47 protein-coding genes (2 of these 47 cut by a window edge) are annotated in these 57671 nt (G+C 50.7%); 38 read left to right on the top strand and 9 right to left on the bottom strand.

Features of this window, described 5'->3' with window-relative positions; all coding sequences use genetic code 11:
- The 10 genes from HMPREF9469_RS15525 to HMPREF9469_RS15570 all read left to right on the top strand — a co-directional run.
- Positions 1-974: the 3' portion of a DUF6034 family protein gene (locus HMPREF9469_RS15525; RefSeq protein WP_157140304.1), read on the top strand. Its footprint begins 358 nt before the window's first position; 974 of the gene's 1332 nt are visible here — the last part of the coding sequence; its start codon lies beyond the left edge, outside the window; the stop codon is at positions 972-974.
- A 196-nt stretch (positions 975-1170) separates the two neighbouring features.
- Positions 1171-2505: an ABC transporter substrate-binding protein gene (locus tag HMPREF9469_RS15530; RefSeq protein WP_007863556.1), complete on the top strand. Its 1335-nt coding sequence runs from the start codon at positions 1171-1173 to the stop codon at positions 2503-2505.
- Positions 2489-4303, top strand: coding sequence for a cache domain-containing sensor histidine kinase (locus HMPREF9469_RS15535; RefSeq protein WP_007863558.1), 1815 nt, complete (start codon positions 2489-2491; stop codon positions 4301-4303). The genes HMPREF9469_RS15530 and HMPREF9469_RS15535 overlap by 17 nt, the downstream gene beginning before the upstream one ends.
- Positions 4304-5875 (top strand): response regulator, encoded by a 1572-nt coding sequence (locus HMPREF9469_RS15540; RefSeq protein ID WP_007863560.1) that lies wholly within the window; start codon positions 4304-4306, stop codon positions 5873-5875. It begins immediately after the preceding gene.
- A 127-nt stretch (positions 5876-6002) separates the two neighbouring features.
- Positions 6003-7331, top strand: a complete 1329-nt coding sequence (locus HMPREF9469_RS15545; protein WP_007863562.1) for an ABC transporter substrate-binding protein — start codon at positions 6003-6005, stop codon at positions 7329-7331.
- An 85-nt stretch (positions 7332-7416) separates the two neighbouring features.
- Positions 7417-8319: a carbohydrate ABC transporter permease gene (locus HMPREF9469_RS15550; RefSeq protein WP_007863564.1), complete on the top strand. Its 903-nt coding sequence runs from the start codon at positions 7417-7419 to the stop codon at positions 8317-8319.
- 10 nt (positions 8320-8329) lie between these two features.
- A complete protein-coding gene (locus HMPREF9469_RS15555; RefSeq protein ID WP_007863565.1) occupies positions 8330-9172 on the top strand; it encodes a carbohydrate ABC transporter permease in 843 nt (280 codons plus the stop codon).
- Positions 9173-9178: 6 nt separating this feature from the next.
- Positions 9179-11299 (top strand): glycoside hydrolase family 36 protein, encoded by a 2121-nt coding sequence (locus HMPREF9469_RS15560; protein WP_007863566.1) that lies wholly within the window; start codon positions 9179-9181, stop codon positions 11297-11299.
- A 177-nt stretch (positions 11300-11476) separates the two neighbouring features.
- Complete coding sequence (locus HMPREF9469_RS15565) at positions 11477-12325, top strand: helix-turn-helix domain-containing protein (RefSeq protein ID WP_007863568.1); 849 nt, start codon at positions 11477-11479, stop codon at positions 12323-12325.
- Entirely contained in the window at positions 12318-14411 is a 2094-nt protein-coding gene (locus HMPREF9469_RS15570) for a HelD family protein (protein WP_007863569.1), read from the top strand. The genes HMPREF9469_RS15565 and HMPREF9469_RS15570 overlap by 8 nt, the downstream gene beginning before the upstream one ends.
- An 82-nt stretch (positions 14412-14493) precedes the next feature.
- Here HMPREF9469_RS15570 and HMPREF9469_RS15575 read toward each other — a convergent pair whose 3' ends face one another.
- A complete protein-coding gene (locus tag HMPREF9469_RS15575; RefSeq protein ID WP_007863570.1) occupies positions 14494-15816 on the bottom strand; it encodes a sensor histidine kinase in 1323 nt (440 codons plus the stop codon).
- Positions 15813-16496 (bottom strand): response regulator transcription factor, encoded by a 684-nt coding sequence (locus HMPREF9469_RS15580; RefSeq protein WP_007863571.1) that lies wholly within the window; start codon positions 16494-16496, stop codon positions 15813-15815. Before HMPREF9469_RS15580 ends, HMPREF9469_RS15575 begins: the two co-directional genes overlap by 4 nt.
- A 162-nt stretch (positions 16497-16658) precedes the next feature.
- On the opposite strand from HMPREF9469_RS15580, the gene HMPREF9469_RS15585 reads away from it, so the two are divergent.
- The 8 genes from HMPREF9469_RS15585 (at position 16659) to HMPREF9469_RS15620 (ending at position 28070) form a co-directional block, all read left to right on the top strand.
- Positions 16659-18917 (top strand): type 2 periplasmic-binding domain-containing protein, encoded by a 2259-nt coding sequence (locus tag HMPREF9469_RS15585; protein WP_007863572.1) that lies wholly within the window; start codon positions 16659-16661, stop codon positions 18915-18917.
- The gene (locus tag HMPREF9469_RS15590; protein ID WP_007863573.1) at positions 18880-19737 is read left to right on the top strand and encodes a carbohydrate ABC transporter permease; all 858 of its coding nucleotides are present in this window, start codon (positions 18880-18882) and stop codon (positions 19735-19737) included. The genes HMPREF9469_RS15585 and HMPREF9469_RS15590 overlap by 38 nt, the downstream gene beginning before the upstream one ends.
- Positions 19734-20576: a carbohydrate ABC transporter permease gene (locus HMPREF9469_RS15595; RefSeq protein ID WP_007863575.1), complete on the top strand. Its 843-nt coding sequence runs from the start codon at positions 19734-19736 to the stop codon at positions 20574-20576. The genes HMPREF9469_RS15590 and HMPREF9469_RS15595 overlap by 4 nt, the downstream gene beginning before the upstream one ends.
- A 6-nt stretch (positions 20577-20582) precedes the next feature.
- Entirely contained in the window at positions 20583-22256 is a 1674-nt protein-coding gene (locus tag HMPREF9469_RS15600) for a coiled-coil domain-containing protein (RefSeq protein WP_007863577.1), read from the top strand.
- The gene (locus HMPREF9469_RS15605; RefSeq protein ID WP_007863578.1) at positions 22253-23305 is read left to right on the top strand and encodes an ABC transporter permease; all 1053 of its coding nucleotides are present in this window, start codon (positions 22253-22255) and stop codon (positions 23303-23305) included. The genes HMPREF9469_RS15600 and HMPREF9469_RS15605 overlap by 4 nt, the downstream gene beginning before the upstream one ends.
- Positions 23306-23376: 71 nt before the next feature.
- Entirely contained in the window at positions 23377-25464 is a 2088-nt protein-coding gene (locus tag HMPREF9469_RS15610; RefSeq protein WP_007863580.1) for a PTS sugar transporter subunit IIC/EAL domain-containing protein, read from the top strand.
- A 99-nt stretch (positions 25465-25563) separates the two neighbouring features.
- Positions 25564-25953 carry a BlaI/MecI/CopY family transcriptional regulator gene (locus HMPREF9469_RS15615; RefSeq protein ID WP_007863582.1) on the top strand — a complete coding sequence of 130 codons (390 nt, stop codon included), beginning with the start codon at positions 25564-25566 and terminating at the stop codon, positions 25951-25953.
- Positions 25950-28070, top strand: a complete 2121-nt coding sequence (locus tag HMPREF9469_RS15620; protein ID WP_007863584.1) for a M56 family metallopeptidase — start codon at positions 25950-25952, stop codon at positions 28068-28070. The genes HMPREF9469_RS15615 and HMPREF9469_RS15620 overlap by 4 nt, the downstream gene beginning before the upstream one ends.
- Here HMPREF9469_RS15620 and HMPREF9469_RS15625 read toward each other — a convergent pair.
- On the bottom strand, positions 28045-28872 hold the full coding sequence (locus HMPREF9469_RS15625) for a metallophosphoesterase (protein WP_007863586.1): 828 nt from the start codon (positions 28870-28872) through the stop codon (positions 28045-28047). The genes HMPREF9469_RS15620 and HMPREF9469_RS15625 overlap by 26 nt on opposite strands.
- Before the next feature lie 630 nt (positions 28873-29502).
- Here HMPREF9469_RS15625 and HMPREF9469_RS15630 point away from each other — a divergent pair.
- Together HMPREF9469_RS15630 and HMPREF9469_RS15635 are read left to right on the top strand one after the other, a co-directional pair.
- Positions 29503-29769 (top strand): acylphosphatase, encoded by a 267-nt coding sequence (locus HMPREF9469_RS15630; RefSeq protein WP_007863589.1) that lies wholly within the window; start codon positions 29503-29505, stop codon positions 29767-29769.
- Positions 29770-29815: 46 nt separating this feature from the next.
- Positions 29816-30667 carry a YihY/virulence factor BrkB family protein gene (locus tag HMPREF9469_RS15635; protein WP_007863590.1) on the top strand — a complete coding sequence of 284 codons (852 nt, stop codon included), beginning with the start codon at positions 29816-29818 and terminating at the stop codon, positions 30665-30667.
- On the opposite strand, the gene HMPREF9469_RS15640 is transcribed toward HMPREF9469_RS15635, so the two are convergent.
- Positions 30609-31514: a LysR family transcriptional regulator gene (locus HMPREF9469_RS15640; protein WP_007863592.1), complete on the bottom strand. Its 906-nt coding sequence runs from the start codon at positions 31512-31514 to the stop codon at positions 30609-30611. The two genes, HMPREF9469_RS15635 and HMPREF9469_RS15640, sit on opposite strands and share 59 nt — an antisense overlap.
- A gap of 191 nt (positions 31515-31705) precedes the next feature.
- Here HMPREF9469_RS15640 and HMPREF9469_RS15645 point away from each other — a divergent pair, with 191 nt between their 5' ends.
- From HMPREF9469_RS15645 to HMPREF9469_RS32480, 5 genes are all read left to right on the top strand, one after another.
- Entirely contained in the window at positions 31706-33448 is a 1743-nt protein-coding gene (locus HMPREF9469_RS15645) for an ABC transporter ATP-binding protein (protein WP_007863594.1), read from the top strand.
- Entirely contained in the window at positions 33438-35207 is a 1770-nt protein-coding gene (locus HMPREF9469_RS15650) for an ABC transporter ATP-binding protein (protein ID WP_007863595.1), read from the top strand. Before HMPREF9469_RS15645 ends, HMPREF9469_RS15650 begins: the two co-directional genes overlap by 11 nt.
- Positions 35208-35486: 279 nt before the next feature.
- Positions 35487-36833, top strand: coding sequence for a hemolysin family protein (locus HMPREF9469_RS15655; protein WP_007863598.1), 1347 nt, complete (start codon positions 35487-35489; stop codon positions 36831-36833).
- Between the two features lie 27 nt (positions 36834-36860).
- Positions 36861-38009: a sodium ion-translocating decarboxylase subunit beta gene (locus HMPREF9469_RS15660; protein WP_007863600.1), complete on the top strand. Its 1149-nt coding sequence runs from the start codon at positions 36861-36863 to the stop codon at positions 38007-38009.
- A 42-nt stretch (positions 38010-38051) separates the two neighbouring features.
- The gene (locus HMPREF9469_RS32480; protein WP_007863603.1) at positions 38052-38189 is read left to right on the top strand and encodes an OadG-related small transporter subunit; all 138 of its coding nucleotides are present in this window, start codon (positions 38052-38054) and stop codon (positions 38187-38189) included.
- 171 nt (positions 38190-38360) lie between these two features.
- Here the strand turns inward: HMPREF9469_RS32480 and HMPREF9469_RS15665 are convergent, their stop codons facing one another.
- The gene (locus HMPREF9469_RS15665) at positions 38361-39791 is read right to left on the bottom strand and encodes an alanine/glycine:cation symporter family protein (protein ID WP_007863604.1); all 1431 of its coding nucleotides are present in this window, start codon (positions 39789-39791) and stop codon (positions 38361-38363) included.
- A gap of 487 nt (positions 39792-40278) precedes the next feature.
- Here HMPREF9469_RS15665 and HMPREF9469_RS15670 point away from each other — a divergent pair, with 487 nt between their 5' ends.
- From HMPREF9469_RS15670 to HMPREF9469_RS15710, 9 genes are all read left to right on the top strand, one after another.
- Positions 40279-40941 (top strand): helix-turn-helix transcriptional regulator, encoded by a 663-nt coding sequence (locus HMPREF9469_RS15670; protein WP_007863606.1) that lies wholly within the window; start codon positions 40279-40281, stop codon positions 40939-40941.
- 145 nt (positions 40942-41086) lie between these two features.
- Positions 41087-41848, top strand: coding sequence for an SDR family NAD(P)-dependent oxidoreductase (locus HMPREF9469_RS15675; RefSeq protein ID WP_007863607.1), 762 nt, complete (start codon positions 41087-41089; stop codon positions 41846-41848).
- Positions 41849-41869: 21 nt separating this feature from the next.
- Entirely contained in the window at positions 41870-43366 is a 1497-nt protein-coding gene (locus HMPREF9469_RS15680) for a sugar ABC transporter ATP-binding protein (RefSeq protein WP_007863609.1), read from the top strand.
- Between the two features lie 52 nt (positions 43367-43418).
- A complete protein-coding gene (locus tag HMPREF9469_RS15685) occupies positions 43419-44372 on the top strand; it encodes an ABC transporter permease (RefSeq protein WP_007863610.1) in 954 nt (317 codons plus the stop codon).
- Between the two features lie 49 nt (positions 44373-44421).
- Positions 44422-45510, top strand: coding sequence for a sugar ABC transporter substrate-binding protein (locus tag HMPREF9469_RS15690; protein WP_007863612.1), 1089 nt, complete (start codon positions 44422-44424; stop codon positions 45508-45510).
- 81 nt (positions 45511-45591) lie between these two features.
- Entirely contained in the window at positions 45592-46584 is a 993-nt protein-coding gene (locus tag HMPREF9469_RS15695) for an NAD-dependent epimerase/dehydratase family protein (RefSeq protein ID WP_007863614.1), read from the top strand.
- Between the two features lie 5 nt (positions 46585-46589).
- Positions 46590-47945 carry an allantoinase AllB gene (gene allB, locus HMPREF9469_RS15700; RefSeq protein ID WP_040416662.1) on the top strand — a complete coding sequence of 452 codons (1356 nt, stop codon included), beginning with the start codon at positions 46590-46592 and terminating at the stop codon, positions 47943-47945.
- A 15-nt stretch (positions 47946-47960) separates the two neighbouring features.
- Positions 47961-49220 (top strand): Zn-dependent hydrolase, encoded by a 1260-nt coding sequence (locus HMPREF9469_RS15705; RefSeq protein ID WP_007863619.1) that lies wholly within the window; start codon positions 47961-47963, stop codon positions 49218-49220.
- A 29-nt stretch (positions 49221-49249) separates the two neighbouring features.
- Positions 49250-49639: a RidA family protein gene (locus HMPREF9469_RS15710; RefSeq protein WP_007863620.1), complete on the top strand. Its 390-nt coding sequence runs from the start codon at positions 49250-49252 to the stop codon at positions 49637-49639.
- A gap of 20 nt (positions 49640-49659) precedes the next feature.
- Here HMPREF9469_RS15710 and HMPREF9469_RS15715 read toward each other — a convergent pair whose 3' ends face one another.
- The 4 genes from HMPREF9469_RS15715 to ychF all read right to left on the bottom strand — a co-directional run bounded on the left by HMPREF9469_RS15715 (position 49660) and on the right by ychF (position 53549).
- Complete coding sequence (locus tag HMPREF9469_RS15715) at positions 49660-50433, bottom strand: FCD domain-containing protein (protein WP_007863628.1); 774 nt, start codon at positions 50431-50433, stop codon at positions 49660-49662.
- Between the two features lie 64 nt (positions 50434-50497).
- Positions 50498-51430 (bottom strand): acetamidase/formamidase family protein, encoded by a 933-nt coding sequence (locus tag HMPREF9469_RS15720; RefSeq protein ID WP_007863630.1) that lies wholly within the window; start codon positions 51428-51430, stop codon positions 50498-50500.
- 16 nt (positions 51431-51446) lie between these two features.
- Complete coding sequence (locus HMPREF9469_RS15725) at positions 51447-52145, bottom strand: cyclase family protein (RefSeq protein ID WP_007863632.1); 699 nt, start codon at positions 52143-52145, stop codon at positions 51447-51449.
- Between the two features lie 306 nt (positions 52146-52451).
- Positions 52452-53549, bottom strand: coding sequence for a redox-regulated ATPase YchF (gene ychF / locus HMPREF9469_RS15730; protein WP_007863634.1), 1098 nt, complete (start codon positions 53547-53549; stop codon positions 52452-52454).
- 295 nt (positions 53550-53844) lie between these two features.
- Between ychF and nox the strand changes: the two genes are divergently transcribed.
- The 4 genes from nox to rsmH all read left to right on the top strand — a co-directional run.
- Positions 53845-55182, top strand: coding sequence for a H2O-forming NADH oxidase (gene nox, locus HMPREF9469_RS15735; protein ID WP_007863635.1), 1338 nt, complete (start codon positions 53845-53847; stop codon positions 55180-55182).
- A gap of 127 nt (positions 55183-55309) precedes the next feature.
- The gene (gene lgt, locus HMPREF9469_RS15740) at positions 55310-56206 is read left to right on the top strand and encodes a prolipoprotein diacylglyceryl transferase (RefSeq protein WP_007863636.1); all 897 of its coding nucleotides are present in this window, start codon (positions 55310-55312) and stop codon (positions 56204-56206) included.
- A 274-nt stretch (positions 56207-56480) separates the two neighbouring features.
- Entirely contained in the window at positions 56481-56906 is a 426-nt protein-coding gene (gene mraZ / locus HMPREF9469_RS15745; RefSeq protein ID WP_007863637.1) for a division/cell wall cluster transcriptional repressor MraZ, read from the top strand.
- Positions 56906-57671, top strand: partial view of a 16S rRNA (cytosine(1402)-N(4))-methyltransferase RsmH gene (rsmH, locus tag HMPREF9469_RS15750; protein WP_007863638.1) — the 5' portion only. It continues 176 nt past the right edge of the window; the window shows 766 of its 942 coding nt (coding positions 1-766); its start codon is at positions 56906-56908; its stop codon lies beyond the right edge, outside the window. The genes mraZ and rsmH overlap by 1 nt, the downstream gene beginning before the upstream one ends.

The following is a 57671-nucleotide window of genomic DNA, read 5'->3' on the forward strand; positions in this document are numbered from 1 at the left end:
AAGCCCTGGAGGACCAGATGGGTATTAAATGGGGAGAGGAGCACAGCGAATCACTGCAGCCGGTTCCGCTGGAGGGAACGGAGGAACTGTTAAAACAGACAGGGACCAGCACCACAGCCAGGGGGATTAGCCCATCGGAAGATGAATACATGATTTCTTACCAGACAATGGGGGAGGAGATCACATTCCCCACCTCCATTATCTGGGTTACAAAAACGGAGAATGACGGCCGCAGCACGTCCAGACCTGCCCGCATTTTTGGGACGGGAGAGACTATGGAAGGACAGCCGGAAGAAAAGGACACACAGCTGGAGGAAAAAGCGGAAGCGCTGATCCGGGCCATTGGCTTTAAGGATTATCAGATATGCCGGGGAAGATGGAGGGAATCTTATTATGAGTTAAGGGGCAGGTCATGGTCGGAGAATGATTATTGTGTTTCCTTTACGCCGGTGGTAAAGGGAATCAGCTGCACCAGGCCGGAGGTGAGCCTTTTGGGAAACTCATACATAAAAGGCCCGTATATTGACGTGTTTTACGGTGAGGATGGAACCCTGAACCAGCTGAAGATCATTGGGAAAGAGGAGGTAAAGGAGGTGGGAGGCGGAGAGTTTCTGCTGCCCTTTGAGGCCGTGCACCAACTCTTTGAGCAGTATTGCAAAGACTATTTTACCCCCGGCAGCAGTGGCGGGGCAGCTGCACAGACGTCCATGGCCGGTGAAGGGACCACAATGGAGGAGGTGTATGTAAATGTTAAAAGTGTAAAACTGGAATATGTCTTCTCCCTTCCAAAGGATGATACAAAGGAGGAACTGGAACTGATCCCTGTATGGAATTTTTACGGCAGCCTTGAAAAGACACCCTTCCTTACATCCACGGAGGACAGCCGGGAGACCGTATACTGGACCGCCAGGCAGGAGCCGGAAGGGCGCATCCTTTCCATACGGGCTGATGACGGACAGATTTTGGCTGATTGACTTTTGTGCGGATAAACCATTTGCGGACCTGAGATGGATTATTCTTGAGATGATATGATAAAACTGCTATACTCGAAGTGCGGGCCGGATCTTTTGGTCCGCACTTCGAGTATATTGCATGATCCCGGTGATGCCCGGATGCCCTTATCCGGACCAAAGGCAGCTGATTAAATGGCAAGGAGCAGAGAATAAGAAGATGAAAAACAGGGTGAAGAGAGGATTAGCCGCAGTAGCCGCGTGTGTGATTGTTAGTTTATGCGGCTGTTCCCAAAGTGTCCGGGTTCCCGAAACCGATGCAAGGACGGAAGCCGGTTTGGAGAAGATAAAGCTGGAGGTTTTTTATTCCAGGGACGATATCACGTGGTCCCTTGTAATGGACGACCTTTGCAGTAAGTTTGAGAATGAGAACCCGGACATAGATCTGGAACTGCAGGATGGGGGAAGCGGGATCTATGAGGAGAGCTTAAAGGTCAAGGAAGCCTTAAATGAATTTCCGGATCTGTTTGAGATACAGAATGTGGACGGTTACGTGGCCAATGACCGTCTTGGTCCCATACCGCCTTCTGTCAGCAGTCTCATAGAGGAACCGGTCTATAGGAACGGGACGGTCTATACAGTTCCCCTCTATACAACCACATACGGCATTATCTATAATCAGGTGCTGTTTAAAAAGTATCACCTTCAGGCGCCCCAGACCTATGAGGAATTTCTGGAAATATGCCGAACCCTCAGCAGCCACGGGGTGGTGCCCCTGATGTGTGGCGGGACAAAGGAGGACAGCATCGCCTACTGGCTGAATTATTTTTATCAGAAGAATGTGCTTCCAAGTGCCGGGGAACAGGGGGTCCGTTCCCCGGATTTTACGGCTCCCGGCTACATGGACATGCTGGGGGATTTTGAACGTCTGATGGACAGCAGGTATGTGCTGAAGGATTCCGTGTATATGAATGACAGCCAGATCATTTCCCAGTTCCTGGACTCCCAGGTTGCGATGTATTACACAAAACCCAGTTTTATCGCCAATATCATACTGGCGGATCCGGACTGTATGAGTTCCACAAAAGACAACATGGGAGTGGAGATAGAGGATGACAGCAGTACGGTGCGCCTGGCATGGTTTTTTGTTCCCACAGGAAATGGGGATATGGTGGCCACAAGGGAGATCGGTTCCCAGCTGGCCATTTCCAAGGAGTGTGCCCAGGACCCGGCCCGGTATCAGGCAGCGGAGCGGTACCTGAAGTTTTTATTTGAGGATGAAAATTACCGGGGGATCCTGAAATCCATGTATGGATTCCAGACCACGAAAAAAAGGGTATTGTATCCGGCTCCATCAGTGCAGCAATATCTGATCATTGATTACCGTTATGCCAGGAAAGAGGAGTCTTTTTTGGATGCCGATCATATTTCCGGCAGTTTTAGGGGGGAGTTGTCCAAGGCGCTGTATCTGCTCCTGGGCCATTCCATGACAGTGGAGGAAACTGCCCGTTATCTCAATACAAAGTGGAGTGAGACAAGTGAAAAGGAAAAATAAAAGATATATCAGTATCTTTACAAAGTCGGTGATCGCATTTTTAGGTCTGGGTTTTCTTCCATTTATGGTCATCAGTCTGACTGTATTTAAAAAGAATATTGACAAGGTAACGGAGACCGCCATACACAACGCATCCCAGATCACAAAGGGCATCAATGACGACATAGCGGTGCTGCTGGAGGAGATCAGTGATCACAGCAAGTATCTCTATGAGTATGAGGCTGATGATTACGGATATTTTTATGAGATCATGACCAATGACGCTATCTCGGATATTTTAAGGGAAAATCTGGTGGAGGACGCCCTGAAAAAGATATTGTACAGGAATGACTCCATTAACCATGTGTATTTTATTGACACAAAGGGAAAGGTCTATTCCTCCACCAAGGCACCGGAGAAGATCGTAAACCAAAAGCTCATGGATGAATGGGGAAATGCCCATTATGTTCCTGAGAAAAACGCGGTTACCATCATTCCCACCCATGGCACGGAGTATTATTTTAATTCTTCCAAAGAGAACTTTACCTATGTACGGAACATCATGAACACGCGCTCCATTGAATCCGCAAGCAGGGAGATACTGGGCACCTTATACATTGATGTAAGCGCGGACAGCTTCCAGACCATTATAGATGAAGCAGGTCTGGTGGGCAATGACCATATCTTTGTCTGCGATTGGGGCAGGGACGCCCTGATCTACAGCAATTACAGCGGCACAGAGGCGGCGGAGGACTATGGGAAAATGAAAAAGGATTTTTCGCCCGAAGACCGTAAATTCTGCCTGAAATCAGACCAGATGTATTATATCGGCTACAACATGAAACAGACGGACTGGGCCGTGGTGGAAAAGCTTCCCTTTTCAAACCTGGAAAAGACGTATCAGTCCATTATCCGGAGCACCGTTTACCTGGTGCTGGTGAGTATTGCCCTTTTGATGATCCTGTATTATTTTAACTCAAAGACCACCGCAAAGCCGATCCGGCTGTTAAAAGACGCCATGGATAAGATCAAGGCGGGAAAGCTGGAGACCCGTGTGGATATCAGGTCTAATGATGAACTGGGAGTTCTTGCGGATGGGCTGAATAATATGACGGAACAGCTTCAAAAGCACATAGAGAAGGTCTATATTTCGGAGATCCGCCAGAAGGAAGCCCAGATCAAAGCGCTGACGGCCCAGATACAGCCCCATTACCTGTATAATACACTGGATGCGATCCGCATGTCCGCCATTACCAATGATGACCATGATACGGCGCTGATGCTGGAAAGCCTGTCAGCCCAGATGCGTTATCTGATCGGGGATGCCAGAAGCCTGGTGACCCTGAAGGAGGAGCTGGACAGTATCCGGAATTATTTTATCATTATACAGATCCGGTATGAGAATGCCGTTCAGCTGGAGATCAACGGGAAAAATGAGACCTTAAAATGCAGGATACCGCGCCTGACCCTGCAGCCGATTATTGAAAATTCCGTCAAGTACGGGATCTCACCCAGGGGAGAGGGGAGCATAGCTGTCTATACGGAGAAAAAACAGGAATACCTGGAGATTACCGTTCTGGACGATGGGGTGGGAATGGACGGGGAGACGCTGGCTTATGTGAACGGCGTCTTAAAGGGAACCGTGATCCAGGAACGGACAGAGGAACGCAGGTTCAGTATTGGCCTTAAGAATATCGAGGACAGGATCAAGCTGCAGTTTGGCGACTGCTATGGGATCCGGCTTGACAGCACGCCGGGGCTGGGCACGCTTGTGCATGTGAAATTACCGGTCTACTATGGAGAAGGAGAGGGAGATTAGATGTTTTCAGTGGTGATAGCAGATGATGAACCCCTTATCATAAAGGGGTTGATGAAGATGGTGGATTGGGAGAAATTAAATACCCAGGTGATCGGCACGTCCAGGAACGGGGAGCAGCTGATCCGCCAGATCGATGAGATGTCGCCGGATATTATTATCTCAGACATTTCCATGCCCCATCAATCAGGAATCGATGTGATCAAGTACATAAATGAAAAGGGACTTAAGTCCAAGGTTATCTTTTTAAGCGCTTTCCAGGAATTTGAGTATGCGAAACAGGCGCTCCGGTACGGTGTGATCGAGTATTTATTGAAGCCTGTGACAAAGGAGGAACTGGAGCTTTCAATCATAAAGGCGGAACGGGCGTTAAAGGATAACCTTTCCCTGGAGTATCTGCAGGAGGATGCCAAAAGCGCACAGGCTGTTTTCAAGGCGGTCACATCAGAATATGAGTATCAGGATCTGTATAAAAAGTTTGAGCAAATGGGGGTGCCCACATCAGATGCCAGCTACACGGGGGTGTGCTTTTCCGCCGTGGAAGACAGAGGTAGGGCGGAGAAAAACCGCAGCGAGTTTGAACTTTTAAGGTTTACTGTGTTTAAGAAGATCGAGGATCATGCGGTAAAGCGTAAAAACGGATTCTGCCTGAAACGGGAGGCGGATTTCTGCAACATGATATTTTTCTATGGAAAAAATCAGGAGGAAACGATCCTGACGGATGTGAAGGCTTTGATCAGGACCATGGAACGTGAGTACGGGATCCGTCTGACCGCCGGTATTGGCAAACGGACGGACAGCTTATCAGATCTTAAATTTGCTTATAAAACAGCTGCATTTGCCTGTAACCTGTACTATTTCAAACAGGATCCGGTGATCATCTACGACAGGATCAATAAGGAATACCACCATTCCTTTGACGACTACAACGAGGCGTACTCTGCACTGGTAAAGGCCATCCTCCTGCGCGATGACATGTGGCTGGATCAGCTGAAGCAATGCCTGGAGCTGATCGGCGAACTTCACTATGGCAACCGGGTGGTTGCGGAAAACAGGTGCGTGGCCCTTCTCATGGAGCTGCTTCGTGAACTGGGGAATTACTGCCGTCTGGATGAGGAGGACAGGCATAAGTATGAAGGATTTGTGTCAGGGATCAGAAGCGTTGTCACCTTTCAAAAGGTAAAGGCAATGATTCTGCGTTATCTGGAACAGTTTGTGGAAAAAACCGTGTTTTCCAATCTCGGAAATGAAAATGAGACTATTAGAGGGATCAAGTTCTATATCAGGGAGAACTATGACCAGGAGATCAACCTGAGATCACTGTCACAGCATTTTTTTATGAACCAATATTATTTCAGTTCCTTTTTTAAGCAGAAGACAGGTAAGAATTTTAAGGATTACCTGGTTGAGGTGAGAATGCAGAAAGCATTGGAGCTGCTGTTGGAAAACAGCGGGATGAGCACCCAGGAGCTGGCCAGGAAGGTGGGCTATAATGATGCAAAGAGTTTTTCTGAGAAATTCAGGCAGTATTACGGGGAAAGCCCGGTCAATTATAAGAAGATAAATAAAATGTGAGAAAAGGGGTATTTTTAATAAAAAAGGGGGCGTTTTTAACAGGCGTCTCCTCTTTTATTGCAGAAGAACAGAGGGTGTGGTATGGTCGGTTTATCAAAAATGTTTGGAGAAGAAAGGGGTATTTAATATGAAAAAAGTGATGGCTTCTGTATTGGCTCTTACCATGGCGGTTTCACTGGCAGCATGCGGCTCATCTCCTGAGAAGACCCAGGAACCTAAAAGCGAGGCGGCTTCCACGTCCGGACAGGGACAGCAGGACACTGCAAAAAAGGGAGAGGGTCAGACCATAGAGGTGTGGACCCAGTGGACAGCGGGAAGTGATAAAGAGACTTATTCCCTGGAAATGATCAAAAAGTTTGAGGAGGAGACCGGGTACAAGGTAAACTGTACAAACTTCACCTACGATATGCTTCACGAAAAGGTATTGACCGCAGCGGCAGGGGGGAATGTGCCCGACTGCGCATGGGGGCTTCCCGAATACATCGGAGAGTTTTACAACATGGGGATCCTGGAGGACCTGACGGATGAATTTAATGCATGGGATGAAAAGGACGTGTTCAGCGAGTCGGTTGTGAAAGCCATGAGCATGGACGGCCAGGTGGTGGCAATGCCATATGAAATGTCGGTCCGCGCTTTCCTGGTACATGAAGGTGACTTTGAAGCAGCAGGCATGGAGGTCCCGGCTACCTGGGAGGACCTGCTGAACATGGAGGGCTACTACGATGCCCAGGGTAAATATCCCTTTGAGATCACGGGAAGCGGCGTGCGCGCAGCGCAGGAGCTGCTGGTGTATCTGGCACAGAGCGGCGTGGAGATCGCCACTCTTCAGGAGGACGGACTGTATAAAAACACATGGAATGAAAATCCGGACCAGCTGGACAAGGCTGCCAAGGTATTCCAGTTCTACAAGGATCTGATTGACAAGGGGATCGTAAATCCCAGCGCCAGGAACTGGACCTGGGAAGAGACAGATGAGAACCTTTGTACAGGGCTGGTTTCCTCCCATGTGTCCGGCAACTGGCTGAGAAATAAGGAAAGCCAAAACCCGGAAACCATGAAGGACATGGGCGCTTATGCCATTCCTTACCCTGAGGGGAGCAAACCATACACATACATGGAGTGCAAACCAATGTTTGTCTTTAAAGACAGCAAGAATAAAGAGGGCGCCGTGGAACTGATGAAGGCCATTGCAGGAAAAGAGTGGCAGGAAAAAGTATGGGCTTACGGATCTCCCAGAAGCGATGTATATTCTGAGAGTATATGGAGCAAAGGATTTTCTGACATCGGGGCGGAAGGGATCTCCTTCCCGGGGGTTACGCTTGCCGGCGTGACGCAGGCCATGAACGATTCCATTGCCAAGGTGCTTCAGGAGGGAAAGACACCGCAGGAGGCAGCGGCATGGCTCAGCGATGCGGTCAATGCATCCCTGTCAGACACCGGGGAACTGAGTAAATAGCAGACGGTAATGTCCCGAAAGCTGAGTGGTAAATATAATCTGGCTTTTGGGACATTTTTTCATCAAGACGAGGGGGAGATGTTCCTTGAAAATAAGTAAAATGACCAGAAGCAAAAGAAAAAAAATGACAGTTCTGATCCTGATCCTGCCGGCTCTGGTTTTTCTGGTTTCTTTAAAAGGGTATCCGCTTTTAAAGGTGATCCACGACTCCTTTTTCCACGTGAGCCTGATCAAGCCGGGCACCGGATTTGCGGGGCTGGATAATTTTAAGACCATCATGGCGGATGAACGGTTTAAGCAGACCGTGGTCAATACCATATACTGGACCGTTTTTTCCGTATTGGGGGAGTATCTTGTGGGAATGATCACGGCAATCCTCTTAAACAGGGAGTTTAAGGGCAGGGCGTTTTTCAGGACCATGATCTTTATACCATGGCTGGTTCCCATCATTGTGGCAGGCATGACCTGGGACTGGATGCTTAACACGGAATTCGGAATTGTCAATTTCATGCTTAAAACCTTACATATAACAAGCAGTCCCATCGATTTTCTGGGAGATGCAAAATACGCCATGGCTGTGGTGATCCTGATCAATATTTGGAGATCCTTTCCTTACTATACCATTTCATTTTTATCAGCCATGCAGTCCATTTCCGGCGACCTGATGGAAGCGGCCGCCATTGACGGGGCAGGTGTCATTAAACGGTTTTTCTATATCACCCTTCCTCAGCTGAAATCCGTGTCCCTGGTGATTGTTTTCCTGCACATTATCTGGACCGCGATCAACTTTGATTTTATATGGATCCTTACAGAGGGCGGTCCCAATTATGCAACCCAGACACTGCCCATTATGATCTACAGGTACTCCATGAAGAAATTTAACGTAGGCGCTGCATCCGCCCTTTCAACCATGATGTTTGCAGTGATGGCAGTTATATTTGTGGTGTATTACAGGCAGAGAATGAAGATCAGCGAGTCCCTGGAATAGGAGGTATAGAATGATCAGCAAGAAAAAAAGATTTTATATAAATATTATTTCCTATCTGCTGCTAATACTGTTTGCATTCATCTGCGTGTTCCCTTTTTATTGGATGATCCTTTCCGCGCTGAAACCGGATTCGGAGATACGGTCGGCGTTCCCTTCCCTGATCACCAGGATGCCTACGCTTAAGAACTTTACAAAAGTACTCTACACAGCAGGATTTTTAAAATACATTAAGAACAGTTTTCTGGTTTCCATCATTGCATGCTTTGTGTCCATGGTGATCGCCGTCATGGCCGGTTATGCATTCAGCCGTTATTACAAGGAACGGATGATCAAGATATCCAATTTCGCCATGCTGGTATCCCAGATGATCCCCGGTGTGCTTTTGCTGGTCCCCCTTTATATGATCATGCGGAACTTCGGGTTTTTGGAATCCTATATCTCACTGATCTTGTCCTACACCACGTTTGTCATTCCTCTTTGTACCTTCATGATGAGCAGTTTCTTTGACACAGTGCCCATTACGCTGGAGGAAGCGGCGGAAATAGACGGGACCAACAAGTTTCAGATGATGGTTAAGATTATACTGCCCATATCCATACCCAGCCTGGTGTCCACAGGGCTGTACGCATTTATCCAGGCGTGGAATGAATTTATGTTTGGTTACATTTTTATTTCCACGGATCAATACAGGACCCTGACGCCTGCGATCATGCTGTTTAAAGGCTCCAATATCATAGACTGGGGAGGCCTGATGGCAGCATCCGTTGTGGCGGTGCTCCCGGTCACATGTTTATTCCTTTTTATGCAAAAATACTTTTTATCCGGCCTGATGAGCGGATCTGTGAAAGGATGAGTTAAGATGAGACGAATAGAGATCAGTGAAAACAACATAAACCTGGTAATGGAACTAACGGATGAGCAGGAGATAAAGCTGCTTCATTTCTCCGCCCTTCCCTTTGAAGAAAAGGATCTGGTATCCAGGAACGGGCTGCTGCCCTTTACCTTGGTGGAAATGTCCGTGACCGGCCTTAACCGGCTGGGCAAGCTCCACGGGGATAATTATGTCAGGACAGCGCCGGGCTGCCGCCTGAAATTTAAGGATTTTAAAGACTGCAGGAATCAGAACGGAAGAAAACTGGAGATCATCACATTTGACCAGCCTACCGGGCTGGAGGTGCACAGCCATATGCAGTTTTATGACGGGATATCCATTGTCCGTTCCTGGAGCCAGGTGGTGAACAAAGGGGATAAGGCGTGGGGGATCGAGTATCTGTCCTCCTTTGTCCTGACAGGCGTTACAAAGGAGGGGCTTCAGAATGCGGACAAAAAGATGAAGCTGTTCCTTCCCAGAAATGGCTGGCAAAAGGAGTTCCACTGGAATGAGTTTACATTGGATGAACTGGGCATGTCCCTGGCCCAGCCCGAGGATTTCCACCGTTCCTCCACAACCATTGGGATCGGGAACACCGGCTCCTGGTCTACCAAGGAGTACCTGCCCGTGGGATATCTGCGGAATGAGGAGATGAACAGCGGTTTATTCTGGCAGATCGAGCACAACGGTTCCTGGTACTGGGAGATCAGCGATGAGGACGGGCAGTATTATTTAAAACTCAGCGGCCCCACAGAGCTGCACAACCACTGGTGGATCCGGTTAAACCCCGGAGAGTCCTTTACAACCGTCACCGCAGCAGTGGGTTCTGCGATTGGAGGAATGGACGAGGCCTGGGCGGAGCTGACAAAATACAGAAGGAGTATCCGGAGGAAAAACGCGGATGATGAGAACCTTCCTGTGATCTTTAATGATTATATGAATTGCCTGTTCGGGGACCCAACCACAAAAAAGGAACTTCCCATGATCAAACGGGCGGCTGAGATCGGCTGTGAATATTACTGCGTTGACTGCGGCTGGTATTCCCCAGGGCACTGGTGGGATAACGTGGGCCAGTGGATGCCCAGCAATGAGCGATTCCCGGGAGGCATCAAAGAGGTTATGGACTATATCCGCTCCTGCGGCATGGTGCCCGGGCTTTGGCTGGAGATAGAGGTAATGGGGGTCAATTGCCCGCTGGCTTCCCGGGTACCGGATGACTGGTATTTCAGGCGCCATGGGGAAAAGGTGGCTTACAGAAGCAGATACCAGCTGGATTTCAGAAACCCCCAGGTAAGGGAACATGCGACCAAAGTGATAGACCGTATGGTAAGGGAGTACGGGGTAGGATACATTAAGATGGATTATAACATTGAACCTGGGATCGGAACAGAGACAGGGGCGGACAGCTTTGGAGACGGACTGCTCCAGCATAACAGGGCATATTTAAGCTGGCTGGACACCATATTTGAAACATATCCCGACCTGGTGATCGAGAACTGTTCCAGCGGCGGTATGAGGATCGACTACGCCATGCTGAGCCGTCACAGTATCCAGTCCACAAGCGACCAGGAGGATTACATCAAATATGCAACCATTGCCGCCAATGCGCCCTCCGGCCTGACGCCTGAGCAGGCAGCGATCTGGTCCTATCCCATGACGGAGGGGGACGAGGAGGAGACCATATTCAACATGGTCAATGCAATCCTTCTCAGGATCCACCAGAGCGGCCATATACTGAACATGTCGGATTCCAGGGTGGAACTGATCAAAGAGGCGATCAGCTGTTATAAGAGCATCCGCGGCCACATAAAGGCTTCCCTGCCGTTCTGGCCCCTGGGATTCTCCCACTACATGGATCCATGGTCGGCCCTGGGATTAAGGTGCGGCAAAACCTCCTATGTGGCGGTGTGGAGAAGGACATCGGATCAGATCTGCCGGACCATACCGGTACCCCATCTGAAGGGAAGGGACGCAACACTGAGCCAGATCTATCCCTGTGGGGAACAGTATAAGTCGGAGTTTGTGTGGAATAAAGAAGACGGAAGCTTTTCCGTGAAAATGCCAAAGGAGTATACGGCAAGGCTGTTCCGTCTGGAAACAGCGGATTAACTGTAATCCGTTTTTTATGCTACCGCAAGATTTCTTAAGACAACCTCCATGTTTTTGTATATAATAATAACCGAGTGCTCTCGGAAACTCTTTGTACCTGGAGTTTCCGGGAGCATTGCCAATGTGTACTCTCAGAATCCCGGAGAGCACGCTCAACTTAAAAGGAGGTGATGGAGCTTGCAGCCCATTGAAGAAATCATATTGACTGTAAATTATATAGAAGCCAATCTCACCAGGAAGATCGATCTGGACATGATCGCACAGGCGGTCCATTATTCCAAATACCATCTGCACCGGGTGTTTTCCCACACGGTAGGACTGACCATACATGACTACATCCAGAGAAGGCAGCTGACCGAGGCCGGAAAGCTTCTGGTGTTTTCGGAAAAGTCCATTGTGGAGATCGCGCTTTTATCCGGTTACCAAAGCCAGCAGGCATTTACCAATGCTTTTACATCCATGTATAAAATACCGCCCAACAAATACAGGGAAAAGGAAAAATTCTATCCCCTGCAGTTAAAGTTTGAGTTTGACGGGAGGTATGATATGCTGAAGCGGCCGGAAAACAGGGCATGGGATATCCGGTATGCCACAAAGGAGGACATACCCGCCTGGATGGAGCTGGTGCGGCTGGTGATCGATGGCTTTCCCAACTTGCAGGAGGATACGTACATGGAGGTGCTGAGACAGCGGATACGCACAAACCAGGCGCTGATCGTAAAGGACGGGGTGACTGCTGTGGGAATTTTGCTGTTTTCCTGGGACACAGGGAGCATTGATTTTATGGGATGTCATCCCCTGTACAGGAAAATGGGGATTCCCAGGGCATTTCTGGACAAGGTAATGGGAGAACTGCTGACAGGCCAGGAAATCAGCATTACCACCTTCAGGGAAGGGGACAAGGCGGATAACGGACAGCGAAGGGAGATACAGGGGCTGGGGTTTGCGGAGGCAGAACTTTTGGAGGAATACGGTTACCCCACCCAGCGGTTTGTCCTTTCACAGGAGGTGCAAAAGGATGGGTGAGAGCGTGTTGGAAGAAGAGTCCAGGCATTTGCGGCAGGTTCATCAAAGGATCGGCCAGGCCCTGGAACAGGCAAAGGAATCCGTCCAAAAATCGGACAGAGAATACATGGACACCAAGCGCTACATGGCGGAGCACAGAGGGGACATCGATCCCCATGAGATGTTTCAGAATGAGCTTCTTTTAAAACAGACGGACCGCACCGGCGCCATGGCGGTGGAAATACTGGAACGGCTGAAAAAACTGAAGGATTCCCCTTACTTTGCAAGGATTGATTTCTGTGAAGCAGGGCAGGGGGAACCCTTCTCCTATTACATCGGGCGGTTTGCCTTAAACCATGACAGGGAACCTTTGGTCTTTGACTGGAGGGCGCCTGTATCCGGCATGTTTTATGACTGCGAGGTGGGACCGGCCACTTTCCAGGCCCCGGACGGAAGGATCCAGGGAGAGCTGACAAAAAAGCGGCAGTTTAAGATCAGGGGCGGGAAAATGGAGTATGCCCTGGAAACCTCATCCCATATCCAGGATGACGTGCTGCAAAAGGAGCTGAGCCATACCTCGGATGAAAAAATGAAATCCATTATCTCCACCATCCAGAAAGAACAGAACCGGATCATCCGCAATGAGAACCAGGGGACCATGATCATACAGGGAGTTGCGGGATCGGGAAAGACTTCCATCGCTCTTCATAGGATCGCTTACCTGCTCTACCGGTTTAAAAACAGGCTGAGCGCTAAAAATGTAACCATCCTGTCCCCCAACAGGGTATTTGGGGATTATATATCCAACGTAATACCGGAGCTGGGGGAGGAACCGATCTATGAACTGAGCTTTGAGGAACTGGCAGAGATCCAGCTGGAGGGCCGGATGGGGTTTGAGCCGGAACAGGATTTGGATCAGGAAGGGGATGCGGATGAAAGCCGGAGTGGTGATCCAGGTGAAAGCCGGGGCAAAAGCCGGAGTAGTGACCCGGGACGGGGGGAGAGGGAACGGTTTAAATCCACCCTGGATTTTGTCCGTCTTATGGATGCTTATATAGAGATGCTGCCGGATATGGTCTTTGCGCCAAAGGATTATACCTTTGGAAGATTTCGTGCAGATGCAAAATGGATCGGAAAGCGGTTTAAGGCATATGGAACCTTTCCGGTTAAACGGAGGCTTCTGATGGTTGCCGATGATATCCGGGACCGCTTTGACACAGAGAATATCATGGAGGATGAACTGCCCCGGCAGGGGGGGATCCTTAAAAGCCTTGCCTCCATGCTGACCATGAAGAACACACTGGCTGTTTACAGGGATTTCTATGAAAAGATAGGGAAAAAGGAACTGTTTGTCATGGCTGACAAAAAGACTTTGGAATGGGCGGATGTCTACCCCTTCCTGTACCTTCACGCGGCCTTTGAAGGGCTTAAGGAGAGCGGGATCACCAGACATCTGGTTATTGATGAGATGCAGGACTATACGCCGGTCCAGTACGCTGCCCTGAACCGGATGTTTCCTTGCCAGAAAACCATACTGGGGGATTTCGGACAGTTCATCCACCCAAACCACCTTCACACCCTGGAGGATCTCCTTCATCTGTATGAGGGGGCGGAGTTTGTCCGGCTAAATAAAAGCTACCGCTCCACGTATGAAATCATGACATTTGCCGGCCATATCCGGGCTGCATCCGGTCTGGAGCCGGTAAAACGCCATGGGGATGTTCCCGGGCTGGTCTCATGCAGGAATGAGGAGGAGGAGCTGTGCCGCATCATGGATTTGATACGGGATTTCAGGTCAGGGGACAATGCTTTGCTGGGCATTATCCTGAAAACCCACAGGGAGGCCGCAGAACTGTATGATCTTCTTTCAGAGGAATTTGAGGTGCATCTGATCGAACCGGAGAGTACCAGGTTCAGCAGCGGTATATCCGTTACCTCGGTGAAGATGGCCAAGGGCTTGGAATTTGACCAGGTCATTGTACCACATGCCTCTGACAGGAACTACAGGACAGACCATGACAGAAGCCTGCTCTACATAGCCTGCACCAGGGCCATGCACAGGCTGACACTTACATTTTCAGGAAAGAGGACGGGATTCATTGATTAGATTCCCGTCCTTGTTTCTTTAAGCATCCATTGCTGTATTTTGCCAAAACTACCTTGCAGATGCAGCCGCTCCCACAGGTGCCTTAGCAGTGCCCCATGGGAAGCCGCACACAGAAGCATGCCCCGCCGGAGGGGGAGTCGGATACGCTGATGGAGCCGCCGTGGAGCAGGACCAGTTCCCTGGCAATGCTCAGGCCCAGGCCGTAATGGAGTTTGTCGCTTCTGGCGCTGTCCGCCCTGTAAAACCGGTCAAATATATGTTTTTTCACCTCATCATCCATACCGCAGCCTTGGTCTGACACTGTCAGGCAAAGGCTGTTTTTCGTTCCGGATAAACGGTGTCTTTCCTGCTGTATCCTTGCCGAAATCCGGACCTCCCGTCCTGCGGGGGTGTGGCTGAGGGCGTTGTCCAAAAGGACGGAAAGGACTTGTTCCAGGCGGTTCCCATCACCTGTGATCGCCGGAAGGGAGGATTCGGGCAGGTCCAGATAAAGGGACACCCCCTTGTCGTTGTACATGGGTTCAAACCGTTCATAGACGCTGATCAGCAGGGTGTCCATGTCCAGCCGGTCTGTCTGGACCGTCCATGTCCCGGCATCTGCAGATGCCAGGACAAGCATGTCATTTACCAGAAAGGATAAACGTGAACATTCCATGTCGATATTTTTCATAAAATGCTCCTGTTTTTCCGGCGCAGCCGCAATGGCAGAAAGGCTGGAGCGGATCACCGCAAGGGGAGCACGCAGCTCATGGGAGGCAGCAGCAATAAATTCATTCTGCTTTTTCTGGTTTTCCGCAATGGGTTTTAAGGATCTGCCCACCAGGAACCAGCTTACAAGCATCAGGGCGGCAATCCCCGCGGTGTTGAGGAACAGGAACAGGATCCCCTGGCTGTATAAAAGGGAGGAGGCCGGATCTTTATAAGCCAGAAGGGTCAGGCTTTGGAAGCCCGACCGGGTGGGAAGCACCAGAACACTGGCCAGGTAGGAATCATTGTGATCTCCTGTGATTGTAAAAACGGAGGTGCGCAGCAGGGAGGAGGATACGGGACGCCTGGAAGAATCAATGTTCTGCGCCAGCGCGCCCTCTTTGGCCCGCTGGACCAGCCCAGCCCTGCCGCTTAAAGGATTCCAGGAACCGGGGTAGAGCAGGGGGATCCCATTGTCCTCAATCTGTATGATGAGCCTGCTGCCGCTTTCCAGCTGGGCCAGCCAGGTACAGCTGATGGTTGAACCGGCCTGGAGCCTGGAGGTGATGTTTAATATATGATTCTGAAAGGCGTCCAGGGTGTTTTTGTCAAATTCCCTGGCATTTACAATGAGGATTCCCGCCACTACCAGGGTGAGGATCAAACCCGTTGTTATGGTATAAAGCCCGGTGAGATTCCTTCTAAGCTTTTTGATCATGGATTGCCTCCTGCCTCAAGGCGGTAACCGGTTCCGTGTATGGTCTTGATCTGTACGGCTCCATTTACAGATTTTAGGCGCCTTCTTAAGAAATAGACGTAATTGTCCAGATTCCCTTCCTCCACCTCGGAGTCAGGCCCCCATATGTAAGAGAGGATCATTCCTCTGGTCAGGATCTGCCCTGCATTGCGGATCAGGTACTCCATAAGTGCGGATTCCCGTTTGCTCAGCTGGACCATGCCTGACGGTCCGGTCAGTTCCCGCTTTTCCGGATCCAGGCTTATATTGGAATAGGCTTTCGCGCGGGTTGGCTCCAGCTTTCCGGGCCGTCTGGTGACGGCGCGGATCCGGGCAAGGAGTTCCCCGGGCGCATATGGTTTGACCAGATAATCATCCGCCCCCGCGTCCAGGCCATCGATCCTGTCATTGATCCCGTCCAGGGCAGTGGTGATGATGACCGGGGTGGCAACACCCATCCGGCGAAGGCCGTTGAGCACGCTGAGCCCGTCCATCTGGGGCAGCATCCGGTCCAGCAGGATCACATCATATGGAAATTCCGCGGCATAATAAAATGCTTCCTGACCGGAACCGCAGCAGTCTGTTTCATATCCCGCTTTTTCCAGCTGCAGCTTAATGGCTTCACAAAGTTCTTTATCATCTTCAACCAGCAAAATTCTCATGATACGCTCCCCGTTATTCTAATCTAAATAAGATCCAAACACATTATAACAGAGAAATCTCTAAAAAACCTAAAAGAAATTTTACCAGTTTTTCAGATGTTTTAGAGATTTACCTGATATGATACTGGTGAAATGAAAATGGACAAAAGGGAGACTGATAATATGAGAAAAAAATTAATAAGCCTTTGCCTTGCACTGTGCCTGACAACGGGCGGCCTGTGGGGATGCTCGGCTCCTGCGGGGACCGGGGAAACCGGAGCTTCCCGGGCTGCAAAGAACGCGGGTGCCGGACGGGATGAGAACATACCAAAGGGAAGATATGCGGAAAGCACGATCAGCATTCCCCTGGAAGAAGGGGAAATCATTGCTGACATGGTTCAGACACAGGATAAGATTCTGGAACTGTATACGCTTAAGGATGGTACGGCCAGGCGGTATAGATGGGCCGGCGGAAACTGGGAAAGGGAAGAAAAGAGCCTGCTGGAAGGGGTTGAGATCCCCTTCGGTATTCTCCATGTGGTCTATGGGCAGGACGGTTACCGGTACGCGGTCTTCCCAAAGGGAGACGACTATAAGTTCCATTTGCTGAAGCTGGCAGAGGGGAAGGAACCACAGGAGCTTTTGGAGGATGTGTTTTCCGTCAAACATGAACGCGGTTTTTATGAGGTAAGGCCGGATTTCGTGGCAGTGGCGGAGGATGGGAGCATTTTCCTGTCCGGCAGCAGAGAGACAAATGTATACAGCCCTCAGGGAGAGCGTTTGGTTTCCCTGCCCCAGGAATGGAGTTCCTCGGAATGGAAGGAATCAGGACTTCTTTTGGATCATCTGTATATAACAAACGGGTCTAACGGGTATCTGGTATATGATATCACCACCGGATCCGCATCCCCGAAAGAGGAGATCCCTTATCAAAGCTCAGTCTATGATCAGTTTTTGCCCATTGCCCATGACGGCGGCGGGGGGATCTTTACGGTCAATTCCCAGGGGATCCACCACATGAATCCCGGGGGGAGCATATGGGAGACAGTGGCTGACGGGACTCTTAACTCTTTGAGCCTTCCAAGCGCGTATGCCAGGAAACTGTTCGTGGGCGCTGAGAATGATTTTTACGTCTGGCTGCAGCAGTCCGATAAAAGTGAGATCAAACATTACACATATGATCCTGAGATGCCCTCCGTGCCCTGCCAGAACCTGACCGTATATGGCCTTAACCTGGAAAGCACGGATACCATACGCCAGGCAGCCTCCATGTTCCAGCTGACGCACCCGGACGTGAGGGTGGAGCTGATCGATGGACAAACAGACAGCGGGGGGACCACGGACTCGGATACCATAAGATCTTTGAACACGGAACTGCTGGGCGGAAACGGAGCGGATATCCTGGTCCTTGACGGGCTTCCGGTTCAGTCCTATATGGAAAAGGGAGTGCTTGAGGATATGAAAGACCTGCTGGCACCCATGACCGCGTCAGGGGAACTGATGGGACAGATTGCAGGACCGTACACAGAGGACAGCGGCAGCATCTACCAGATCCCCACCAGAATGATACTTCTCGCCGCGTATGGGGACCAGGAGGCCATAGACAGCCTTGCATCCCTGGAATCCATGAGGGAATATCAGAGCGATCCCTCTCATCTGCCGCTGCGCACCAAGACAAAATATGAGAATCTGACGCGCCAGATACTGAGCCTTTGCTATGAGGAGATCGTGGACAGTGAAACGGGAAGGCCGCGTCCGGGGAAGATCCAGGAGCTGCTGGAAACCGTGAAGGTGCTGGGCGATGCCTGCGGCGCCAGGGCGGACTTTGACGAATCCGAGGACGGGGGAAGAGGACGTATCTATAACCGATCCATTGGAGCGGATGGCCTTATGGACAGCGAGTATGACAGTGTGGACCGGGGCAGGAGCGCTATTGCCATTGATAAAATACGGGGAATGTTTGACACCCTGCTTCCCCTGGCCGTGCAGAGAAACCACGGATTTAAAATGGAAAACCTGAAGGATTCCTATCTTCCCTCCGGTGTTGTGGGAATCAACAGCGCCAGCCCAAGAAAGGACCTGGCAAAGGAATTTGTTCTCTACGTACTGAGCGTGGAGGTCCAGTCCAGCGACCTGGCGGACGGACTCCCCGTCAATGCCCTGGCCGCAGAGGCGTGGGTGGAAAGGGAAGACTCAAGCAGCGCTATGGTCAGTGTCAGCGGCGGTGAAGACGGCTACACAATAGCAGGTGCCTGGCCCACAAAGGGAGAACGCCGTATGATATTTGATGCGGCGTCCAGGGCCAATAAGCCGGTGAGAACAGACCGCGTGTTGACGGAGATCATAATCAATGAGACCAAAGGATACTTTGAAGGGAGCCTTTCACTGGAACAGGCAGCCCAGAATGCCCAGAACAAAGCGAATCTGTATTTCTCAGAATAAAAAGCCATGGCTGTTTCTGGCACCCAGCCTGGCAGGGACCGCCCTGTTTGTCCTCATACCTTTTGCGGATGTGGTGATGCGTTCCTTCTACCAGGCCGTGGGAGGCCGGTTCGTGGGCCTGGAAAATTTTGTCCAGGTGTGGAACAGTCAGGCATTCCGCCTGGCTGTGAGGAATACCCTGCGTTTTATCCTGGTATGCATACCGTCCCTGATGGCGTTTTCCCTGTGGGCGGCTGTCCTGGTAACAGCTGCCTTTAAGGGGGGGAATGTGTATAAAACCACGATCCTGCTGCCCCTGGCAATCCCGGTTGCGTCAGTGGTCCTGCTGTGGAAAATGCTGTTTTATCCTCAGGGCCTCTTAAACCAGCTGGTGGCAATACTGGGATTTGGGACCAGGGACTGGCTTAACCAGAACAGCGCTTTTTATGTCCTGGTATTTACCTACATATGGAAAAATACAGGGTATGATATGATGCTTTGGCTGGCTGGTCTGGATGGGATCCCGCTGGAGCTTTATGAAGCAGCCAGGGTGGATGGAGCAGGTTCCCGGCAGATCTTTTATTACGTCACATTACCCTGCCTTAAAAGCACTGCATTTCTGGTGACCGTGCTTTCCATTATCAATTCCTTTAAGGTATTCCGGGAGGCATATCTTATTTCCGGGGATTATCCCCATGAGAGTATTTATATGATGCAGCACCTGTTTAATAACTGGTTTGTCTCGCTGGATATCCAGAAGATGAGCGCTGCATCAGTGATGATCGAATCATCGGTGCTGATTCCGGTGATTATATGGATCCGGCGGAGGAATAAAAAATGATCAAACGTTTCCTGGTAAGGGCGGCCCTGATCTTTATATGCCTTTTCATATGGGTTCCCCTTTTATTGATGGCAGGAAATGCGCTTATGTCCGAGGGGGAAATGCTTCAGCGCTTCGGCGCTATATTTGGAATGGGAAATGCTCCTGTAAAAGCTGTATTTCTCCCTGAATACCCCACCTTAAGACCCTTGGTGGAATTACTCATCGATTCCCCTGGTTTTTACGTCATGTTCTGGAACTCCTGTTTCCAGACCGGCATGGTTTTGCTGGGGCAGCTGGTGGTTGCACTTTTAGGCGCCTGGGGATTTGCCTGTTTTCAGTTTAAGGGAAAAAAAGCCCTGTTCCTTCTTTACATCATTCTCATGATGCAGCCGTTTCAGGTGACCATGGTGCCTAATTACCTGGTCCTAAAAAGGTTCTATTTGCTGAATACCCACCTGGCAGTCATTCTGCCGGGTATCTTTTCCGCGTTCCCGGTATTTATCATGACAAAATTTTTTGAATCCATTCCCAGGCCTCTTTTTGAGGCGGCGCGCCTGGACGGGGCAGGAGAAATGGCTATTTTTATGAAGATCGGGATTCCGGTGGGAAAGCCTGGGATCGTATCCATGCTGGTCCTGGGATTTCTGGAAACATGGAATGCCATTGAGCAGCCCATGACATTCCTGAAGGAAAAGCGGCTGTGGCCCCTGTCCCTCTACCTGCCGGAGATCACATCCGACAAGGCAGGGGTTGCGTGGGCTGCGTCCATTATCATGATGGTACTTCCCGTGGTCCTTTTTATGATGGGACAGGAATCACTGGAGCAGGGGATTGCCGCATCAGGAATCAAGGAGTGAATGAACATGAAGAAAGCAGCAATTACATTTCTGGCCCTTATGGCGGCTCTGACCTTTTTGTCCAGGGCCCTGGATTCCGTCACGGTCACCAGGGTACAGGTAGGATACGGAAAACAGGGAGTGGTCCCGTATCTTATAGAGGGGGACGGGACATTTACGGCAGACAAAATGGCATACATATCACTTCCTGAAAATCTCCAGGTGGGGGACATACTGAAGCATTCCGGGCAGATGGTCTTAAAGGGGGAGGCCATCCTTTGTCTGCAGATGGAGAGTCTGGAGGAGGAACGTGAAAAACTTTCCGTGGAGTTTGAAAAGGCCAGGCTGGCCCTTGAGCAGGAGCGGCTCTCCTCTGTGCCGGTCCCACGGCTGACCGAGGAGGCCCTGGCCGCCCAGTCCGTAGCGGCGGCACAGCGGGCCCTGGAACTAGGCAGGCAGGACCTGGCGGAAGCTGAGGAAAAGCATGCGTCAGCTACCGCTGATCTGGAACATGATTACATTCAAAAAAAGAACCGCACCAGGGAAGAGGTGAGGGAGGACAACCGCAGAGCCATGAAAAGCGCCGGAAGGGCCTATGAATCAGCGCAGGTAGCCAGGGATTCCGCGGTAAGAAAGGGGGAGCGTGAGGTAGAGGATAAGCAGAAAAAACTGGACCGGCTGGAGGAACAGGAGGACGCCTCCCAGCAGGAGATCGAGAAAGCGGCCCTGGAACTTGAACGGGCCGAGGAGGATCTGGAGGATATCCGGGATGAGCAGGATCTGGCAGTGGAGGAGGCCAGGGCAAAGATGTATGCTGCCGAGGAGACATATGAGGATATTGATTACGGGACTGAGAACGCCAAAGAGGAACTGCGCAAGGCATATGAGGATGCCGTGAAGGCGGAGGACGCCAAGGTGGAGGAAGCCAGAAGAAAAATACAGGACTTGGAGGAAGGACTGTATCAGTCCATGGAAAAGCTGGAGAACGCCAGGGTATCTGACGCAGGTACTGTTGCGGGGGAAGCTGCCCAGAGGGAGATATCCAGGCTGAGACAGGAATCCATGAAGCTGGATATGGAACAGATCAAGAGAAAACTGGAAAAAATAGAAGAATTGATTGCGGACAAAGGACAGATCAGTTCCAGTGTGGAGGGCGTAGTGGCTGATATGGACCTGAAGGCGGGGGACAGGATTGAATCCGGGCGCCAGATCAAGCTGGCAGTGGGAAATTTAAACCTGACCTCCCAGGTGGATAAGGAGAAAGCCGGTCTTTTAAAACCAGGAGCCAAAATGACGGTCAAGCTGTTGGGACAGCAGGCCGGTGTGGAGGCGGAGATAACGTCCGTTGACCAGATGCCGGAGGACGAAACAGCACAGGTCACAGCCGCCATGCCTCAGGGACAGGGGAGCCTGGGAGGCAGTGCATCCTTTGCGGTAAACATGGAATCAGGGGCATACTCCTGTGTGATCCCCATCGGAGCACTGAGGGAGGATAACACAGGATTTTTCTGCCTGGCTGTCCAACCAAAGAGGACCATACTGGGGGAGGAGATGACGGCAGTGAGGATCGGGCTGGAGGTACTGGAAAAAAGCAGCACTGCTGCAGCTGTTTCAGGCGCCGTTACACCGGAGATGAAACTGATCACAGAGTCGGACAAAGGTGTGGGAGAAGGGGACCGTGTCAGGGTGGTGGAATCATGAGAAAATGGATCATACTTTTCGTTCTGGTGACCCTGTGGGGATACGGGGGGATACAGGCATTGAGTCTGAACACAGCAGACGGCCGTATTTTTATGTATTACCGGGAAGGGGAAGGACCCAGGGCGGAGGAACTGGACCGGGCCCTCGGCCGGGAGCAGGGAGAGACGGCCGGAACTGAAAGGGAGGATCAAGGGGGAAGCGTTTATCCGGAACTAACAGCCTGGTCCCTGGCTGAGGAGGTAAAGGTGCAAAACCTTGAGCTGGGCAGGGACAAAAAAGCGGATTGTCTGTCCGTTTACGGCCTGATGGAACTGGCTTCCTGCCGGGAGCTGGAACAGGGGACATACGGCTACAGGACGGACAGGGAGGGATGTGTCATCAGTAAGGGGCTGGCCATGGACCTGTTCGGGGCGGTGGAGGTGACAGGCAAACGCGTGGTCTGCAGGGACAGGCCATATATTGTCAGGGGCGTTACGGATGACCCGGACTGCGTTATATTGATCCCTGCAAAAAAGGAGGAGGGGATGCGCTGTCTCCTTATGGATTATGGGAAGGGCGCTTCCGCAAAGACAAAGGCGGAAGGGTTTTTGTACCGGTATGGAATGAAAAGAGGGTATGTTTGTGTGGACGGCTCTCTTTTTTTCGCCGCAGCCGGCATGGCGTCTCTCCTGCCGCTTTGGGCGTCTGCCCTCTGGCTTTGCCAAAAAACAGTCAAGCCGGACCTGGGGGTGAGAGACCGAATGTGTTCCGGCGGGGCCGGTATACTGCTGCTGGCAGCGGGCATATTCCTTATATGGCGGCTGGGATTTGGGATACCCGGGGATATCATTCCCACCAGATGGTCTGATTTTGATTTTTGGACCAGGAAGTTTGGGGAACTGCAGTCCGACATGGAACGCATGGGGGAAGCGTATCAGGTGCAGTGGCTGGATGATCTGAAAAAAAGGCTGTTTGTATGCACTGTCTGCTGCCTGACAGCAGGGACAGGAGGAATAATCTGGCTTCACTGTATGAAATGGGGGTGGAAAGGAAACGGATTTAGAGTATAATAGGGGTATGGTTTTATAAAATGCTGTTTGTGGGGGCCTGTTGGGTTGGATGACAGGCATGGGGAGGGGTTATGGAGCGAATCCGCAGGTTTCTGAATAAAAATATATTTATTTTCTCTGTGAGGCAGGGGCTTTTGCTGACCATACCCTTCCTGATCATGGGGTCGTTTTCTATGGTGATCATGCATTTTCCCGTGGAGGTATGGCAGGTCTACCTGGCTTCCATGGCAGGAGGAGTCATACATACCTTTCTGATGGGAGTCTACCAGGCCACCTTTGGTTCCCTTTCCTTTATTTTTATACTGATGATCGCCTATGCATACGGGGAGGAACAGAGGGTTTATGACAGCACCCATGTATTTTTCCCCGCCGTGTCCCTGTGTTCCTTTATCGCATTCTGCTATCCCACAGGAGGGCTTTCCATATGGGGGCCGGAGTGGAGCTTTACCGCGATCTGCATTGCTTTGGCCAGCTGTTTTATCCTCACCGTGTTTTACCGGTGGGTCTCAGGCCATCAGAGACTATACACCGTGGGCGTGGCGTACCATTTTAATGCTTCCATGCAGAGCCTGCTCCCCGCCGTGGCCACCATTGGGATCAGCGGCATCACGGGACTGCTCCTGTACCTGGTATTTGAGGATACCAATATTATGAACTTCGGCTCCTACCTTTTTATGCGGCTGTTTGAACATATGGGAAACAGCCTTTTTTCCATGCTCCTCTATATCCTCATATCCCATGTGCTGTGGTTTTTCGGGATCCACGGAACCAACACGCTGGAGGCGGTATCCCGCCGGCTGTTTGAATCCGAGGTGGCCGTTAACCAGGGGATGGCGGCCCAGGGGCTGGTGCCAACCCGCATTTTCAGCAAGACATTTCTGGACACCTTTGTATTCCTGGGGGGAAGCGGCTGTGCTTTGTGCCTGGTACTGGCCCTGTTTCTGTCAGCCAGGAAAAAGAACAACCAGCGCCTGGCAAAGCTGTCCCTGCCCGCGGTCATCTTTAATATCAATGAACTGGTACTGTTTGGTTTCCCTATCATATTCAGCCCGGACATGATCCTGCCCTTTATCCTGACCCCCATGGTGCTCTCTGTGATCAGCGGACTGGTCATGTCCCTTCATCTGGTGCCGGTGGCATCCAGGAGCGTGGAATGGACCGTACCTGTCCTGTTCAGCGGGTACATGGCCACCGGGTCTGTGAGGGGAAGCCTGCTGCAGCTGTTTAACCTTGTGGTGGGGACACTGATATACATTCCCTTTGTACGCCACAGCGAGGTGATACAGGAGGGGGAATTCCTGGCAAAGATCAAGGACCTGGAAGCAGCCATGAGCCGGGATGAACACTCGGTCTGGGTACGGGATTTCCACTGGAAGACCTATGAGAACCGTCAGACGGCAAAGCTGCTCACATCCGACCTGCAGTATGCCCTGACAAAAGGGGAGCTGAAGCTGTTTTATCAGCCCCAGATGTACTATGATAAAACACTGTACGGGTGTGAGGCGCTGCTGCGCTGGAATTATATGGGCAATACATACATTTATCCCCCTTTGATCATTGCACTGGCTACCCAGAGCGGCTTTATCGATTCACTGGGTCTGACCATTGTGTCCATGGCCTGCGCTGATATGAAGAAAGCGGAGCGGGAGCTTGGATACCCCATCCCCTTTTCCGTGAACATCCTGCCCCTTCAGCTGGAGGACCCCGGCTTTGCGGGGAATGTGAACCGGATCCTGAAGGAGATGGATGTGGATGGGAAATACATGACCATTGAGCTGACGGAACAGGTTGCCCTGAATCCGGGTCCCAATCTGGAAGAGCAGTTAAGGCGGCTGAAACAGTCCGGCATCCGTATCAGTATGGACGACTTCGGCATGGGACACGGCTCGCTGAATTATCTGAACTCGGCTGACTATGATGAGGTAAAGATCGATGGATCCCTGATCAAGCGCCTTCCGGGCCATGCCCAGACCTGTGAGTTGGTGGGAAATATTGTAAATATGTCCCGCATCCTGAAGGTAAAAACAGTGGCTGAATGTGTGGAGACCGAAGACCAGGTCACGGTGCTGGAACAGCTGGGATGCGGAATCTATCAGGGGTATTATTACAGCAGACCCATTCCCTTGGAGGACTTGATCGAATATGTGAAGCACATCTGATTCCCGGCTTTTTGGTTGACATATGTCTACCTGCATGATAATATTTAAGTAGACGTATGTATACCTTGCCGAACAGGCAAAAGACCGGAGGTGTTTGGAATGACAGGAAAGGAAAAGGTCAATCTGTCCGATGGCGAATGGAAGATCATGAACCTGCTGTGGGAGGAACCGCCCCAGACGATCATGAATCTCACCAGGGCCCTTAAGGGCGATAAAGGATGGAGTAAGAATACGGTGATCACCATGCTGAACCGCATGGAGGCAAAGGGCGCCGTGCGCCATGAGGAGGGGGAACGGGCGAAACTGTTTTATCCTGCCATTGACAGGACGGACGCGGCTTTGCAGGAAACCAGGGGATTTTTAGAGAGGGTCTATGAGGGAAGCGTGAGCCTGATGGTGGATGCCATGGCTTCCTCCAAGTCCCTTTCCAAACAGGAGATTGAGGAGCTTTACGAGATCCTCAGAAAAGCAGAGGAGGGAGCGCCATGACAGAGGTCCTGATTTCTTCTTCCGCACTGATCCTGGCTGTCTGCCTCCTGCGCTTTTTACTGCAAAACAGGATCAGCATGAAGATCCGCTATGGCCTTTGGGGACTGGCCGCCCTCCGGCTCATACTGCCCATGTTCTATCCCCTGCAGAAGCTGACGGATGTGTTCCGGTCCAGGTTCAGCGTGATGAATGCGGCCCAGACCGTGAGACAGAACATGATTGCCCAGACAGATCTTAAGTATCTGGCTGACAATGTTGCCACGGGCCATGTTTACCACTTTGATGCTGCGGACGGGGCTGTCACCCTGGCCCAAAGGGCAGCGGGCATTGACTGGCAGCTTTGGATCATGGTGGTATGGGTTGTGGGAGCGCTGGTCCTGGGGGCATGGATGACGGTTGTAAACATCCGGTTTTACAGGATGCTGGTGAGCAAAAGGAAGATATTCCATGGGAAGACACCGGGCTTTGTGACAGAACGCATCTATACTGTGGAGGGGATGGTATCCCCCTGCTATTTTGGCCTGGGAACGGATGAGGCCATCTACCTTCCCCTGTCCATTGAAGGTGATGAGGAGAAGCTGCGCCATGCCCTGGCTCATGAGACCTGTCATGCTGCCCATGGGGACCGCTTTTGGGGCATTCTCAGATGTGTCCTGCTGTGTTACTATTGGGTGAATCCGCTGGTATGGGCAGCAGCCATTTTGTCAAAGAGAGATTGTGAGCTGGCATGCGATGAGGCGGCTGTAAGGCTGTTGGGGGAAGAGGAGCGGTATGCATACGGAAGAACCCTGGTAAGCCTGATCGCCCAAAACGGGGATAGGAAAAGCCTGTTTTCAGCTGCTACTACCATGACAGGAGGGAAACACACTGTCAGGGAGAGGATCCATGTGCTGGCCAGGCATCCAAGAACCACCAGGCTCATGGCGGGCGTGGTGGTTCTGATGGTGGCAGTGCTTGGAGCATGTACATTTACTGGAAACCTGGAGGAGACATCCTCAGGTGGAAACCAGGATGCAGTGGCAGGCAGTCTTTTGGAACAGCCGGGGGATGAAGCCGCCGGCGAAAGCCGGCCCCCTGTGGACAGCGAAAGCCGTCTTTTAGAGGAGACTGCCGGGGAATTACCCCGGGTCCCTGTGGGGGAAGGCGATATGCTGGCTCTTATTAAGACGGAGCTGTGGGGGAATTACTACCAGCTGACAATGGAACGCAGGGATGCCGGGACCGGTGAAGCTCTGCCCATCTCCTATGACAACGGGGGCACGGTTCAGGTGACGGCCTATGAGGATAGGGAGGGAACAAAGCTGTCCGGGGACGGGAAACCTGACCAGGGATACGGATATGCTCAGAGCGGGACCGAAGTATTTGTCATCAGTTTCTGGAACACGGAACAGGCCGGTTCCATCCGGATATCCATTACCCAGGATGGAAAGAGCGTGGATTATCTGTTTGTGACAAAGGACAGGGAGCTGCTGAAGGCATATACATCCAGCCAGGTGATCCATGGCCCTGACGACACACAGGCATCCCTGGCATCGGCACAGCTGTATCCCAATGCGGTCTGGCTGCGTCTTTTAGGATCTGATGAGCAGGAAGCGGCGGATCTTGGCGATAATCACAGGATCCTGCTGACCCTGGACCGGGCCGAAGATAAGGAAAACATGATTGATCCCCAGGTGCAGAGCAGGTCGGGAAGGGTGATCGATGTACTGTATTGTTTTGATGAGGATCTGTTTCCGGAAGCGGCGGTGGAGGATATTGCGGTGATGGAGGAGTCCGGGGCCCGCGGGGTTGCCACAAGGCTGGATGACAGCCAGACCTCCCTTGCCGTGTATGAAACTGCAAGAAAGTTCTGTGAGGCTTATATGGCGGGTGACAGAAAAAACGCGGCAAGGTACAGTTCTTTTCCTGAAAGGGAACTTTCAGATTCAGTTCCCATGGATGATTCAAAACCCGCGGACCTGACGATCCGCTGGGATCCGCAGCTGAAGGAGGTATACGCAGAGGCGGTATACCGGTTTTATGCAAAGGGCGAGGAGGACAGCTATACCTATCTGAACCTGGAACTGAAAAAGGCCTATGGGGAATGGAAGGTTACGTGGAAGGGCTTTGAAAAATAGGCTGGGGCCTGATGTCTATGATCACCAGTTCCGGAGGATTGTAAATGCGCGGAATATGGTTCAGGCACAGGCCGCGGCTGACGATCATGGAAGTGCTGCCCAGCTGGTATTGGCCGCCGGCAAAGGGGGGAAAGAAGCCCTGATGAGGGGCCAAAAGTCCATTGACCAGGCCCGGAATGCGTACCTGTCCTCCGTGGGCATGGCCGGATACAACAAGGTCAAAGCCGCTGTCTCTGTAGTATTTGGTCAATTCAGGCCGGTGGGACAGCAAGATGGAATAGATGTGGTCATCTGTGTGGGAACAGCAGTGCCAGAACTGTTCCTTCCAGCGTCTGTCAAGCCGTACCGCATGATGGGAATTGGTGTAGGCGTGAGGGTCATCCACCCCGCCGATCAACAGCGCCTGGTTTCCCAGGGTGAGCCGGGCAGTGGTTCCGGACAGGACAGTCACGCCATGTTCCGTGAACATTTTACACAGGGCTGGCATTTCACCGGTCCACTGTTCGTGGTTGCCTGAGACATAAAAACAGGGATATCCCGCTTTCAGGCCTTCCAGTAATAAAAGGGTCCCGTCAATGGGCACTTTGTGGTCCGCAATATCCCCGGCCATCAGGATCAGGTCGGGACACTGGCGGCGGATGGCTTCCAGCAGTATCTCCTGGCAAGGACCGTATGTTGTACTGTGAAGGTCTGTGATCAGGGCGGCCCGCAGTGGCCTGGTGATTTTATGGGTATGTTCTGTATAACTGCGGACCGTCAGTCCGCAGTAAAATGGATTCGTTATTCTGGTTCTTTTTTTCATATTAAACCCCGGATGTTAAATAGTAAAAAGGCAGGCCGCATGCATATTCAACAGTCTATGAACCGGTTGGGCGGCATATGAGTGGATTATATCACGGAACGAAAAACGGGTAAAGGAAATCATGGTTTTACACTGATTTTACGAAAAGTGCCTCTTGGATTTTACATGAATTTTATATAATAGAATCATATAAAATACAGTGGAGGTGTGGATGATGAAAATGATGAAAACATACTGGCCCCTTCTGCTGCTGGGATTAGCGCAGACAACTGTGTTGGCGGCATCCATAGCAGCGACACTGCTTCTGAAGGTCCGGATTGCCTGATGCCTTCCGTGTACAGCGGCCTAAATTCCCAAAATCGAAACATAACAAATACATCCATATAGAAGAAGGTCATTGCCTGCGGGATACGCAGAATCGGGCAATGGCTTTCTTTGGCTTGTAAAATGTAAACCGGTGCTATATAATTGATACCAAACAAATCCGGATAAAATGATGAACCGGCATTGAGCCCCGGATAAAATGGTGAACCGGCATTGAGTCCCGGATGGAAAGATGACACGGCATTGACCCGTAGGCATATCCTGCCGGGGTGCCAAAGAATGTGATGGAGTGAGGATTTTGTGAATATGATTAGAAAACACATAATATTTTCCGGACGCGTGCAGGGAGTAGGCTTTCGTTACACCTCCTGTTATTTTGCCCAGTCCCTTGGCCTGACCGGCTGGGTAAAGAATCTGTGGGACGGGGATGTGGAGATGGAGGTACAGGGGGATCCAAAGTCCGTTGCCCGTCTGGTGGAACGTCTGCATGAGGGGCGGTTTATCCGGATCGAACACATGGAGACAGAGGAGATCCCCGTGATTAAAGAGGGCAGTTTCCGGGAAATATATTAGGGCGTGGATGGATTTTCGCACACGCCCCAGGATCAGAGGAGAGTTTATGTTAGGTTTAATTGTGGCTGTGAAACGGATATACGATAAATACGCAGAGGATGAGATGACTGTGTATGCGGCTCAGGTTTCATTTTTTATTATTCTGTCCGTGGTGCCGTTTATCATGCTGCTGCTGACAGCCGTCCAGATGATACCCAGCGTCAGCAATGCACAGTTTATGGAATTGATCGTGGGACTGGTGCCCGTGGATTACAAATCCCTGGCCTTCCGTGTGGTAAACGACCTGTCCCTTAAGTCGCCGGCCACCATGATCAGTGTTACCGCCATCACGGCCTTGTGGTCTGCGGGCAGGGGAATGTTCAGTGTGGCCAGGGGACTGAACCGGGTCCATGGGCATGGGGAGAAACGGTGGTATGTGGTGAACCGTCTGATCTGTTCCGGTTATACCATTGTGTTTATACTGGTATGTATTCTTTCCCTTGGCCTTCTGGTGTTCGGCAATATGATCCAGGCCTTTCTGGTAAGCCGCTTTCCTATTGTTGCGGATGTGGTCACACACATTATCAATTTCAGGGCGCTGTGGGCCCTGATGATCCTGGTGGTCTTTTTCCTGGGAATCTACACCTTTGTGCCGGATAAAAAACTGAAGTTCAGGGAACAGATTCCGGGAGCATTGTTTTCCACCGTGGGATGGATGGGTTTTTCATTTGCATTTTCCCTGTATTTTAACCATATCGGGGGAAGAAATTATTCCTATATGTACGGAAGCCTGACCGCCATCGTGCTCCTGCTTTTATGGCTGTATTTCTGTATGTGCATCCTGTTTTTCGGGGCTGAGCTTAACTATTACTGGAAGGAACTGTTTCCAGGGGACGGTATGAGTCCCAGCCGCCGCTGAAATATGTGATGAAGTCCCGGCAGATAGCTGACATGGTCCCGTGTTTTCTGCGGATCAATGTGATATGGGAGGAAAAGCCGGGGGTTGTGATGGGTTTCAAAAGCATGCCCGGGCGGGTGCACCGGGCAATAGAAGCCGGGGTAATGGCAATTCCGATGCCCGTATCAGCCCAAGAAAGGCTGGTGCGGGCATCGTCATTGACGCACAGATAGTCCTGACGGTTATGGGGCAGCATGTGGTTCAGCACATTTTCCCAGCGCCGGTATATGATCAGGGGACAGGCGGCAAGCTGTCCAAGGCTGATGCTGTCGGCATGGGGATCGGGGAAATGTTTTGCCATTCCAACTGCCATCATGGGTTCCTCGGCCAGATAGAGGCAGTCATAGGACTCCTCTGGAAAGGGAGTTCTCACAATGGCAGCTTCGATCAGCCCCGTGTTCAGCTTGTCCATCAGCTGATAGGTATTTCCCTCATAGATACAGAAATTCACTCCGGGATGCTGGGTGCGGAACGCGGTGATCCGGTTTATAATGGCTTCTGTCTCCACTGAGGATATCATTCCAAGCCTTAAGGCGCCGTGGAGCCCGCGGCCCATCTGTTCCAGCTCCTGGCGGGCGGCCCCGGTCATGTCCAGTATGCCCTGGGCCCTGTCATAGAAAAGTTTTCCCGCCTCGGTGAGGATAATGGAACGGGAGCCGCGCTGAAACAGTGTGACGCCCAGTTCCTCCTCCAGCAGTTTCATCTGGGTGCTCAGCGGGGGCTGGGATATGTGAAGGGATTTGGCAGCAGCTGAAATGCTTCCTTCATTTACAATGGTAATAAAATATTCCATTTGCTTTAGATTCATGTCACCGCCTCCTATATGAAAAAGATATATTACATATATTAAAACAATATTTTTAATATGGTTATTCCTATGATATAATACCAGACAGTGCAAAAAATGGCAATGTGCAAAAAAGCAATGTATGAAACATGACAATGGCCGCAGGAACCAGGAAGATACAGCGCAGATATGCGGCAGAATGGAGTTTGAGTATGAAACGATTGTTGGGTTATATGGGGGAATATAAAAAGGAGAGTATCCTGGGTCCCCTGTTTAAGATGCTGGAGGCCAGCTTTGAGCTGTTTGTGCCTCTTGTGGTCGCCAGTATGGTGGATGTGGGGATCAAGAACCATGATAATGCCTATATTCTTAAGATGGGCGGACTCCTTCTTTTGCTGGCTCTGATTGGGCTGGCCTGTTCCCTGACCGCCCAGTATTTTGCCGCAAAAGCCGCCACCGGCATGGCCACAGCCCTGAGGAACGACCTGTTTGCCCATATAGGCGGTTTGTCCTATGGGGAGATCGATTCCGTGGGCACCTCCACCATGATCACCAGGATGACCAGCGATATCAATCAGGTACAGAACGGAGTCAATATGACCCTGCGCCTGCTGCTGCGTTCCCCCTTTGTGGTGTTTGGGGCAATGGTCATGGCTTTCACAGTAGATGTCCGGTCCGCCATGGTCTTTGTGGTGACGATCCCGGTGCTCTGCGTGGTGGTATTTGGGATCATGCTGGTGAGTATGCCCCTTTACCGGTCCGTACAAAGACAGCTGGACAAGGTACTGCTCACCACAAGGGAAAACCTGATGGGGGTCAGGGTCATCCGTGCCTTTAACCGCCAGAGAAGTGAGACTGAGAAGTTTGAGGGGGAAAATGACCAGCTGGTAAAGATGCAGGTTTTTGTGGGAAAAATATCCGCCCTATTAAATCCCATTACCTATGTGATCATCAATGTGGCTGTGGTGGCCGTCATCTGGGTAGGAGCGCAGCAGGTGGAGGGCGGCATCATTACCCAGGGCAAGGTCATTGCCCTGGTCAATTACATGTCGCAGATCCTGGTGGAACTGATCAAGATGGCGAACCTGATCATTTTGATCTCCAAGGCAATTGCCTGTATGAACCGGGTGGATGGGATCTTCCAGGTAAAGACCAGTATCCGGGAAAAGGAAAATGCTGTGAATATGGGAAATGCCGGAACCCCCAAGGTGGAATTCAAAAACATGAGTTTTCGATACGGCAAGGCCAACGCGGAGGCCCTGTCCCATATTTCCTTTCAGGCCATGGGCGGACAGACCATAGGAGTGATCGGCGGAACCGGCGCGGGAAAGACCACGCTGGTAAACCTGATCCCCAGGTTCTATGATGCCTCAGACGGGCAGGTATTGGTGGACGGCGTGGATGTAAGGGATTACTCCCTGGCCGCACTGCGCTCAAAGATCGGCATGGTGCCCCAGCGCTCCGTTCTGTTTAAGGGAACCCTGAGGGACAATATGAAATGGGGCAGGCTGGATGCCTCTGACCAGGAGATATTCAGGGCGCTGGATGTGGCCCAGGCCAGGGAGTTTGTGGAGGAAAAGGAACAGGAACTGGATCTGCATATTGACCAGGAGGGCAGGAACCTGTCCGGCGGACAGCGGCAGCGCCTTACCATTGCAAGGGCACTGGTCCGCGAACCTGAGATACTGATCATGGACGACAGCGCATCCGCCCTGGATTTTGCAACAGATGCCAGGCTGAGAAAGGCCATCAGGGAGGGGACAAAGGACATGACCGTGTTTATTGTATCCCAGCGTGCCACCACCATAAAACAGGCGGACCTGATCCTGGTGCTGGATGACGGGCATCTGGCTGGAATAGGAAGCCACAGGGAATTGTTGAGATCATGTGAGGTGTACAGGGAGATCTGCCTGTCACAGCTTTCAAAAGAGGAGGTGGAACGGGATGAGCAGTAAGACAAAAGCATTGGATAAAAGCAGGAGCATGGACACCCTGAAACGCATCCTTTCCTGCATTGCACAATACAAATGGGGCGTTATGCTGTCACTGTTCCTGGCACTGATAACCGTTGCCCTCACCCTGTACGTCCCCATACTCACAGGGCGGGCGGTAGACCAGATCGTGAGCACAGGCCATGTGAACTTCTCAGGGCTTACAACTATCCTGTGGAAAATCCTGGGAGCCGTAGGCCTGACCGCTGTGGCGCAGTGGATGATGAACCATATCAACAATACCATCACTTACAAGGTGGTGAAGGATATCCGAACCAGGGCCTTCAACCATTTGGAGATCCTTCCTCTCAGCTATATTGATTCCCATCCGTCAGGAGATATCATCAGCCGGATCATTGCGGACATTGACCAGTTCTCGGAAGGTCTGCTCATGGGATTTACCCAGCTGTTCACAGGCGTGCTCACCATTGTGGGAACCTTGTTATTTATGCTCTCCATTCACCCGGCCATTACCCTGGTGGTGGTCCTTCTGACCCCTATCTCCCTATTTGTGGCCAGCTTTATAGCAAAGAGGACCTTTGTTATGTTCAGGCATCAGTCCGTGACCAGGGGAGAACTTACGGCATTGACAGACGAGATGCTTGGAAATATGAAGGTGGTTCAGGCATTTGGTTATCAGAAGGAGGCCCAGCGTAAATTCGAGGAGATCAATAACCGCCTGGCCGGGTACAGCCTGCGGGCCACCTTTTTCTCCTCCATCACCAATCCGGCCACCCGGTTTGTCAACAGTACGGTGTACGCCGCAGTGGGGATCACAGGGGCGTATGCCGCGATCCGGGGATTCATGACAGTGGGGCAGCTGACCAGTTTTCTAAGTTACGCAAACCAGTATACAAAGCCGTTTAATGAGATATCCGGCGTGGTGACGGAACTTCAGAACGCTTTGGCTTCCGCTGCCCGTGTCTTTGAGCTGATCGATGAAAAAGCGATCCTGGCAGATAAGCCGGATGCAGTGGAACTGGAACAGGTGGACGGAAGGGTGGAGCTGGAGCATGTGGATTTTTCCTATACCCCTGACAGGAAGCTGATAGAGGACTTTAACCTTCTGGTAGAGCCGGGCCGGCGGGTTGCCATCGTAGGCCCCACGGGCTGCGGCAAGACCACGATCATCAATCTTTTGATGCGCTTTTATGATGTAAACAGCGGCGCCATCCGGGTGGAGGGAGAGGATATCCGGGATGTGACCAGGAAAAGCCTGAGGACCAATTACGGCATGGTGCTTCAGGAAACCTGGCTGAAATCCGGCACCATCCGTGAGAATATAGCATACAGGAGGCCGGATGCCACAGAGGATGAAGTCATCCAGGCAGCAAAGGAAGCCCACGCCCATGGATTCATCACCAGAATGCCGGAGGGATATGACACGGTCATAAGGGAGGACGGAGGAAATCTGTCCCAGGGCCAGAAACAGCTGCTCTGCATTGCCAGAGTCATGCTTTGCCTGCCGCCCATGCTGATACTGGATGAAGCCACCTCCTCCATTGATACCAGAACAGAGATCAGGGTACAGAAAGCATTTGCCAGAATGATGGAAGGGCGCACCAGCTTTATCGTAGCCCACCGCTTATCCACCATCAGGGAAGCGGACGTGATCCTGGTCATGCGTGACGGCCATATTGTGGAAAAGGGCAGGCATGAAGAACTGCTGGAGAAAAATGGCTTTTATGCAGAGATATACAACAGCCAATTTGCCCGAGCATAGCCCGATATCAGGAGCAGGGAAGAGGCCGGCCGCGGGTTTGGGCGCCGGCCTCTTGTCTTTAGCCGGTTACCGGCGCCTTAGACTTGACGGCCCCGCGGCCGTATCCGCCGCCCCATCCCCATTCCCTTCACGAACGGATACGCCATCCCCATCCCCTGCATATCCTTATAACTCCCAATTCCAATCTTAATACAATCTTTAGCTGACAATTCACACATTTTTATGTATAATACCCTATGAAACCACTAAAAATATGAAAAAACGGAGGAATGAATTATTATGGAATCGGACCCGGAAGCGGCCAATATTATATTCCAAATCACAATCTTAGTTATCTTAACTCTTATCAATGCATTCTTTGCAGGCTCAGAGATGGCAGTTGTCTCAGTCAACAAGAACAAGATCCGCCGTCTTGCAGAGCAGGGCAACAAAAACGCAGCGCTGATCGAACGGCTGATGGAGGATTCCACAGTCTTTCTGTCCACGATCCAGGTAGCCATAACACTGGCAGGCTTTTTCTCCAGTGCATCTGCTGCAACCGGTATCGCCCAGGTACTGGCAGTGAAGATGGAAGCGTGGAACATGCCTTACAGCCAGACTCTGGCAGGCGTTGTGGTGACGCTGATCCTGGCATATTTTAACCTGGTGTTCGGCGAATTGGTGCCCAAGCGCATCGCCTTACAGAAGGCCCAGGGTTTCAGCCTTTTCTGTGTGCGCCCCATATACTACATTTCCCGAATCATGAATCCATTTATCAGACTGCTGTCCCTTTCCACCAGCGGCTTTCTTAAGTTGATCGGAATGCACAGTGAAAGCCTTGAGACCGATGTGTCTGAGGAGGAGATCAAGTCCATGCTGGAAACCGGCAGTGAGACCGGGGTGTTCAACGACATTGAGAAGGAGATGATCACATCCATCTTTTCCTTTGATGACAAGCGGGCCAAAGAAGTGATGATACCGCGCCAGGATATGGTGGCAATTGATATCAATGACCCTATGGAAGAATATATTGATGAAGTGCTGCAGTCCATGCATTCCAAGATACCTGTCTATGAAGGGGATATAGACAATATTATCGGTGTCCTTTCCATTAAAGCCCTGACCATTGAAGCCAGGAGAAAATCCTTTGACGGTCTGGATATCCGCTCCCTTCTCATGCCGCCTTGTTTTGTGCCTGAGAACCGGAGGACGGACGCCCTGTTCAGGGAAATGCAGAAGAATAAGACAAAGCTGGCGATTCTGATCGATGAATACGGCGGCGTGGCCGGTATGGTCACACTGGAGGATCTGATTGAGGAGATTGTGGGCGAGATCCACGAAGAATATGAGGAAGTGGAACCGGAGATCCTGGAGCTGGAACCGCACAGGACCTACCGGATATCAGGCAGCATTTCCCTGTTTGACCTAAAGGAGGAGATGCATCTTCACATGGACAGTTCCTGTGATACACTGTCCGGCTATCTTATGGAACAGCTGGGCTACATACCCAGCCAGGCCGAACTTCCCATCACCGTGGTTACCGGGGAGGCGGATTATGAGATAGAGGGAATGGATGAACGTGTGATCAGTTACGTGAAGATGACACTAAAGGAAGTGAAAAAAGAGGAAGAAACAGAGGAAGAATAGGAACAAAAAGCGTAGGAGGATATGAAAATGAGTTTTCTGTTAGATGGAGTCATGGCAGTTACATGGCAGCAGCTGATCATGTACGGAGTGGGGATCTGTCTGATCTGGCTGGCTGTAAAAAAGGGATATGAGCCATCCCTGCTGCTGCCCCTTGGGTTTGGTGCAATTCTTGTAAACCTTCCCTATTCAGGTGTGATCGACCAGATGGTACAGGGAAAGGTGCCCGCGGCAGGCATCATAGAATGGCTGTTTAAAACAGGAATTGAGGCATCGGAGGCAATGCCTATCCTGCTGTTTATAGGAATCGGAGCAATGATCGACTTCGGTCCGCTTTTAAGCCAGCCGGTGCTGTTTCTCTTTGGAGCCGCAGCCCAGTTTGGTATCTTTGCTGCAATCCTGATCGCCTGTATGATGGGATTTGACTTAAAGGACGCTGCATCCATTGGAATCATCGGCGCTGCAGATGGACCTACTTCCATTCTGGTGTCGCAGGTGCTGGGCTCCAGCTACATGGGTCCCATTGCAGTGGCGGCTTACTCGTACATGGCGCTGGTGCCCATTATCCAGCCCTTTGCCATCCGTCTTGTGACCACCCACAAGGAGCGCTGCATTCATATGGAGTATAATCCAAAGAGTGTGAACAAGACACTGCGTATTGCATTCCCCATTGCTGTTACCATCATTGTAGGTCTGATTTCACCCCAGTCAGTGGCTCTGGTAGGCTTTCTCATGTTCGGCAACCTGCTGAGGGAGTGCAGCGTGCTCAACAGCCTGAGTCAGGCGGCACAGAATGAGCTGGCAAACCTGATCACCCTGCTTTTGGGAATCACCATATCCTTCAGTATGCAGGCTGAGAAGTTTGTAAATGCAGCAACTCTGATGATCATGGCCCTCGGACTGGTGGCCTTTGTATTTGACACCATTGGAGGCGTGCTGTTTGCAAAGCTGGTGAATGTGTTCCTGAAGATGGCGGGCAAAAAGCCTGTAAACCCCATGATCGGCGGATGTGGGATCTCAGCATTTCCCATGTCCTCCAGAGTGGTCCAGAGAATGGCGGCTCAGGAGGAACCGGGCAATATTATCCTGATGCAGGCAGCGGGCACTAATGTATCGGGCCAGGTTGCATCGGTTATTGCAGGCGGACTTGTGATCAGTATTGTAACCCAGTATCTGTAGAACCACCGGATTTCAGGTGACTGCGACAAGGAGGAATGAAAAATGAATATGGCAAATATTGAGATTGCCCTGGAAATCATGGGGAAGGGCATGGGCGGTATCTTTGCGGCGATCATTGTCATCATGCTGGCGGTTATGGTGCTGGGAAAAGTGACAGGGAAAAAGGACAAAGAGGAATAGATAGAAGACAAAAGATAGAAGATAGAGAAGCGGAAAGCAGAAAGTAGAAAGCAGAAAAAGGGCATGAGTTCCGGCAGTTTTGCCGGGAATCATGCCCTTTTAAGCTGAAGCGACCCGCTGCAGGCGGAGAATCCTGCTCGCAGAATGCTTTATTCTATAGGACTACACATTCTAATCCTCCAACAGCGGAATGGGTGTTTCATCCTTTTCGTCCAGGTGCTTCAGATAATACTTTGTGTCCTTCACGATCACATTGGATAAAAGGAGTACGGCAATGAGGTTTGGAATAGCCATCAAGGCATTCAGGGTGTCGGCAATGCTCCACACCAGCTCCAGCTGGATGATTGGCGCCGCCACCAGTACTATGGCCCAGGCCAGGCGGTAGGGGATCACGCCCCGTTTTCCCATCAGGTATTCCAGGCACCGCTCCCCGTAGTAGGACCATCCCAGAATCGTGGAGTAAGCAAAGGTGATGATACCTACGATCAGGATGGGCTGGCCGATATAAGGGATGAGACTGAATGCCGCATTGGTCAGCTCGCCGCCGGACAGGTTGGTAACGCTGATGGAATCATGGCCTATAATGCTGCTGACAAGCACCAGCCCGGTCATGAGACAGACCACCACAGTGTCCCAGAAGGTTCCGGTGGCAGATACTAGTGCCTGGCGCACCGGGTTGCGGGTCTGGGCAGCCGCTGCCACAATGGGAGCGGACCCCATACCGGATTCATTGGAGAAAAGGCCTCTGGCAATACCGTACCGGGCGGACATCATGATGCCTGAACCCACCAGACCGCCTGCAATGGACCGTACCTCAGTAAAGGCGCTGCGGAATATGACGGAAAATGTTTCCCCCAGAAATGCCCGGTTGATAAAAAGGATGATCAGGCACCCGATCACATAGAAAAAAGCCATGAAAGGCACCAGCTTTTCACATACCCGGGCAATGGACTTGACGCCCCCAAAGATGACCAGGCAGGTGATGGCACTTGTAATAAGGCCCACTGCCAGGCTTATGAGCCAGGGATATGTATCCAGCATGTTTTTCAGGCCTCCGCTGGTGATCAGGGGTTTCACATTGCTGTTTACAATGCTGGAAATGGCATTGACCTGGACGCCGCACCCGATACCAAAGGAGGTAAGTGTCCCAAGGACTGCAAAGGTGATGCCCAGCCACTTCATGTTCAGCCCGCGCTCCAGGGCGTACATGGCTCCTCCCAGCATGGTGCCGTCCTTTGTGCGGACCCTGTATTTAACTGCGATCAGGGATTCGCCATATTTGGTGGCAATGCCGAATACACCGGTGAGCCAGCACCACAGGACCGCTCCCGGGCCCCCCAGGGCAATGGCTGTCCCCACTCCTATAATATTTCCCGTGCCGATGGTGGAGGCCAGGGCGGTGGTAAGTGCTGCAAACTGGCTGATATCCCCGCTGGAATCCGGATCCCTTGTCACGGAAAGCCTGATGCCTGTAAAGGTCTTCCTTTGAATGAACCCTGTACGGATCGTGAGATAGAGATGTGTTCCAAATAGAAGAGCAATCATGGGAATTCCCCAAAGGTATGCATTGACGGTCTCCACAATGGTGCTGAACAATTCCATGTTAAAATCCCCCGTTTCCTGAAACAATAATACTACTAATTTAGCACAGCAATATATAAAAAGCAAGATAATAAGGTTTTTGGATGTAAAAGGGATATGAAACAGAAAATAATATGGTAAAATTCAATAAAACCCAAAAAATAGTATATGGCCAGGCGGCTGATCGGAAAAGCAGGGTAGGTGCGTCAAAAAAGGAGGGGGGTTGATTCGCGCTGTGATATTAGGTACAATAGGAAGGAAACCTGACTTTTTGTAAGATTTTATATGTTATGTATTGTGATCACCAGCATTGCAGATGATAGTCAGAAAGGAGAGAAAAAGACAAAAAGTTTTGCAACTTGTTTTGAATTAAAGAATAATAGTGAAATATGCACAAGTAAGAGATTGATAATTCTTGCATAAGCAACAAAAACACAATAATCTTACAAAAAGTCTTTACGGCAGACAAAAAGTATGCTAATATACAATCAGAAAAGGAAACAGAGATATGAAAGAGTTGAAAGATGAAAAAAAGTTTTTAACACAGCTAATGGACATGCTGGAGCAGCAGCTGGGTCCATATACGGAGGTGGTCCTGCATGATCTGAAAAAGGACTATGCCAATACCATAGTGGATATACGAAACGGCCATATAACCGGCCGTCAGGTAGGCGGCACGGGGAGCAACCTGGGACTGGAAGTCCTGCAGGGCACTGTGAAGGACGGAAATCGTTTCAATTATATCACCCAGTTAAAGGACAACCGGATATTGAGATCCTCCTCGCTGTACATCAAAGATGATGAGGAGAACCTGATCGGATGCCTTTGCGTAAATACGGATATTACGGAAAGCGTCAAGCTGGAAAGCTATCTGAAAGACATGAACCGCTATGATATCAATGCAACTGACAAACAGGAAGTATTTGTAACGGAAGTAAATCAGTTATTGGAATATCTTCTTCAGGAAGGCCAGAAGCTGGTGGGTAAGCCTGCAGGCGTTATGAATAGGGAAGAAAAGCTCCAGTTCCTGAAATATCTGAACGATAAGGGGGCATTTCTCATAACAAAATCAGGAGAGCGTATACAGACATTTCTGGGAATATCCAAATACACCATGTACGCCTATCTGGATATGATCAAAAAGGAAGAAGCAGGAACAAAAACTGAATAAATGGGCAGCTCGTTAACTGGCAGCACAATAAAATACACCGGAGTGGATTCTTTTTCAGGGATTTGAAGAAGGTGTATTTTTTGTACCCTAAATTAGGGGAAATCTATAAAAAAGATCCATACATATTAAAAATCAGGAGGAAAACATGAAAAAACTGGAGGGAAAAATTACTGTTATGACGGGAGCCGGCTGCGGATACGGGATGAGCAGCGGTTTCCCTGCTATATTTGCAAAGGAGGGCTCACACCTTGTACTGAACCATTTTAAGCAGGACCCGGAGGGAATGAAAAAGTTTAAGGAAAGCCTGGAAGCCTGTGGGGTCAGGGTGGTGCTGGTGGAAGGAGATATTTCGGAAGAAGAGGTGGCCAAGAGGCTGATCGACACCGCAGTGGCGGAATTTGGACGTATTGATGTGCTGATCAACTGCGCCGGCATATCCAATCCCAAACTTCTCACAGAGATTACAACACAGGAGTGGAACCGCATGCTGGCAGTGGATCTCACAAGCAATTATTTTACATGCAAATATGCGGTGCCGGTTATGATCAAACAGAACTTTGGAAGGATCATCAATCTGGCATCCCAGGTAGGACAGAAGGGAAGCGTGGAGCACTGTCATTACGCTGCTGCCAAGGCAGGTGTGATCGGTTTTACCAAATCCCTTGCACGGGAAGTGGGGAAATACAATATTACGGCAAATTGTATTGCGCCTGGGCCCATAGAGACGCAGCTAATGGGTGTGGTCAGCGATGAGTGGAGAAAGAACAAGGAGGCGGAGCTGGTGCTGCCAAGGTTTGGTGAGTTGGAAGAAATCCTGCCAACCGCAGTGTTCCTGGCAGCAGAGCCGGATGGCAACCTCTATACAGGGCAGACCCTGGGGCCGAATCTGGGGGATGTAATGTATTAAACAGATGACAGGAGAATGTAAATGGGAGAGTATTTACTGGAAACACAGGGGATTTCTAAATCATTCAGTACAGTTAAGGTGTTGGAGGATATCAATCTTAAAATAAGGAAAGGGGAGATCCATGCGCTGTTAGGTGAAAACGGCGCAGGAAAATCAACCCTAATGAAGATCCTCACAGGTGTGTTGGCGGCTGACAAAGGCACGATTCTTTACAGGGGAAAGCCGTTAAAGATCGTCCATCCAAGGGAAATCCATGAGTATGGAATTGGTATTGTTTATCAGGAGTTTAATCTTCTTCCGGACCTGACGGTTGCTGAAAACATTTTCATAGGGCGTGAACCACAGATGTCCTTAAAAGGATTTATCAATGACTCTAAGTTAAATAAGGAGGCCGCCCAGCTTTTGGAAAGGCTGAACTGTTCTTCCATTTCCCCCACTCGCAAGGTGGGGACCCTAAGCGTGGCGGAACAGCAGATGGTTGAGATCGCAAAGGCCTTATCCTCCAACTGTGAACTGCTTATCATGGATGAACCCACGGCAGCGCTGACTGATTCAGAGATCGATATACTGTTTGATATTGTAAGAAAATTGAAACATGAGGGGGTTGCCATTATTTACATATCCCACAGGATGAGCGACCTGGATGCCATTGTGGACAGGGTGACGGTGCTGCGGGACGGAAAGCTGATATCGGAGCATGAATATGACAGCTCCATTAAGGATCTCCTGATCCAGGAAATGGTGGGACGTGAACTGACCCAGAAGTTCCCTCCAAGGCCGGATTACAAAAGAGGAAAGAAAACACTGGAGGTACAGGGCCTGAATATTGCAAATACCCTGTACGACATTAACTTTGATGCATACGAGGGGGAAATCCTTGGCATCGCGGGCCTGATGGGGGCTGGACGGACAGAACTTGCCAGGGCAATCTTTGGGGCCGACAAAATCGATTCAGGAGAAATCAGGATCAATGGAACTGTGAAACACATTACATCACCGTATAAGGCGATCTCTGAGGGCGTGGGATATATAACAGAGGACCGAAAAAAAGACGGACTTATGCTGGAGCAGACCCTGCGCGGCAATATATCCATTGCCAGCCTTGATAAGTTTTGTAAGGGCGGTTTTGTCAAGGATGGCCTGGTGGATGAGGCAGTGGAACAGTATATCCGCAAAATGAGAATCAAGACCAGAGGGATGGACCAGCTGGTAAAAACATTGTCAGGGGGAAACCAGCAAAAGGTGGTTGTGGCAAAATGGCTTTGCAGGGAGTCGGAGATCCTGATCCTGGACGAGCCCACAAGAGGGATCGATGTCAATGCCAAATATGAGATTTACGAGCTTATGTACCAGCTGGTTCTGCAAGGGGTGACAATCATCATGATATCCTCGGAACTTCCTGAAGTTATTGGAATGAGCGACCGGGTTCTGGTTATGTGTGAGGGAAGAATGACCGGAGAGCTGGGCAGGGAGGAACTGGAGCAGGACAGGATACTGAAGTATGCGATGGCTCATTAAATGGCTGATTCTATGGCTCATTAAATGAAAATAAAAGATTGAGGTAGGCTATATGGGTGAGAAACGTCAAAAGAAGAACATAAATACACAGATAATTTTTACAATGATGGGGCTTTTGATATTGTGTATATTTTTTTCAGTCACAACAAAAAGCTTCCTGACGCAGAGAAACCTGCTTAACATTGCCACACAGACATCAGTAGCGGTCATTGTTGCCATTGCAGAAACATACATCATTGCCAGCGGCTGTATTGACCTGTCGGTTGGCTCAGGGGTGGCTTTTTCCGGTCTTGTGGTGGCGTCTGCCATGAAAGCCGGAATACCGGTCCCCATTGCCATGATCCTGGCCCTTGGCATGGGTATGGCATTGGGCGCATTTAACGCGTTTGTCATCACAGTGCTTGGGATCGTCCCCTTTATAGCCACCTTGGGGACTAACAGCATTTTCCGCGGCATTGTCCTTGTGATCATGGACGGTGTTCCCATGTCGGGCCTGAAATCAGAGTTTACCTGGATTGGTTCGGGGAAATTATGGGGATGGCTGCCGTGGGCGGTTATATTCATGGCGGTCATCGCGGTGGTCATGGCCATCTTGCTTAAGAAAAGTAAGTTTGGCCGTTATGTGTACGCAATTGGAAGCAACGAACAGGCGGCTTATCTTTCCGGTATACCGGTAAATAAGATTAAAGTGATGAATTATGTGATCAGCGGTGCCCTGGTGGCATTTGCGGGAATGCTTCTGGCGGCAAGGGTTTCCTCGGCAGCTCCCACGGCAGGGGACCTGTACGAAACCAATGCCATCGCCGCCTCGGTTATAGGCGGGGCAACCTTATCCGGAGGAAAGGGAAGCATAGCCGGGACGATTGTAGGAGCGTTTATCATTGGCGTGCTCAGCAATGGGCTGAACCTGATCGGGCTGAATTATTTCTGGCAGCAGGTGGCCATTGGCGTGGTTATCATATCGGCAGTGTTCCTGGAAGTGGTGCGGGAGCGTTTGAAAAAGTAGGAGTTGCTGTATCAACGCAGCAAAAATATAGATGCAAAGGAGAAGGAATATGAAGAAAAGATTAGCAGTAGCATTGGCGGCAGTAATGGTAGCGGGGAGTCTGGCAGGATGTGCGGGCAGCGGCACTACAGCCGCTCCGGAAACAAAGGCAGAGATGCAGGCAAAGGCCGGGGAATCTGAGGCAGAGAAAAAGGCTGAAGAAAAGACAGAAGAAAAGACAGAGGAAAAAGCAGGGGGGCAGGGCGCTGATACTGAAAAGACAATGGTGATCGGGGTGATACCAAAATCCACGCTGTTTGACTTTTACAAGATGGTACGCCAGGGGGCGGAAGATGCAGCGGCGGAGCATGGGTATACCATCAATTACCAGGGCACCAACTCTTCCACGGACACAGCCACACAGCAGAACATTGTGGAGGACATGATGATGTCAGGAATAGACGCCCTTGTCATCTCATCCATTGATGCAAAGGCCATTAACGACACCATGGCTTCCCTGGATGTACCGGTGATCACATTTGATGACGAGATGGATCCCTCCGTATGTCTCACCACTGTATCGGTGAACCATGAGGCCGCCGCCGCTGCAGGAGCTGCCTATATTGCTGAGAAGCTGCCCGAGGGAGGAAAGGTTGCCGTTGTGTCATCAGAGGCTGGTTCCGATGTAATACAGCAGAGGGACAGAGGATTTGAAAACGAGCTGAAAAAGCATGACCAGTTTGAGCTGGTAGGCATCTATCACACGGAGGGCGACAGGGAGAAGGCCGCTAATATTATGCAGGATCTGTTATCAGAACACCCTGATCTGGTTGCGGTATTCTGCTGTAACGAAGGTGCATCAGCCGGTGCCAGTAAAATGTTAAAGGATGAGGGCCGCACCGATATCCTGGCAGTGGGATATGACTCTTCAGAAGAGCTGATCAATAATATATACGATGGAAGCCTGGACGCGCTGATCTCCCAAAATCCCTATGGTTTGGGCTACAATTCCGTAAAGGCGGCCATTGAGGCCATTGACGGAAAAAATGATTTCCCGGATGTGACGGAAAGTCCATACTGGCTCATCGATGCAGACAATATCCATGACTCTGAGGTGATCAAGATCCTGGATCCCCTTGGAACCCTTAATTTAAAATAATGTAGATTGCGGGGCGGAGCACTGCGGACGGAATCCATAAACTTCAGCCTGCAGTACTCCCCATCAGATGAGGAAAAGTCCATGGAACGATTGTTTCTTACAGGCGGTTCCGGTTTTATTGGAATCAATGTTATGGAATGCTTTTTAAAAGCAGGTATTCAGGTTTACAACTATGACTGCTGTAACGTGGCGGACTGTGTGGAAGCGTATTTTGGACAGCTTGGCGGTGATTACCATTTTATTCAGGGCGATATACTGGATGGGGAAAGACTGCGGCTGTCACTGGGGGAAAGCGGTGCCGACACGGTTATCCACATGGCTGTGATCACTGTGACGGAGGACAGGGAGAAAAATGACACCCGGCATATCTTTGACGTGAACTGCAAAGGCACTTTGAATATGCTGGATGCCTCTGTTGCGGCAGGCATCAGGCGCTTCCTGTATGTAAGCTCCATAGCGGCTTATGGAACCACGGCATATAAGGCAGACATCCTGACAGAGGAGATGGAGAATCTAAATCCTGAAAACCTGTATCAGATTTCTAAATTCACTTCTGAAAAACTAGCTCTCCGGTATCAGTATCTTCATCATATGGATATAACCTGTGCAAGGCTGGGGGATGTGTTTGGACCATGGGAGAGGCCTACCAGGTTCAGAGATAAAATGAGTGCTCCGTGCATCACCCTTAAGTATGCCATGGATGGAATCCAGGCGGTTTTAAAAAGGCCCAACCGAACCAGCTGGGTGTACAGCAGGGATATTGCCGGTGCGCTTTTTTGGCTGGCCGGGAGGAGCCCTGAATGGGATGTGTATAATTTGAGTTCCGGCAGTATATGGTCCATTGCGGACTGGTGCCAGGCATTATGTTCCTATTATCCGGGATTTAAGTGGAGACTGGCCGGACGGGAGGAGGAATCTAATGTGTTTTACCACGGTATCAGGGATAATGCCCCCATGTCTGTTTCAAGGCTCTGTGAATCCGGTTATACGCCGCAGTATGACATGGAAAAAGCCATGAAGGATTATATTGCATGGGCGGAAGAATACCCGCAGATGTTTGGGAAGGTTAAGTGAAAGCCATGGGATTTGACAAGATAATAGATAATGGGACTCTGGTGCTGGAAGACGGCTGTCTGAATGCATCATTGGCAATAAAGGATGGAAAGATAGCTGCCATTTTACAGGATGGCTGTGGAGCAGATGGGAAGGAGAGGATCGATGCAGGAGGGCGGTACATATTTCCGGGGGGAATTGACACCCACACCCATTTCTTTGATCCGGGGGCGGAGTACAGGGAGGACTGGGAATGCGGCACAAAGGCTGCTGCCTCAGGCGGTTATACCCTTGTGATGGAAATGCCCAACAGCAGCCCTCCTGTTATAGATAAGGACACGTTCCGTACCAAATATGAACGTGCTTCCCAGCATGCGGTGGTGGATTTTGCCCTGTGGGGCGGAGCTATCGCAGGAGGGAACAGCCATATAGGGGAGCTGTGCGGCTTAGGGTGCATTGCCTTTAAAGGATTTACCCTGGACGCAGGACCGGAATTTAAGTGGCTGGACCACCAGCAGCAAAAGGACGCCATGGATGAGGTGAAAAAGCATGGGCGGATACTGGGGTTCCACGCCGAGGATGAGAATATTATAAGTGAATTAAAGGAGCGGTTTCAGGATGGTCCATGGAACCTTCGCCTTCACGACATGGCAAGGCCCTGGTATGCGGAGATGATTGCGGTACAGAATGCGGTAATCCTGGCAAAAGCATCCGGCTGCCCTCTTCATATCTGCCATTTATCCATACCGGAGGGAGCTGAACTTATTAAGAGGGCAAAAGCGGAGGGGGTGGATGTATCGGCAGAAAGCTGTGCCCACTATTTTCTTCTGAATCATGAGGATAATTTTGGCGCAGGAACCTACGGTCTGATCCAGCCGCCTTTGAGGGACAGGAAACGGATGGAACAGATGTGGGAGTATCTTCTGGATGGGACCATTGATTACCTGGGCACGGATCATGCGCCTTATACAAAGGAGGACAAGGAACCGGAGGATGGAAATGGGTGGAATGTAATGGGAGGCGCGCCCTCCATTGACATTGCCTATCCCCTTATGATATCCGAGGCAGTCATAAAACGGGGGATGAAAGCCTCCCGGCTGGCGGATCTGTGTGCGACCAATGCGGCAAAACGTTTTGGTTTGTACCCCCGCAAGGGAGCGGTCAGGGTGGGAGCAGACGCGGATCTGGCTCTGGTGGATATGGACTGCCGGTGGAATTACAGCAGGAAAGACAGTTTATCCAAGACAAAATGCACCAGTTTTCCTTATGAGGGAAAGGAGGTTCTCTGCCGTGTGACGGAAACCCTTGTGAGGGGAAGGACTGTTTACAGGGATGGCGCTATATGGGCTGTTCCGGGCAGCGGAATATTCATTAAACCATAGAAAGGGGTAATAGAAATGCTTGGGATCAACAAGGAACGTTTATGGGAACGTCTTCAGTACGTAGGAGGGATCGGAGCAGATCCCAGAGGAGGGATCAGCCGGTTTGCATGGACACCTGCCTACAGGGAAGCGTGCGAAGTCCTTATGGGGTGGATGCGGGAAGCAGGACTGACCGTGCGGATGGATACAGTGGGAAATATCTATGGAAAACTGGAGGGGCAGGAGGACCTTCCCCCCATTCTCACAGGCTCTCATTTTGATACAGTACCCATGGGAGGGAAGTTTGACGGACTGGCAGGCGTTATGGCAGCCCTTGAGGTGCTTACCACCCTGTCCGAGAACGGGATCAAGCCAAGGCGTCCCATTGAGATGATCGCATTTGTTAACGAGGAAGCCAGCCAGTTCCTGGGAGGACATTTTGGCAGCAAGGCGATCTGCGGTATGCTTCCGGAAGATTATGCAGCCACCTCCACGGACAGGGCAACAGGGATCACTATGAGGCAGGCAATGCTGGATTTTGACATGGGACTGGAGCCGGACAATTTCCCGGGAAGCTATATTAAAGCGGGGGACTATTATGCATTTATAGAACTTCATATTGAACAGGGATGTTACCTCCTTCATGAGGACCTGCCCATGGCTGTTGTGACGGATATCGCCGGGATCAAACAGTTCTATATAACGCTACACGGTGTGTCCGCCCACGCAGGGGGTATGGCAATGGAGGACAGGCATGATGCCATGGCGGCGGCAGCGGCAATTGCATGTGAGGTGGAGCGCCTGGCCCTGGAATCAGGCTCCACCACCCGGGGAACAGTTGGTTATATAGAAGCCCTTCCCGCAGAACACAATATTGTGGCAAACCAGGCTATTGTGCCTGTGGATTTCAGGGAAAAAGAAGATGACCTGTGGCAGAAACTATATGATGACCTGATGGCATTTGTGGAAAAGCAGTGCAGGGACAGGGGACTTACCTATTCAGTCAGGAGTACGATCAACACAGAGCCTGTTCACTGCGATAAACGTCTTGTGGAATTGATCGAGCAATGCACCGGGAAGGAGGAGATACCCCATAAATATATGGTAAGCTATCCCGCCCATGACGCAATGCAGATGGGACGTCTGTATCCCATGGGAATGATCTTCCTGAGAAGCTCAAATGAAGGGGTCAGCCATTGCCCGGATGAATACACCACGCCGGAGGATATGGCTGACGGCACCGCAGTTCTGTTGAGAACCGTGGAACGTCTGGCCCAGGAGGACTTGCTTGGATAAAAACAATGAGATGAAAGGAAGACGGGAATATGGATGTAATTAAGATTTCTACAGATAAATGCCCAAAGCCGGGCGGCTGGTATTCGCAGGCTTTCAGAACAGGCGATCTGATCTTTACAGCAGGGGTAACGGCTAATGATCCTGTTACCCAGGAGTTGGTAGGGCCGGGAGATATTGTGAAGCAGACAGAGCAGATTTTAAAGAACATGGACAATCTTTTGCGGGAGGCCGGCTCAGACCTGGATCACGTGATAAAGACCCTTGTATTTGTCTCCAACATAGATGACTTTGAGATATTTAATGAGACTTATAAAAAATATTTTCCCCATAATCCCCCTGCCAGAAGTACCATGCAGATCGGTAAGTTTAATCATGGCATGGTGATCGAGATAGAAGCAGTTGCAGTTGCGGCTGACTGAGAGCAGAAAAGAGTACCGGTTCAGACTGTTCCGGTATTCTTTTCTATTTCATGGATAATGTCAAGCAGATGGCTTTTTATCAAATGTGCTGCAAGCTGGGGATCATGCTGCCTTACAGCGTTAAGGATCTCCTCATGTATGGCGGCATACGTGGTGGAATATTCCAGAATCCCCCCTGCCTGCGCATTCCATTCAATGCAGCGCTGCTGATAGATCAGGAGGTTCAGAGCAGTGTACATGGCCTGGTTTTGGGAGGCTTTAGCCAGAACCAAATGAAAATCCAGTCCCGTGCCGGCCGAACTGTTTCCAAGGGAAATGGAGCGTTTGTGCTGGTTCAGTGACCACTGCAGTTCCTCCAGGTCCCCGGGACCGGCATTGAGGGCCGCCAGGCGGGCTGCCTCGTATTCAATGGCGATCCGGGCATACAGGATATCTGCCAGGGTCTTCATATCAGTGCTCTTGGTAAGGGCCATCAGGTCCCTGCTGAACTCCTGTTCAGCGGCCTGGGCGCGAAGATGGGAGGCTTTTTCCAGTCCCAGGTCTGTAAGGACCCTTCCCTTGTTGGCCACCTGTACGGTGTAACCATGACTATCCATCATCTTAAGGTTTCTTCCTATGGTCGCAGTACCCACCGTTAGTCCTGCCTGCTCAAACATTTCCTTAAAGGTCCAGGAACCGGTAGGTTCGTTTTTCTGCAAAAGGAATGTAAGAATTAGGTAATCAATTAAATCGGACTGGATGGGAAAAAGCTCCTTTAGTTCTTCCAGGGAAAGGTTCAAAGATTCATTGGGCATGAAAAAGCCTCCTTAATGTATCGTATATATCAGTTTCAATCAGAGTGCTGTTATGCTGCGGGTCTCACAAGGTTATGATACCGTGGGGCAGAAGAGCATGGGCCCCCCTCACGCCGTTGACCAGCTGTGTGATGCGCATGTCAACCGCTACACTTGCCATGGCCAGCGCTTCCTTGCTGCTAAATCCATATAGGCGCTCCATCAGACGGCACATTTCCATTAAAGCATAATATGCAGCTTCTGTCAAATCACTGTGAAAACCAAATGTGATCCAGCCCTTGGGAGAGTTGCACACAGGGCTGGCCAGAGGTTCATCGATCAGGTCAAAGGTCAGGCTTACGCATTCCATGGGGCATTCAATAGCGGTACAGCCGGATTCTCCATCACCCTGCCTGGCATGGCCGTCTCCTGTGGAAAACAGAGCGCCTTCTGCATAGACCGGCAGGTAAAGAACACTTCCGGCTGTTATGTCCTTGCAGTCCATATTGGCTCCGTAAAGACCGGGGATGTGAGTCCTCACATAGTCATCCGTGTCAGGGGCAACAGCCATGACGCCCATGAAGGGGGAAAGAGGGACGCTGTGTCCCAGATGGCTTGTACAGGTGCCTTTCTTCCTGTCAATCTCCCATGTCAGGAAGTACTCTCCGCCCTTAAAATGAATATGCTCCAGATGGCCGGGGTCCCCGCCTCCCACACGGCTCCATCCCCATGTGCCGGTCAGGATCTGGTTAACACGAACGGAAAGAGTCATACCGGGATGGGCGCCCCGGATGTGGATGGGGCCGCAAAGGGCGTGTCCCTGGTCAAGGGGCATGGAGCGCTCCATAAAGGTCCCGCTTAAGGAGGAGGGGGAGTCCGGAGGTGAGATCCGCCAGTCCGCCTCCAGTGTGGTGAAATCCACGGTATCCCCCGGGTCGATGGTGAGTACCGGAGGAATTGTTTTTGACAGGCTTCCGTGAAGGGTGTCCCTGGCAGGTAACAGTTGATAGTGTGCCATATGGATCCCTCCCCTCTTATTCTTCAATCACGGCAAAGGCCCTGACAGGAGAGCCGCTTCCGTTCCTGAGCTTTAAGGGGATCCCGTAAAACAAGAATTCACCCTTGCCGATAAGCTGGTCCAGGTTTACCAGCCACTCATAGTGTGACAATCCCAGATCTCTGCAGGCCCGGTGGCTGGGGAACAGCTGGGTGTCCATGATGTCTGTGGACGGTCCTTCCACACCGTGTATCCTGGAACCACGGGAAGCCAGCCACGCAACTGTCTCAGGAGCGATGTCAGGATTCATACAAAGGACATCTTTTGATGGGAAATACCGTTCATGGACTCCTGTGGCAAAGAGGACGATGTGGCCCTGGATGATGACCCCGGCCTCCTTTTCAGCTTTCTCCACATCACTAACAGTGATGCTTCCCCTGGCAGGTATATGGCGCATATCCAAACACACGGCTTTGCCAAAGAAAAGGTCAAGGGGCATCTGGTCAATGGGAAGGCCCTTGGGACTCATATGGTAAAATGCATCCACATGGGTGCCGGTATGTTCAACCATGCCCAGATAATTCCAGGTGGAAGTGAAGGGATCCTCGGGGATTCCTGTGTTAAATGATTTTGATTCTTCGTGGGATACCATAGGAACATAGATATTGCTCTGAAAGGCATCCTGTACCAGCATTTTGTTGGTGATTTCAAGGGTGAGGTCAATGATCCGCTGCATAAAAATCCTCCTTTTAGATTAGATTCGTGTACTCCGGAGCCTTCCTGGCATCTATCTTTGCGGCTGGCAAAAACATCTCACCAACCCGAATAGTGATTCCGAAAGTACACATGAAAATAAGATGAAAACACTGCTCATCTATGATGAGTGATACTTATATTATACATCAACAGGAAAAAAGATCAAGACCTGTACCAAACCAAAAGCCGGTTCCTGAGGAGAGAGGATCCGGACAGAGCACTTTGAAACACGCTCTGAGACTGGACCGCCTTTTCAGGGAACCGGCTTATCTTATTCGTTTATAAATTATACATTAAAACGGAACAGGACCACATCCCCGTCCCTCATCACATATTCCTTGCCCTCGGAGCGGACCAGGCCTTTTTCCTTGGCAGCGTTCATGCTGCCGCAGTTCATCAGGTCATCATAGTTCACAACCTCGGCGCGGATAAAGCCCCTCTCAAAGTCGCTGTGGATCTTGCCTGCTGCCTGGGGCGCTTTGGTGCCGATCTTGATGGTCCACGCGCGGCTTTCCTGGGGACCTGCGGTCAGGTAGCTCATAAGGCCCAGGATACGGTAGCTGGCGGCAATCAGCTTCTCCAGGCCGGATTCAGTAAGGCCAAGGTCATCTAAGAACATCTTCTTCTCATCATCATCCAGTTCCGCAATCTCCTGTTCAATCTCAGCACAGATGACAAATACTTCGCATCCGTTTTCAGCGGCAAAGCTGCGGACTGACTGTACATAGGCGTTGTCAGCGCCGTCATTTGCCAGGTCGCTTTCCGCAACATTGGCAGCGAATATAACAGGCTTCCAAGTGAGCAGGTTTAAGGTGCCGATAAACTCACGCTCATCCTCATCCTCTGTGTCATAGCCCCGGGCCAGTCTGCCTTCTTCAAGATGGGCTTTCATAGCCTTTAACAGCTCCACTTCCTTGGCCAGATCCTTATTGTTGAAAGAACCCTTGGACTGCTTTGCAATGCGGCGCTCCAGGATTTCTATATCAGAAAAGATAAGTTCCAGGTTAATGGTCTCGATATCTCTCAGCGGATCAACACTTCCATCCACATGGATGACATTGGGGTCGTCAAAACAGCGGACCACGTGTACGATGGCATCCACCTCACGGATATTGGAGAGGAACTGGTTGCCCAGTCCTTCGCCTTTGGATGCGCCTTTTACAAGTCCCGCAATGTCCACGAACTCGATCACGGCAGGGGTGGTTTTTTCAGAGTTATACATTTCAGTCAGCTTGTCCAGCCTTACGTCCGGAACAGGCACTACGCCTACATTGGGGTCAATGGTGCAGAATGGGTAGTTGGCTGATTCCGCACCGGCTTTGGTCAGGGAATTAAACAGGGTGCTCTTTCCTACATTGGGGAGTCCTACAATACCTAATTTCATTTGATTACCTTCCTATTAATATGTGATATATGGTGCTGGGACATGGCGCCCCAACTTTTGCAGTATGGTGCTAAAGTCCATGTACAAGCATTCATCGCGCCCAAAGGCCATTTCCAGATCCTTTTGGCCTGTCAGGAACGTTCTGATTCTATTACAGCCTTATTATCATATCATAAAACAGGGGGAAATTAAAGCAGAAAATGTTTAACCGCAAAAGGTATATAAAAATCTACAGGATGGGGAGAATAGAAAGGAAAGACATTAAGCATGGATCCATAGAAAGGAAGATATGAACATGGGAGAGACGATTGTTGTGATCGGCGCCAATCATGCCGGCACGGCGGCCATTAATACAATACTGGACCAGTTCCCGGAAAACAGGGTGATCGCATTTGACGGTAATTCCAATATCAGTTTTCTGGGATGCGGAATGGCGCTTTGGATCGGGAAGCAGATATCCGGTCCGGAGGGACTGTTTTATTCGAGCAGGGAGGCATTTGAGGAAAAGGGCGCCGTGGTCCATATGGAAACAGAGATATCCAGGATAGACTATGACAAAAAGATGGTATATGGCCGGGAAAAGGATGGAACAATCCATGAACAGCCCTATGACAAGCTGATACTGGCAACAGGTTCCCTGCCCATCCGTCCTGAACTACAGGGCATGGACCTGGAAAATGTCCAGTTTGTAAAGCTGTACCAGAATGCCCGGGATGTGATCCAAAAGCTGAAGGACCCGTCCATCAGGAGGATCGCCGTGGTGGGGGCAGGATATATCGGGGTGGAGCTGGCGGAAGCGTTTGTGAGAAACGGCAGGGAAGTGGTGTTGATCGATTGTGCGGACACATGCCTGGCCGGGTATTATGACAGTGAATTTTCCTATATAATGGGGAAGAATCTGGAAAGCCACGGAGTGGAACTGGCATTGGGGGAAACCGTAGTCAAACTGGAGGGCCGGAAAAGGGTACAGACCGTGGTAACGGATCAGGCAAGGTATCAGGCTGACATGGTGGTATTCGGCATTGGCTTTAAGCCCAATACAGGTCTGGGACAGGGGAGGCTCAAACTGTTTAAGAATGGGGCATACCTGGTGGACCGCAGGCAGGAGACCAGCGTTGCGGGAGTCTATGCCATCGGCGATTGCGCCACGGTTTATAATAATGCCATCCAGGCCACGGATTACATTGCCCTGGCAACCAATGCGGTCCGTTCCGGCATCATCGCCGCCCACAATGCCTGCGGAAGAACGCTTGAATCCGTGGGAGTACAGGGGTCCAACGGGATCAGCATATGGGGGCTTCATATGCTCTGCACAGGTATCAGCCTGAAACGGGCGCAGAAAATGGGGTATGCGGCAGCTTCCTCAGATTATGAGGACTGGCAGAAGGCGGAATTCATGGAAAATGGCAACAACAAGGTGAAGATCCGTATTGTGTATGATAAGGAAACCAGGATCATCCTGGGAGCGCAGATGTGTTCGGACTACGATATCTCCATGGGCATACACCTGTTTTCCATGGCTATAGAGGAACAGGTGACCATTGATAAGCTGAAGCTCTTTGACCTGTTTTTCCTTCCGCATTTTAACAAGCCCTACAATTATATCACAATGGCTGCCCTGGCCGCCCGGTAATCTCTGTCCCGTCTGCATCAATGTCGGCATCAATGCCGGCACAAATGCCGGAATAAATCACTCCTTGCAATTTATAGTACTTCGGGGTAAAATGGGAAAGTATATGAAACAGGAAGGAGATTGATCTATGGAAGCAGCAGGAGCAGATTTGAGTTTTGTGAATCTGGGAATAACCATACAGAACCTGCCAAACAGCATCACGGTGTTTGGCTTTCGGATCGCATTTTACGGAATTATCATAGGATTGGGAATGCTGGCCGGTATGGCTGTGGCATTTTCCGATGCCAGGCGCAGAGGGCAGGATCCCGACATTTACCTGGACTTTGCGCTGTACGGTATTATATTTTCCATCATAGGGGCCAGGGCCTATTATGTTATTTTTGACTGGGACAACTATAAGGATAACCTGCTTCAGATTTTTAACCTGCGTGGGGGCGGCCTGGCCATATATGGCGGTGTCATTGGCGCGGTCATCACCCTCACTGTGTTTACCAGGATGAGGAAGATGTCGTTTTTTTCCATGGCGGACAGCGGCGTGCTGGGGCTGATCACTGGCCAGATCATTGGAAGGTGGGGGAATTTCTTCAACTGTGAGGCATTTGGCGGCTTTACCAATAACCTGTTTGCCATGCGCATTAAAAAAAGCCTGGTGAATCCATCCATGATCTCCCAGCAGCTGATAGACAATGAGATCGTGGAAAATGGAATCGCTTATATCCAGGTGCACCCCACATTCCTGTATGAATCCGTGTGGAACCTGTGTGTCCTTGGATTCATGCTCTGGTACAGAAAACACAAGAAATTTGAAGGGGAAATGCTGTGGGTGTATTTCTTGGGATACGGTCTGGGACGTGTATGGATCGAGGGCCTTAGGACAGACCAGTTGAAGCTTCCCGGCTCGGGGCTTGCGGTTTCACAGCTCCTCTCAGCCGCGTTGGTCCTGATATCTGCGGGCATCATTGTTTATAAGCACCACGGCCTGAAAAAGGGGGAGAAAGTGGGGGGAGATTTCCCTTCTGATTAACATAAAATCTATATTTAGTGCTGAAAAAAGGGGTCATCCCATATGTAGAGGCAGTTGCGAAAAACCACGCAACTGCTTTATTTTTTTGCCTTAATTTTATAAGAAATTCGTAAAAACTTCTTGCCATTTCCCAATTTCTGTACTATGATGGACATACAAGTGGTAGAAAGTGGTGCAAAGTGGTAGAGGATGGTTGTTTTGTGGATGAAGTGGGGGTTTCGGATCCCCCGCAGCTGTCCACAGTACCGCACTGACGTACGGCAGGTGATAAGTTATGTTCATGGGTGAGTACAATCATACAGTTGATGCGAAGGGACGTCTGATCGTACCTTCCAAGTTCAGAGAGCAGTTAGGTGACGAATTCGTTGTAACGAAGGGCCTTGATAACTGCCTTTTTGTGTATGAGAATTCTGAATGGGCCGCTCTTGAAGAAAAACTTCGCACACTGCCTCTTACCAACACTGCCGGACGTAAGTTTTCACGTTTCCTTCTGGCAGGAGCTACCACCTGTGAAGTGGACAAACAGGGAAGAATTCTTCTTCCGGCGGTTTTAAGGGAATTTGCCGGAATTGAGAAGGACGCAGTACTGGTAGGTGTGGGAAGCCGTATTGAAATCTGGAGCAAGGATAAGTGGCTGGAGGCTAACACCTTTGATGATATGGAAGAGATTGCAGAACATATGGAAGGTTTGGGAATTTAATGGAGGAACAAGCATTTGTACACAAGTCCGTACTTTTATATGAGACAGTGGGAAGCCTGAATATCAAGCCCGGAGGCATTTATGTGGATGGAACGCTGGGCGGGGGAGGACATGCCTACGAGGTGTGCAAACGCCTGGGAAGCGGACGTCTCATTGGTATTGACCAGGATGCGGACGCCATAGCGGCCGCGGGAAAGCGGCTGGAACACTTTAAGGATAAAGTAACCATAGTAAGAAGCAATTATGAGAATATCAAAACAGTGCTGGAGGATCTGGAACTCAGCAAAGTGGACGGTATCTACCTGGATCTGGGAGTTTCCTCCTATCAGCTGGACAAGGCTTCCAGGGGATTTACCTACAGGGAGGATGCGCCTCTGGACATGAGGATGGATCAGAGGAATACCACCACGGCGGCTGACATTGTCAATACTTACGGAGAAATGGAACTGTACAGGATCATCCGGGACTATGGTGAGGATAATTTTGCGAAGAATATAGCAAAGCATATTGTAAGAGAGCGGGAGGAGCATCCCATTGAGACCACGGGACAGTTGGCGGAGATCATAAAGAACGCGATCCCGGCCAGAGTACGGGCCACGGGCGGACACCCGGCCAAGCGTACCTTCCAGGCCATACGGATCGAGTGCAATCATGAACTGGATGTTCTGGAGCACTCCATTGACACTATGATCGGCCTTTTAAACCCGGGAGGCCGCCTGAGTATCATTACGTTCCATTCACTGGAAGACCGGATCGTAAAGAACC

It is taken from the genome of [Clostridium] citroniae WAL-17108 (assembly GCF_000233455.1).
GTDB classification, from domain to species: Bacteria; Bacillota; Clostridia; order Lachnospirales; family Lachnospiraceae; genus Enterocloster; species Enterocloster citroniae.

Coding starts and splice junctions, on each gene's coding strand:
- HMPREF9469_RS15530 (WP_007863556.1), top strand. CDS start 1,171: ATGAAAAACAGGGTGAAGAGAGGATTAGCCGCAGTAGCCGCGTGTGTG.
- HMPREF9469_RS15540 (WP_007863560.1), top strand. CDS start 4,304: ATGTTTTCAGTGGTGATAGCAGATGATGAACCCCTTATCATAAAGGGG.
- HMPREF9469_RS15545 (WP_007863562.1), top strand. CDS start 6,003: ATGAAAAAAGTGATGGCTTCTGTATTGGCTCTTACCATGGCGGTTTCA.
- HMPREF9469_RS15555 (WP_007863565.1), top strand. CDS start 8,330: ATGATCAGCAAGAAAAAAAGATTTTATATAAATATTATTTCCTATCTG.
- HMPREF9469_RS15560 (WP_007863566.1), top strand. CDS start 9,179: ATGAGACGAATAGAGATCAGTGAAAACAACATAAACCTGGTAATGGAA.
- HMPREF9469_RS15570 (WP_007863569.1), top strand. CDS start 12,318: ATGGGTGAGAGCGTGTTGGAAGAAGAGTCCAGGCATTTGCGGCAGGTT.
- HMPREF9469_RS15575 (WP_007863570.1), bottom strand. CDS start 15,816: ATGATCAAAAAGCTTAGAAGGAATCTCACCGGGCTTTATACCATAACA.
- HMPREF9469_RS15580 (WP_007863571.1), bottom strand. CDS start 16,496: ATGAGAATTTTGCTGGTTGAAGATGATAAAGAACTTTGTGAAGCCATT.
- HMPREF9469_RS15585 (WP_007863572.1), top strand. CDS start 16,659: ATGAGAAAAAAATTAATAAGCCTTTGCCTTGCACTGTGCCTGACAACG.
- HMPREF9469_RS15590 (WP_007863573.1), top strand. CDS start 18,880: ATGCCCAGAACAAAGCGAATCTGTATTTCTCAGAATAAAAAGCCATGG.
- HMPREF9469_RS15595 (WP_007863575.1), top strand. CDS start 19,734: ATGATCAAACGTTTCCTGGTAAGGGCGGCCCTGATCTTTATATGCCTT.
- HMPREF9469_RS15600 (WP_007863577.1), top strand. CDS start 20,583: ATGAAGAAAGCAGCAATTACATTTCTGGCCCTTATGGCGGCTCTGACC.
- HMPREF9469_RS15605 (WP_007863578.1), top strand. CDS start 22,253: ATGAGAAAATGGATCATACTTTTCGTTCTGGTGACCCTGTGGGGATAC.
- HMPREF9469_RS15610 (WP_007863580.1), top strand. CDS start 23,377: ATGGAGCGAATCCGCAGGTTTCTGAATAAAAATATATTTATTTTCTCT.
- HMPREF9469_RS15615 (WP_007863582.1), top strand. CDS start 25,564: ATGACAGGAAAGGAAAAGGTCAATCTGTCCGATGGCGAATGGAAGATC.
- HMPREF9469_RS15620 (WP_007863584.1), top strand. CDS start 25,950: ATGACAGAGGTCCTGATTTCTTCTTCCGCACTGATCCTGGCTGTCTGC.
- HMPREF9469_RS15625 (WP_007863586.1), bottom strand. CDS start 28,872: ATGAAAAAAAGAACCAGAATAACGAATCCATTTTACTGCGGACTGACG.
- HMPREF9469_RS15630 (WP_007863589.1), top strand. CDS start 29,503: ATGATTAGAAAACACATAATATTTTCCGGACGCGTGCAGGGAGTAGGC.
- HMPREF9469_RS15635 (WP_007863590.1), top strand. CDS start 29,816: ATGTTAGGTTTAATTGTGGCTGTGAAACGGATATACGATAAATACGCA.
- HMPREF9469_RS15640 (WP_007863592.1), bottom strand. CDS start 31,514: ATGAATCTAAAGCAAATGGAATATTTTATTACCATTGTAAATGAAGGA.
- HMPREF9469_RS15645 (WP_007863594.1), top strand. CDS start 31,706: ATGAAACGATTGTTGGGTTATATGGGGGAATATAAAAAGGAGAGTATC.
- HMPREF9469_RS15650 (WP_007863595.1), top strand. CDS start 33,438: ATGAGCAGTAAGACAAAAGCATTGGATAAAAGCAGGAGCATGGACACC.
- HMPREF9469_RS15655 (WP_007863598.1), top strand. CDS start 35,487: ATGGAATCGGACCCGGAAGCGGCCAATATTATATTCCAAATCACAATC.
- HMPREF9469_RS15660 (WP_007863600.1), top strand. CDS start 36,861: ATGAGTTTTCTGTTAGATGGAGTCATGGCAGTTACATGGCAGCAGCTG.
- HMPREF9469_RS32480 (WP_007863603.1), top strand. CDS start 38,052: ATGAATATGGCAAATATTGAGATTGCCCTGGAAATCATGGGGAAGGGC.
- HMPREF9469_RS15665 (WP_007863604.1), bottom strand. CDS start 39,791: ATGGAATTGTTCAGCACCATTGTGGAGACCGTCAATGCATACCTTTGG.
- HMPREF9469_RS15670 (WP_007863606.1), top strand. CDS start 40,279: ATGAAAGAGTTGAAAGATGAAAAAAAGTTTTTAACACAGCTAATGGAC.
- HMPREF9469_RS15675 (WP_007863607.1), top strand. CDS start 41,087: ATGAAAAAACTGGAGGGAAAAATTACTGTTATGACGGGAGCCGGCTGC.
- HMPREF9469_RS15680 (WP_007863609.1), top strand. CDS start 41,870: ATGGGAGAGTATTTACTGGAAACACAGGGGATTTCTAAATCATTCAGT.
- HMPREF9469_RS15685 (WP_007863610.1), top strand. CDS start 43,419: ATGGGTGAGAAACGTCAAAAGAAGAACATAAATACACAGATAATTTTT.
- HMPREF9469_RS15690 (WP_007863612.1), top strand. CDS start 44,422: ATGAAGAAAAGATTAGCAGTAGCATTGGCGGCAGTAATGGTAGCGGGG.
- HMPREF9469_RS15695 (WP_007863614.1), top strand. CDS start 45,592: ATGGAACGATTGTTTCTTACAGGCGGTTCCGGTTTTATTGGAATCAAT.
- allB (WP_040416662.1), top strand. CDS start 46,590: ATGGGATTTGACAAGATAATAGATAATGGGACTCTGGTGCTGGAAGAC.
- HMPREF9469_RS15705 (WP_007863619.1), top strand. CDS start 47,961: ATGCTTGGGATCAACAAGGAACGTTTATGGGAACGTCTTCAGTACGTA.
- HMPREF9469_RS15710 (WP_007863620.1), top strand. CDS start 49,250: ATGGATGTAATTAAGATTTCTACAGATAAATGCCCAAAGCCGGGCGGC.
- HMPREF9469_RS15715 (WP_007863628.1), bottom strand. CDS start 50,433: ATGCCCAATGAATCTTTGAACCTTTCCCTGGAAGAACTAAAGGAGCTT.
- HMPREF9469_RS15720 (WP_007863630.1), bottom strand. CDS start 51,430: ATGGCACACTATCAACTGTTACCTGCCAGGGACACCCTTCACGGAAGC.
- HMPREF9469_RS15725 (WP_007863632.1), bottom strand. CDS start 52,145: ATGCAGCGGATCATTGACCTCACCCTTGAAATCACCAACAAAATGCTG.
- ychF (WP_007863634.1), bottom strand. CDS start 53,549: ATGAAATTAGGTATTGTAGGACTCCCCAATGTAGGAAAGAGCACCCTG.
- nox (WP_007863635.1), top strand. CDS start 53,845: ATGGGAGAGACGATTGTTGTGATCGGCGCCAATCATGCCGGCACGGCG.
- lgt (WP_007863636.1), top strand. CDS start 55,310: ATGGAAGCAGCAGGAGCAGATTTGAGTTTTGTGAATCTGGGAATAACC.
- mraZ (WP_007863637.1), top strand. CDS start 56,481: ATGTTCATGGGTGAGTACAATCATACAGTTGATGCGAAGGGACGTCTG.